The 57671-nt window shown below is 38.6% G+C and carries 57 protein-coding genes and 1 tRNA gene (1 of these 58 only partly in view); 21 read left to right on the plus strand and 37 right to left on the minus strand.

Going from position 1 to position 57671, the window contains the following annotated elements; genetic code table 11:
• Positions 1–396: 396 nt before the first annotated feature.
• Positions 397–840 (minus strand): hypothetical protein, encoded by a 444-nt coding sequence (locus AC1M9J_RS06480; RefSeq protein ID WP_481595975.1) that lies wholly within the window; start codon positions 838–840, stop codon positions 397–399.
• A gap of 239 nt (positions 841–1079) precedes the next feature.
• Between AC1M9J_RS06480 and AC1M9J_RS06485 the strand changes: the two genes are divergently transcribed.
• Positions 1080–1155: transfer RNA gene (locus AC1M9J_RS06485), tRNA-Asn, on the plus strand.
• 87 nt (positions 1156–1242) lie between these two features.
• Here AC1M9J_RS06485 and AC1M9J_RS06490 read toward each other — a convergent pair.
• From AC1M9J_RS06490 to AC1M9J_RS06540, 11 genes are all read right to left on the minus strand, one after another.
• Positions 1243–1896: a MiaE family protein gene (locus AC1M9J_RS06490; RefSeq protein WP_481591422.1), complete on the minus strand. Its 654-nt coding sequence runs from the start codon at positions 1894–1896 to the stop codon at positions 1243–1245.
• Positions 1897–1910: 14 nt separating this feature from the next.
• Positions 1911–2636: a pyridoxine 5'-phosphate synthase gene (gene pdxJ, locus AC1M9J_RS06495; protein WP_481591421.1), complete on the minus strand. Its 726-nt coding sequence runs from the start codon at positions 2634–2636 to the stop codon at positions 1911–1913.
• A gap of 9 nt (positions 2637–2645) precedes the next feature.
• On the minus strand, positions 2646–3359 hold the full coding sequence (recO, locus tag AC1M9J_RS06500) for a DNA repair protein RecO (protein WP_481595974.1): 714 nt from the start codon (positions 3357–3359) through the stop codon (positions 2646–2648).
• A gap of 12 nt (positions 3360–3371) precedes the next feature.
• Entirely contained in the window at positions 3372–3563 is a 192-nt protein-coding gene (locus tag AC1M9J_RS06505) for an NF038104 family lipoprotein (protein WP_481595973.1), read from the minus strand.
• A gap of 26 nt (positions 3564–3589) precedes the next feature.
• Positions 3590–4618, minus strand: a complete 1029-nt coding sequence (gene era / locus AC1M9J_RS06510; RefSeq protein WP_035267178.1) for a GTPase Era — start codon at positions 4616–4618, stop codon at positions 3590–3592.
• A complete protein-coding gene (gene rnc, locus AC1M9J_RS06515; RefSeq protein WP_035267179.1) occupies positions 4615–5316 on the minus strand; it encodes a ribonuclease III in 702 nt (233 codons plus the stop codon). Before rnc ends, era begins: the two co-directional genes overlap by 4 nt.
• Positions 5288–5662, minus strand: a complete 375-nt coding sequence (locus tag AC1M9J_RS06520; protein ID WP_035267180.1) for a DUF4845 domain-containing protein — start codon at positions 5660–5662, stop codon at positions 5288–5290. The genes rnc and AC1M9J_RS06520 overlap by 29 nt, the downstream gene beginning before the upstream one ends.
• Before the next feature lie 25 nt (positions 5663–5687).
• Positions 5688–6542 (minus strand): signal peptidase I, encoded by an 855-nt coding sequence (gene lepB / locus AC1M9J_RS06525; protein WP_481591419.1) that lies wholly within the window; start codon positions 6540–6542, stop codon positions 5688–5690.
• A 16-nt stretch (positions 6543–6558) separates the two neighbouring features.
• Complete coding sequence (lepA, locus tag AC1M9J_RS06530; protein ID WP_035267184.1) at positions 6559–8376, minus strand: translation elongation factor 4; 1818 nt, start codon at positions 8374–8376, stop codon at positions 6559–6561.
• A gap of 163 nt (positions 8377–8539) precedes the next feature.
• A complete protein-coding gene (locus AC1M9J_RS06535; protein ID WP_481595972.1) occupies positions 8540–9001 on the minus strand; it encodes an acyl-CoA thioesterase in 462 nt (153 codons plus the stop codon).
• 112 nt (positions 9002–9113) lie between these two features.
• Positions 9114–10499 carry a Do family serine endopeptidase gene (locus AC1M9J_RS06540; RefSeq protein WP_481952049.1) on the minus strand — a complete coding sequence of 462 codons (1386 nt, stop codon included), beginning with the start codon at positions 10497–10499 and terminating at the stop codon, positions 9114–9116.
• 233 nt (positions 10500–10732) lie between these two features.
• On the opposite strand from AC1M9J_RS06540, the gene nadB reads away from it, so the two are divergent.
• The gene (gene nadB / locus AC1M9J_RS06545) at positions 10733–12364 is read left to right on the plus strand and encodes an L-aspartate oxidase (RefSeq protein ID WP_481595970.1); all 1632 of its coding nucleotides are present in this window, start codon (positions 10733–10735) and stop codon (positions 12362–12364) included.
• 36 nt (positions 12365–12400) lie between these two features.
• Here nadB and AC1M9J_RS06550 read toward each other — a convergent pair whose 3' ends face one another.
• The 4 genes from AC1M9J_RS06550 to pabC form a co-directional block, all read right to left on the minus strand.
• On the minus strand, positions 12401–12820 hold the full coding sequence (locus tag AC1M9J_RS06550) for a PaaI family thioesterase (RefSeq protein WP_481595969.1): 420 nt from the start codon (positions 12818–12820) through the stop codon (positions 12401–12403).
• A 61-nt stretch (positions 12821–12881) separates the two neighbouring features.
• The gene (gene tmk, locus AC1M9J_RS06555; RefSeq protein ID WP_180028439.1) at positions 12882–13505 is read right to left on the minus strand and encodes a dTMP kinase; all 624 of its coding nucleotides are present in this window, start codon (positions 13503–13505) and stop codon (positions 12882–12884) included.
• A gap of 14 nt (positions 13506–13519) precedes the next feature.
• The gene (mltG, locus tag AC1M9J_RS06560) at positions 13520–14569 is read right to left on the minus strand and encodes an endolytic transglycosylase MltG (RefSeq protein ID WP_481595968.1); all 1050 of its coding nucleotides are present in this window, start codon (positions 14567–14569) and stop codon (positions 13520–13522) included.
• A 5-nt stretch (positions 14570–14574) separates the two neighbouring features.
• Entirely contained in the window at positions 14575–15384 is an 810-nt protein-coding gene (gene pabC, locus AC1M9J_RS06565) for an aminodeoxychorismate lyase (protein ID WP_481595996.1), read from the minus strand.
• Positions 15385–15537: 153 nt separating this feature from the next.
• Here pabC and AC1M9J_RS06570 point away from each other — a divergent pair, with 153 nt between their 5' ends.
• The 7 genes from AC1M9J_RS06570 to AC1M9J_RS06600 all read left to right on the plus strand — a co-directional run bounded on the left by AC1M9J_RS06570 (position 15538) and on the right by AC1M9J_RS06600 (position 22222).
• A complete protein-coding gene (locus AC1M9J_RS06570; RefSeq protein WP_481595967.1) occupies positions 15538–16545 on the plus strand; it encodes a sulfate ABC transporter substrate-binding protein in 1008 nt (335 codons plus the stop codon).
• A gap of 175 nt (positions 16546–16720) precedes the next feature.
• Positions 16721–17737, plus strand: a complete 1017-nt coding sequence (locus AC1M9J_RS06575) for a sulfate ABC transporter substrate-binding protein (protein WP_481595966.1) — start codon at positions 16721–16723, stop codon at positions 17735–17737.
• A 15-nt stretch (positions 17738–17752) separates the two neighbouring features.
• Positions 17753–18358 carry an alpha/beta hydrolase gene (locus AC1M9J_RS06580; RefSeq protein ID WP_481952050.1) on the plus strand — a complete coding sequence of 202 codons (606 nt, stop codon included), beginning with the start codon at positions 17753–17755 and terminating at the stop codon, positions 18356–18358.
• Between the two features lie 84 nt (positions 18359–18442).
• On the plus strand, positions 18443–19276 hold the full coding sequence (cysT, locus tag AC1M9J_RS06585) for a sulfate ABC transporter permease subunit CysT (protein ID WP_035267202.1): 834 nt from the start codon (positions 18443–18445) through the stop codon (positions 19274–19276).
• Entirely contained in the window at positions 19273–20163 is an 891-nt protein-coding gene (gene cysW, locus AC1M9J_RS06590) for a sulfate ABC transporter permease subunit CysW (RefSeq protein ID WP_481589027.1), read from the plus strand. Before cysT ends, cysW begins: the two co-directional genes overlap by 4 nt.
• A 12-nt stretch (positions 20164–20175) precedes the next feature.
• Positions 20176–21237 (plus strand): sulfate/molybdate ABC transporter ATP-binding protein, encoded by a 1062-nt coding sequence (locus tag AC1M9J_RS06595; protein ID WP_481595963.1) that lies wholly within the window; start codon positions 20176–20178, stop codon positions 21235–21237.
• 55 nt (positions 21238–21292) lie between these two features.
• Entirely contained in the window at positions 21293–22222 is a 930-nt protein-coding gene (locus AC1M9J_RS06600) for a CysB family HTH-type transcriptional regulator (protein WP_481591412.1), read from the plus strand.
• A gap of 94 nt (positions 22223–22316) precedes the next feature.
• On the opposite strand, the gene carO is transcribed toward AC1M9J_RS06600, so the two are convergent.
• Positions 22317–23060: an ornithine uptake porin CarO gene (gene carO / locus AC1M9J_RS06605; protein WP_179997890.1), complete on the minus strand. Its 744-nt coding sequence runs from the start codon at positions 23058–23060 to the stop codon at positions 22317–22319.
• 298 nt (positions 23061–23358) lie between these two features.
• Here carO and dapD point away from each other — a divergent pair, with 298 nt between their 5' ends.
• Positions 23359–24180, plus strand: a complete 822-nt coding sequence (gene dapD, locus AC1M9J_RS06610) for a 2,3,4,5-tetrahydropyridine-2,6-dicarboxylate N-succinyltransferase (RefSeq protein ID WP_035267212.1) — start codon at positions 23359–23361, stop codon at positions 24178–24180.
• 109 nt (positions 24181–24289) lie between these two features.
• Entirely contained in the window at positions 24290–25000 is a 711-nt protein-coding gene (gene queE, locus AC1M9J_RS06615) for a 7-carboxy-7-deazaguanine synthase QueE (RefSeq protein WP_481595962.1), read from the plus strand.
• 72 nt (positions 25001–25072) lie between these two features.
• On the opposite strand, the gene filA is transcribed toward queE, so the two are convergent.
• Complete coding sequence (gene filA / locus AC1M9J_RS06620; protein WP_481952051.1) at positions 25073–25948, minus strand: putative pilus system protein FilA; 876 nt, start codon at positions 25946–25948, stop codon at positions 25073–25075.
• 277 nt (positions 25949–26225) lie between these two features.
• On the opposite strand from filA, the gene queC reads away from it, so the two are divergent.
• The 3 genes from queC to AC1M9J_RS06635 all read left to right on the plus strand — a co-directional run bounded on the left by queC (position 26226) and on the right by AC1M9J_RS06635 (position 27873).
• A complete protein-coding gene (gene queC, locus AC1M9J_RS06625; RefSeq protein WP_180028449.1) occupies positions 26226–26894 on the plus strand; it encodes a 7-cyano-7-deazaguanine synthase QueC in 669 nt (222 codons plus the stop codon).
• Between the two features lie 16 nt (positions 26895–26910).
• On the plus strand, positions 26911–27324 hold the full coding sequence (locus AC1M9J_RS06630; protein WP_481590297.1) for a hypothetical protein: 414 nt from the start codon (positions 26911–26913) through the stop codon (positions 27322–27324).
• An 87-nt stretch (positions 27325–27411) separates the two neighbouring features.
• Complete coding sequence (locus tag AC1M9J_RS06635; protein ID WP_481590296.1) at positions 27412–27873, plus strand: peroxiredoxin; 462 nt, start codon at positions 27412–27414, stop codon at positions 27871–27873.
• A gap of 56 nt (positions 27874–27929) precedes the next feature.
• On the opposite strand, the gene AC1M9J_RS06640 is transcribed toward AC1M9J_RS06635, so the two are convergent.
• The gene (locus AC1M9J_RS06640; RefSeq protein WP_481952052.1) at positions 27930–30086 is read right to left on the minus strand and encodes a TonB-dependent receptor; all 2157 of its coding nucleotides are present in this window, start codon (positions 30084–30086) and stop codon (positions 27930–27932) included.
• 132 nt (positions 30087–30218) lie between these two features.
• Positions 30219–30821, minus strand: coding sequence for a LysE/ArgO family amino acid transporter (locus AC1M9J_RS06645; protein ID WP_481595960.1), 603 nt, complete (start codon positions 30819–30821; stop codon positions 30219–30221).
• 101 nt (positions 30822–30922) lie between these two features.
• Between AC1M9J_RS06645 and AC1M9J_RS06650 the strand changes: the two genes are divergently transcribed.
• On the plus strand, positions 30923–31804 hold the full coding sequence (locus tag AC1M9J_RS06650; RefSeq protein ID WP_481591446.1) for a LysR family transcriptional regulator ArgP: 882 nt from the start codon (positions 30923–30925) through the stop codon (positions 31802–31804).
• A 27-nt stretch (positions 31805–31831) separates the two neighbouring features.
• Here the strand turns inward: AC1M9J_RS06650 and AC1M9J_RS06655 are convergent, their stop codons facing one another.
• Together AC1M9J_RS06655 and AC1M9J_RS06660 are read right to left on the minus strand one after the other, a co-directional pair.
• A complete protein-coding gene (locus AC1M9J_RS06655; RefSeq protein WP_481591406.1) occupies positions 31832–32389 on the minus strand; it encodes a YceI family protein in 558 nt (185 codons plus the stop codon).
• A 32-nt stretch (positions 32390–32421) separates the two neighbouring features.
• The gene (locus AC1M9J_RS06660) at positions 32422–33003 is read right to left on the minus strand and encodes a nicotinate-nicotinamide nucleotide adenylyltransferase (RefSeq protein ID WP_481591405.1); all 582 of its coding nucleotides are present in this window, start codon (positions 33001–33003) and stop codon (positions 32422–32424) included.
• A 103-nt stretch (positions 33004–33106) separates the two neighbouring features.
• On the opposite strand from AC1M9J_RS06660, the gene AC1M9J_RS06665 reads away from it, so the two are divergent.
• The 4 genes from AC1M9J_RS06665 to AC1M9J_RS06680 all read left to right on the plus strand — a co-directional run bounded on the left by AC1M9J_RS06665 (position 33107) and on the right by AC1M9J_RS06680 (position 37140).
• Positions 33107–33907 carry an enoyl-CoA hydratase-related protein gene (locus AC1M9J_RS06665; protein ID WP_481595959.1) on the plus strand — a complete coding sequence of 267 codons (801 nt, stop codon included), beginning with the start codon at positions 33107–33109 and terminating at the stop codon, positions 33905–33907.
• Between the two features lie 56 nt (positions 33908–33963).
• Positions 33964–34713: a nitroreductase family protein gene (locus AC1M9J_RS06670; protein ID WP_092767080.1), complete on the plus strand. Its 750-nt coding sequence runs from the start codon at positions 33964–33966 to the stop codon at positions 34711–34713.
• 159 nt (positions 34714–34872) lie between these two features.
• Positions 34873–35889 carry a DUF6670 family protein gene (locus AC1M9J_RS06675; RefSeq protein WP_481595958.1) on the plus strand — a complete coding sequence of 339 codons (1017 nt, stop codon included), beginning with the start codon at positions 34873–34875 and terminating at the stop codon, positions 35887–35889.
• A gap of 180 nt (positions 35890–36069) precedes the next feature.
• The gene (locus AC1M9J_RS06680; protein WP_481952053.1) at positions 36070–37140 is read left to right on the plus strand and encodes a helix-turn-helix domain-containing protein; all 1071 of its coding nucleotides are present in this window, start codon (positions 36070–36072) and stop codon (positions 37138–37140) included.
• Here the strand turns inward: AC1M9J_RS06680 and AC1M9J_RS06685 are convergent.
• Positions 37089–37406: an NGG1p interacting factor NIF3 gene (locus AC1M9J_RS06685; protein ID WP_481595956.1), complete on the minus strand. Its 318-nt coding sequence runs from the start codon at positions 37404–37406 to the stop codon at positions 37089–37091. The genes AC1M9J_RS06680 and AC1M9J_RS06685 overlap by 52 nt on opposite strands.
• Positions 37399–38307, minus strand: a complete 909-nt coding sequence (locus AC1M9J_RS06690) for a LysR family transcriptional regulator (protein ID WP_481587770.1) — start codon at positions 38305–38307, stop codon at positions 37399–37401. Before AC1M9J_RS06690 ends, AC1M9J_RS06685 begins: the two co-directional genes overlap by 8 nt.
• Positions 38308–38466: 159 nt before the next feature.
• Between AC1M9J_RS06690 and AC1M9J_RS06695 the strand changes: the two genes are divergently transcribed.
• On the plus strand, positions 38467–40209 hold the full coding sequence (locus AC1M9J_RS06695) for an FAD-dependent oxidoreductase (protein ID WP_481595955.1): 1743 nt from the start codon (positions 38467–38469) through the stop codon (positions 40207–40209).
• A 108-nt stretch (positions 40210–40317) separates the two neighbouring features.
• Here AC1M9J_RS06695 and AC1M9J_RS06700 read toward each other — a convergent pair whose 3' ends face one another.
• The gene (locus AC1M9J_RS06700) at positions 40318–40551 is read right to left on the minus strand and encodes a hypothetical protein (protein ID WP_481952054.1); all 234 of its coding nucleotides are present in this window, start codon (positions 40549–40551) and stop codon (positions 40318–40320) included.
• Between the two features lie 699 nt (positions 40552–41250).
• Here AC1M9J_RS06700 and AC1M9J_RS06705 point away from each other — a divergent pair.
• The gene (locus tag AC1M9J_RS06705; RefSeq protein ID WP_481595954.1) at positions 41251–41727 is read left to right on the plus strand and encodes a hypothetical protein; all 477 of its coding nucleotides are present in this window, start codon (positions 41251–41253) and stop codon (positions 41725–41727) included.
• Between the two features lie 88 nt (positions 41728–41815).
• Here the strand turns inward: AC1M9J_RS06705 and AC1M9J_RS06710 are convergent, their stop codons facing one another.
• The 12 genes from AC1M9J_RS06710 to AC1M9J_RS06765 all read right to left on the minus strand — a co-directional run.
• Positions 41816–41938, minus strand: a complete 123-nt coding sequence (locus AC1M9J_RS06710; protein WP_481952055.1) for a KGW motif small protein — start codon at positions 41936–41938, stop codon at positions 41816–41818.
• Between the two features lie 270 nt (positions 41939–42208).
• Complete coding sequence (locus tag AC1M9J_RS06715; protein ID WP_481952087.1) at positions 42209–42499, minus strand: abortive infection family protein; 291 nt, start codon at positions 42497–42499, stop codon at positions 42209–42211.
• Positions 42500–42781: a hypothetical protein gene (locus AC1M9J_RS06720; RefSeq protein WP_481952056.1), complete on the minus strand. Its 282-nt coding sequence runs from the start codon at positions 42779–42781 to the stop codon at positions 42500–42502.
• A 278-nt stretch (positions 42782–43059) separates the two neighbouring features.
• The gene (gene purL, locus AC1M9J_RS06725) at positions 43060–46893 is read right to left on the minus strand and encodes a phosphoribosylformylglycinamidine synthase (RefSeq protein ID WP_481595952.1); all 3834 of its coding nucleotides are present in this window, start codon (positions 46891–46893) and stop codon (positions 43060–43062) included.
• A 230-nt stretch (positions 46894–47123) separates the two neighbouring features.
• Positions 47124–48170, minus strand: a complete 1047-nt coding sequence (locus AC1M9J_RS06730; RefSeq protein WP_481595951.1) for a M20/M25/M40 family metallo-hydrolase — start codon at positions 48168–48170, stop codon at positions 47124–47126.
• A gap of 116 nt (positions 48171–48286) precedes the next feature.
• Positions 48287–49210 carry a phosphate ABC transporter ATP-binding protein PstB gene (gene pstB / locus AC1M9J_RS06735; protein WP_035267112.1) on the minus strand — a complete coding sequence of 308 codons (924 nt, stop codon included), beginning with the start codon at positions 49208–49210 and terminating at the stop codon, positions 48287–48289.
• A 12-nt stretch (positions 49211–49222) separates the two neighbouring features.
• A complete protein-coding gene (gene pstA / locus AC1M9J_RS06740; RefSeq protein ID WP_481952057.1) occupies positions 49223–50611 on the minus strand; it encodes a phosphate ABC transporter permease PstA in 1389 nt (462 codons plus the stop codon).
• On the minus strand, positions 50611–51990 hold the full coding sequence (pstC, locus tag AC1M9J_RS06745; RefSeq protein ID WP_481595950.1) for a phosphate ABC transporter permease subunit PstC: 1380 nt from the start codon (positions 51988–51990) through the stop codon (positions 50611–50613). The genes pstA and pstC overlap by 1 nt, the downstream gene beginning before the upstream one ends.
• A gap of 99 nt (positions 51991–52089) precedes the next feature.
• Positions 52090–53115: a substrate-binding domain-containing protein gene (locus tag AC1M9J_RS06750; protein ID WP_179997953.1), complete on the minus strand. Its 1026-nt coding sequence runs from the start codon at positions 53113–53115 to the stop codon at positions 52090–52092.
• Positions 53116–53469: 354 nt separating this feature from the next.
• Positions 53470–55002: a pyridoxal phosphate-dependent decarboxylase family protein gene (locus AC1M9J_RS06755; protein ID WP_092767092.1), complete on the minus strand. Its 1533-nt coding sequence runs from the start codon at positions 55000–55002 to the stop codon at positions 53470–53472.
• A 3-nt stretch (positions 55003–55005) separates the two neighbouring features.
• A complete protein-coding gene (locus AC1M9J_RS06760; RefSeq protein WP_481591392.1) occupies positions 55006–56379 on the minus strand; it encodes a diaminobutyrate--2-oxoglutarate transaminase in 1374 nt (457 codons plus the stop codon).
• A 432-nt stretch (positions 56380–56811) separates the two neighbouring features.
• Positions 56812–57671, minus strand: partial view of a DMT family transporter gene (locus AC1M9J_RS06765; RefSeq protein WP_481952058.1) — the 3' portion only. It continues 46 nt past the right edge of the window; only the last 860 of its 906 coding nucleotides appear in the window; the start codon falls outside the window, past its right edge; the stop codon is at positions 56812–56814.

The raw sequence follows: 57671 nt of genomic DNA on the forward strand, positions 1-57671 counted from the left end.
TGGTTAATACGATCGTTCACTGAATCGAACAAAGTGTGCTTTTAGGATTGGATAAACGTCGGAGGTTTTTTTAAAGCTATCCAAACATGATCCATCAGTGATCCAAATAGAATATTGAAAATATTGAAATTTAAACACTATTCATAGTATCGATAGCTCAATCTGAAACATCATATTTATCACTGAAAATCCCATTTATAGATATGCTTTGCACCATCATATAGAAGATAAAACCGATCTAAGCAACCACAATATAGGATTTAATTAATAAAAAAAACTTCTAGAAACACCAATTCACCCTACTAAATTAAAGATAAAATAACACAAGCTAAGTTTGACTATGTTTTAAAGAAACAATTTATTCAACAATTTCAGATTTGACTTGTGAAAATTTGCCTAAACTGCAAGCTGTTTATTAAACAAGTGCTTTGAAGGACGAGAACAACTTAAGCATTCAACATAATATTTGAGTGGTGACTTTAATAAAATCTCGCTCACCGCATTCGACTCATTTACCCAAGCAAACGATTTATTCGTGCCAAGAATGGCATTCCCTTTTATGGAGTAGATATAGAGTTTATTTAAGTTAGGTGTTAAGTCATTTGCTGCCAAATATTGTTCAAGCGTGCATGATTGATCGTAATCAACAGACCATTTTTCAGAAAACCACAGCTGTAATAGCTCACCCAAAACCAGATGATGTTTTTTAAAAGGAAATACATCAATTACCGCGCCCTCTACTTCAATGAAATAAGAACTAGGCGAATTTAAGATAGACAGGTAATTTTGTTTATAAAATTCAAGATTAGAAAAGATCTGAGAAATGGTAAGCGTATTCATTCGCTTTCTCCTATTTTAGCCATTTAGTGCTGGCAAGTTGGTATAAATCCACACTGCTTAAAACTCTGTTTCAAGCGCTCTGTTGTTAAATAAATCTAACAAGCTCATTCTAAATTGGCAAGTAAATTTAAAAAAAACATTTTATTTGAGCAAATAAACAACATGCGGCTCAAAAGTGACAATTGTATGGCAATTTACACTTGACCCAATCTTAAATCCCCTTATAATCGCATTCAGATTCTCCAATAGCTCAGTCGGTAGAGCGACGGACTGTTAATCCGCAGGTCCCTGGTTCGAGCCCAGGTTGGAGAGCCAAATACTAAAAAGCCCAAGCATTTAAGACTTGGGCTTTTTTTTATGCCAAAAAAATCCCCCATTTGGGAGGATTTTCTCAACCATATTTTAAGCTGCTTTTACTGGAACTCCACTGTGAAAACGGAAGGTTTCATCAGGTGTTAAGATGAGTTGCTTTTCAACTTCACGAATGTGCTCTATACGACTTTGAATATCCTCCTCAGGATCTTTCAATTTCGCAGTCTTAGCCACATCTAGAGCTAGAGCCAAATAATCCTCGTAATGGCGTGATTCAGATTTTAGTAAGTAGCGATAATAGCGCCCTAATTCCTCATCGACTCTAGGCGCTAATGCATAAAAACGTTCACATGAGCGTGCTTCCACAAACGCACCAATAATTAAAACATCAATCAACGCTTCTGGTTCATACGTTCGAATTTCTTTGCGTAAGCCACCCGCATAACGCCCAGCACTTAAACCAACCCATTGCTGCCCGCGCTTATTCATAAACTCTAAAACCTGCTCATAATGCAGCATTTCCTCACGCACTAATTGAGCGAGCTTGACTTGTAAATCTACAAAAAAGCTGTATCTAAACATGAGATTCATGGCTGTACTGGCTGCTTTCTTTTCACAGTTTGCATGATCTTGCATCAAAATATCAAGATTATTTACAGCCTCATCTAACCAAGCTTGTGGAGTTTCACAACCAAGGAAGCCTATGACAGGCTTCATTAATTCATCATAATCAATATTTGACATAGTACTCATCAATCTTATCGTGCAGCTTTAATTGCTACTTTCATATCTTGAACTGCTTGCGTAAGTCCTTTAAAAACAGCATCGGCAATCAGAGCATGTCCAATATTCAATTCGTGTATTTGAGGAATTGCTGCAATAGGAGCAACATTGTCAAGATTGAGTCCATGTCCAGCATTTACAACTAAGCCTTTAGCAGCAGCGTATTCTGCTCCACGGATAATACGTTGTAACTCTACCTGCTGTGCTTCTTCTGTTTCAGCATCTGCATAAGCACCTGTATGAATCTCAATAGTTGGCGCACCACAGGCAATTGCAGCATCAATTTGTTCAATATCAGCATCGATAAATAACGATACATCACATCCAATCGCTGCTAATTCCTGTGTAGCAGACTTAACAGCCTCAAAATTACCAACAACATCTAAGCCACCTTCGGTCGTGACTTCTTGACGCTTTTCAGGCACAAAACACACGTGATGCGGCTTTATTTCTTTAGCAAATGCCACCATCTCATCTGTCACTGCCATTTCAAGGTTCATGCGTGTTTTAAGTACAGGGCGCATGCGACGGACATCATCATCATGAATATGACGACGATCCTCACGTAAATGTAATGTAATGCCTTCAGCCCCTGCCTCTTCACAAATTAGTGCTGCCTGTACTGGATCCGGGTAGCGTGTGCCTCGAGCCTGTCTTAGAGTTGCAACATGATCAATGTTCACACCAAGCAATGCAGCCATAACATTTTCCTAATTTGATTTTGATTGAGCGTTTTGAATCCACAATTGACGACTTTTTAGTGGGCGATCACCCAATAATGAAGTAATCATTTGACGATATAATTTATTCAGTAATTGTAACTGTTCAGCATTGAAATCTGTACCATTTTCATAATTTAACATGCTTCGAATTTGCTCACCTGTCAGTGTAGCGGCACTTGAATACTGAACTGGTATGAAGCCTTCGTTTAATTGAAATTGATATTTTTGTGAAGTTAAAATTTCATTTTGGTGTGCGTCTATCGAGTAATCAATCGCATAACCAAGCTCTTCTAGAAGTACGTATTCAAATTGACGAAGAATTTGCTTCAAGAATTCGTTAGGATTTGAATGTTGAGCTAATTTTTGTAAACTTTCTAATGTCTTGTGGTACTGTGCAAAAGTATCTGGCATTGCCTCTTCTAATGGGCATAATCTCAATAAGATTTCATTTAAATAAAATCCTGAAAAGAATGCATCACCATGAAAAAAAATGGGATGATTAACAATTTCTAATTTTGTGAAATTTTTTAATTCAGACTTTCCTGTCGCTTGAAGTGCGATAGGCTGATACTGCGGTGGTGGAGGTTGTCTTAGTATGCCGTCAACTCGTCCATACTCTTCAGTGAATAAATGGACAATATGACTCCGCTCTCGATACTTTCGATGATGGATTAAGTATCCATGCAAAAGTTCATTTCGCATCGACTAATCTTATTATTTATCTTTCTTTAGTTCTTCTTCTTCATCATCATTACCATCGGGAATAACGGCCCCAACTACTGCTGCAGTACCTTTGACGACTCCTTTGGTGGTTTTATACGCAACTTTTACAGGAACTGTGACAACTTTATGAATGCAACCTTGTAAAACCAAAGCACATACAATTATCGCAACCATCTTCATCATCATCAGCTCCTATAACCGTTTAATCCTTAGATATCACTATACCCTAGGCTTTTTAATGCACGCTCATCATCAGACCAACCGCCTTTGACTTTAACCCAAAGGGTGAGCATGATCTTTTCTTCGAACATTTTTTCCATATCAGCACGTGCATCCATACCAATTTTTTTCAACTTTGATCCTTTTTCACCGATGACAATCGCTTTTTGCCCAGGGCGATCAACAAAAATCGTAGCATCAATATAGGTACAAGCAGGCTTCATACGACCAGTTTTCTCATTTAAAGTCGCTTCTTCTGTTTTAAACGATTCAATTTGAACCGTTAAATCATATGGAAGCTCTTCACCCAGTTGACGCATGATTTTTTCACGAATAATTTCAGAAGCTAAGAAGCGTTCAGAACGATCTGTGAGTTGATCTAGTGCATACAATGGTGGTTGAAACGGTAAGTATTTTTCGATCGTATCTCGAAGATGATCAAGGTTAGCGCCACGCAATGCCGATACCGGAACGATCTCAGCAAAATTCATTAATTTAGTACGTTCTTGAATTAGTGGTAATGCCTGATTTTTATTCTCAAATGTGTCCAATTTATTAATGACCAAGATGACAGGCATTTCGGCATTTTTGAGCTTCTCAAGGACTAATTCATCATTTTGAGTCCATTTGTCAGCGTCTACAACAAATAGTACAAGATTTACATCACGCAAGGCTGAATGAGCTGCACGATTCATCATTTTATTGATAGCACGGACTTCTTTCTTATGCATTCCAGGGGTGTCAACAAATACTGCCTGAGATTTCTCACGCGTATCAATACCCACAATCTTGTGTCGAGTTGTTTGAGGCTTACGAGACGTAATCGAAAGCTTCTGACCCAAAATATGGTTCATTAATGTAGATTTACCTACATTCGGACGACCTACAATTGCTACAAAGCCACTTTTGTAGTCTGAGGGAATTGTAGTACCTTGAGAACTAAAAAATTGATTGATTAAATCATTGCCGCTGTCTTGCGACTCGTGATCAGCATCGATGTGATCGGAATGAGTAGTCATGAAGACTTTTGCTCCAAAAATTTTAAAATTTCCGCCGCTACTGCTTGCTCAGCAAAACGACGACTTGAACCCTCACCCATACATTTTGGCAAGCCTTCAACCATACACTCCACTTTAAAATGTTGGTTTGGTGCATCACCCTGAATATCAACAACCTCATACACTGGGAGAGGTTTTTTACGAGCTTGAAGATACTCTTGTAAACGGGACTTAGGATCTTTCAATTGATCTGTTGGTTCAATATGATCTAAATAAGGTTCATACCATTTCAACACAATTGATTCTAACAACTTTAAATCTTGGCTATCAGTATAGATTGCACCAATAATCGCTTCGACTGTGTCAGCGAGTATCGACTCTCTATGATGACCACCAGATTTTAATTCACCAGTACTGAGTATTAAACTCTGACTAAGTTTCAAATCTGTTGCAATTTTGCCTAACGCTTCTTGTCGAACCAAAGTAGCTCGCATACGCGTCAGACGACCTTCGTTTTCATGTGGATAAGCATGATAAAGGTAATTGGCAATAATCATTCCTAACAATGAATCGCCTAGAAACTCTAGGCGTTCATAGTTATGTTTATGGCTAACCGATCGGTGTGTCAATGCAAGTTGAAGTAATTCAATTTTCTTAAACTGATAACCGATGCGACTCAGTAAGCGAGAATCACTTACTTTGAACTGACCTTTGATCAAAACTTTTCTCGAATGTGAGGACTAAATCAATATTAAATAAGAATGGCTTTCTTACTTCATATTTCTTTGTCACTTGTAAACCTTGTTTAGATTTGACAGTCGCAATATCTTTAAACTCAATGTCACGGATATTGTTCATGCTAAATTTCTGCCCCATTGTTGAAGCAAACTGTTGTGGTGTTGTCGCCTTTGAGCTGATTGCAACTTGCTCTTCAATCAATTGATTGATTAGTCGGTCATCCCAATAAGGCTGCCACAATGCTACGAGCACTTTAAGTCCAAATGCCGCAACAATTACCCCTAATAAAATCGCTGTATACGATGCACCACGTTGAGTGTTACGCATTTTTTATTATCCATATATTTGAAGATTACTGAATTTGACCATTACGACTGAATGATGGCAATTTCAAACCAGCTTCTTTATGCATCCATACATAAATTGCTTGTCCTGTTAAATTTGCCTCAGGTACGAATCCCCAGATTCGACTATCAGCACTCTGATCACGGTTGTCACCCATGGCAAAGTAATATCCTTTCGGAACAGTTACTTCCCAGCTTTGACCATTTGTTCTTACAAAGCGATCATTCGCAGTGGCAACATAAGGAAGATCTTGTTTGGTTTGTGCATAATTAAAATGCGCAATAATCGGGTTTTGACCTTCCAAATTACGAACCAAATACTTATGATCACCTAAAGTTTCATAATGATAAATTGAATTTGGCGTGTCTGAAACATCTTTTTCACGATTAAATTCAGTCGATTCCGTTACAACTTTTTCACCATTGATGGTTAATTGATTATTCTCAAAAACGATATGATCACCAGGTAAACCAATAATACGCTTAATATAGCTAATTGATGGGTTTGGTGGATATCTAAATACCGCCACATCACCACGTTCAGGCTCATTGACATTCAACACTTTGGTGTTGCTAATCGGTAAACGAACACCATATTGATATTTGTTCACCAAGATATAATCACCTGTTTCCAATGCCGGAACCATGGATTCAGATGGAATATTATAAGGTTCAAAGAAGAATGAACGCAGCACTAACACAACTGCAAGTACAGGCCAAAAATCATATGCCCATGTAATAATGAAATTTTCATTCCCTTTTCCTTTGGTTGCTCTTTGTTTGAGCACCAATTTATCCAGCAACCACAATCCAAAAAAGATTAGGGTTGCAGGTACGAGAATGAGGTTAAAATCAAAATCCATGGGATATTCCTTGTTGTTATCGCTCTACTTTTAACACAGCTAAGAAAGCTTCTTGTGGGATTTCTACACTACCCACCTGCTTCATACGTTTCTTACCTTCTTTCTGTTTAGCGAGAAGTTTCTTCTTACGTGAAACGTCACCACCATAACATTTTGCCAATACGTTCTTACGCATTGCTTTTACTGTTGAACGCGCGATAATTTGAGCACCAATCGCAGCTTGAATCGCCACATCAAACATTTGACGAGGAATCAAATCTTTCATTTTTTCTACAAGTGCAATACCACGATGACGCGCATCTTGACGGTGACAAATCATTGCCAATGCATCAACTTTTTCACCATTGATCAAGACATCTACTTTTACAAGAGAAGAAGACTCAAAACGGATGAAGTTATAATCTAATGATGCAAAACCACGTGAACATGATTTCAATTTATCAAAGAAATCCATCACGACTTCAGCCATTGGTATCTCAAATGTAATGGCTACTTGGTTTGCCATAAACTTCATATCTTTTTGAACACCACGTCGCTCAACACACAACGTCATTACATTGCCAAGATATTCTTGTGGCACAAGGATATTACATTCTGCGATCGGCTCACGAAGGTCTTCTACAGTAGATCCATCTGGCATTTTTGATGGACTGTCGATATAAACTGTCTCACCACTCTTCATGACAGCTTCGTAAATTACAGTCGGTGCCGATGAAATCAGGTCTAGATCATATTCACGCTCTAAACGCTCTTGAACAATCTCCATGTGCAGCATACCCAAGAAACCGCAACGGAAACCAAATCCTAATGCATCTGAACTTTCAGGTTCAAAGAATAATGCTGAATCGTTAATTTGCAGTTTTTGTAATGCTTCACGGAAAGGTTCAAATTCACTCGAATCAATTGGAAATAAACCAGCATATACCTGTGGTTTAACTTTTTTGAACCCAGGTAAAGTTTCTACTTCCGGCGTTGTAGCAAGTGTAATCGTATCACCAACTGGCGCACCAAAAATATCTTTGATACCAGCAATCACAAAGCCGACTTCACCTGCTTCTAAAATATCAGTTTCTGTATGTTTAGGATTGAAAATACCGACAGAGGTAATGATGTGCGTTTGACCTGTTGATTTCATCAACATTTTATCGCCTTTACGCACACGACCTTGCTTAATACGAACTAAGGATACAACACCTAGATAGTTGTCAAACCATGAGTCAATAATTAAAGCTTGAAGCGGCGCTTCACGGTCACCGGTCGGAGCAGGAATGGTATTCACAAGTGTTTCTAAAACACCTTCGATTCCTAATCCAGTTTTAGCTGAACACGTAGGTGCTTCAGTTGCTTCAATTCCGATAATGTCTTCAATTTCTTGAATAACACGCTCTGGTTCAGCTTGAGGTAAATCAATTTTATTAAGTACTGGAAGAACCTCAAGACCTTGCTCAATAGCTGTATAACAGTTTGCAACTGACTGAGCTTCAACACCCTGAGCTGCGTCAACAACTAAAAGTGCACCTTCACAAGCAGCAAGCGAGCGCGAAACCTCATATGAGAAGTCAACGTGCCCAGGTGTATCAATAAAGTTCAGTTGATATTCTTCGCCATTTGGGTGTGTATAATAAAGCGTCACAGATGCAGCTTTAATGGTAATCCCGCGCTCACGCTCAAGCTCCATTGAGTCTAGAACTTGCGCTTGCATTTCGCGATCTTGCAAACCACCACAGGTCTGAATAAAACGGTCAGCTAAAGTTGACTTCCCGTGATCAATGTGAGCAATGATCGAAAAGTTACGTATATTTTTGATATTTACGGATTTTTTAGCTTGCGCCATGGGTTACCTTGAACAATAAATTGCGCTATGCATGAAATAAAAACTACATAGCAAAAGCTGTTTAACAAATTGCGGACGATTATAGCAGATGGATTTTTCAAAGTATTCATAATAATGAACACCATGTGGTGAAATATTTAATTCGTCCGACTCAAGCAATTCTTTAGTTAGCGGGTAAAGAATAATCTTGAGTGAAATCCAAAGGATTTAATACCTCAGAAATAGGCTGATAAGCTTGAGTAAATGTTGGCGATAATCGTTTAGGTCTGCCTGTCGCAATCTCTACACAGGCCCATTTGGTATTTCCCACAAATAATAATGATTGGTCTGAAGGTCTAAAAAAAGCGTACTGACGGAATGAATACATCGCATTCAAATCATTAAGCCAAGTTCTTAAAATAATTTCATCATTTTCAAAACACGCCTTTCTGTAATTCATGTGATGCTCAACAGCAACCATGGCATGTTTGAGTTCTAGATATTGCTCAACCCCCAAACCCAATTGTTCAATATGTGCTGTTGCAACATCTTGCATCCATTTTACATACACCACATTATTCACATGACCTAAAATATCAATGTCTTGTGCTGTTGCTTTTATTTTAAGGTCAAAGATTGTACTCACTGTATTCCCTTGTATTGCGTATTCATCATCAACATTCGAAAAGATTTTAGTATAATTTTAGGGTTAAATAAAAAAGACCTTGCTATCGCAAGGCCTTTTATTCAATTCATGTTTACTTGATTCTTAATCCGATCATGGCATTTCGCCCTTCACGGATGATACCCACTCGTGCAACTGTATTCGTTTTAAGATTAGCCACCGCTTCCACAAAATCTTGTGTTGTACTTACATTCTTACCATTAATCGAGGTGATCACATCACCAGCCATAATACGAGATTGTGCCGCCAAACCTCCGCGTACAACCTCTTGAATGTAGACACCACCTTTAACACCAAGGCGTGTTTTTTCAACAGGTGCAAGTTCGCGTATCGCAACACCTAATGTAGGTCCACGTTTTTTAGCTTCACTTACATTTTGCGCTTGTGCTGGTGTTTCATCTGGTGCTGATGCAAGTGTTGCTGAAATCGTACGTACACGTTCATCGCGCAAGATTTCTAGCTGAATTTTTTGATTTGGCTGTGTTCTATTTAAGTAATTTAATAGCTCACTCGTTCTTGAAATTGCAGTTCCGTTGTATTTCAAAATAATATCATTTTGCTTTAAGCCAGCGCGCTCTGCTGGGGAATTTGGCGCAATTTCTGTGATTAAAGCACCTTCAGGTTTCGGTAACTTATAAGCTTCTGCAAGGTTACGATCAATTTCTTGTAAATGAACACCAAGATATGAGCGACTGACTTTACCATTTTTCTTTAATTGATCCGCCACATCCATCGCCACATCGATTGGAATGGAGAAAGACAATCCCATATATCCGCCAGTACCACTGAAAATACGAGAGTTCACACCAATCACTTGACCTTGTTGATTAAACAATGGCCCGCCAGAGTTACCAGGGTTTAGCGCGACATCAGTTTGAATAAACGGAACTGATGTTTCACCCAACATATTTCTTGATTTGGCACTGACAATCCCCGCAGATGCCGAGTATTCAAAACCAAACGGTGAGCCAATGGCAAGAACAGGTTCTCCAACTCTTAATTGGTCGATATTCCCAGTCGAAAGTGCTGGGTAGTTCGTACCTTCAACTTTCAGTAATGCCACATCAGTACGTTCATCACTACCAATAACTTTGGCATCAATCTCGCGACGATCATTTAACATGATGGTGATTTGTGAAGCATTTTCTACAACATGATGATTGGTAATCAGGTAACCATCACGGCTAATAAAAAATGCACTTCCAAAACCCGTTTTCTCTTGAGGAGCTTGGCGCTGTGGAATAATAATTTGATTGCCGAAGAATCGTTTCAGTAGTTCAGGTACTTGTTGTTGAAGAATTTCTTCTTGTGTCATTTTCTTAACAACATTCACGCTGACGACACCCGGACTTACTCGCTCTACAAGATTTGAAAAGTCAACAGTAGCCGCCGCTTGAGTTTGCACTGCCGCAGTAAAGACTGCAGCAAAAAGCCCTGATGCTATAACGCGATTTTTCATGTTAAGTGAACTCTCATTTATGATTCTTGGATAAAATAATTTTTAGCACAATCAAAATTCTCTGTGCGTAAATAAATGTTTCTATATTAATAGAAAACAATACTTTACTTAAAATATGATTAAAAACTAATAGTTCAAGTGCATAAAAAAAAATTTGATCAATCAAACTCTTGAATTTTGCTTTAAAAAAGAGCCATATTAACGCACTTTTAAAATTCAGTTTGCGAATGGAAATGCCGAAAAATACAAGTGCGTATCAATTTGATGTGATTATTGTGGGCAGTGGCGGTGCGGGTTTAAGTCTAGCACTCTCATTACCTGATCATTTTAATATCGCAGTGTTAGCAAAATCTCATTTGAAAGATGCCAGCACGTATTATGCACAAGGAGGCGTTGCAGCTGTTCTTGATGAGGCTGATTCTATTCAACAACATATTGATGACACGCTCATTGCAGGTGCTTATCTCTGTGAAAAACAAGCTGTTCAACACACGGTTGAAGGAGGAAAACCCTCTGTTGATTTTTTACTGAAACAAGGTGTTAAATTCACACTAGATGATGAAGATAACTTGCATCTCACACGTGAAGGTGGGCATTCTCAGCGCCGCATTATTCATTCCGCAGATGCAACAGGGAAAGCAATTTCAACCACTTTAGTTGAACGGGCACAAGAAAAAAACAATATTCACATCTTTGAAAATTACATTGCGATTGACCTCATTACAGCGCATAAGTTAGGTCATTTGAATCAGGAAAATCGTGCTTTGGGCTTATATGCTTTAGATGAGCAAACCGAGCAAGTGCATACTTTCTTAGCACCTTTTACTGCACTGGCATGTGGCGGTGCCATGAAAGCATATTTATATACCTCTAACCCTGATATCGCTACAGGCGATGGTATTGCAATGGCATATCGTGCTGGATGCCGCGTAGCCAATATGGAATTTAATCAATTCCACCCAACCTGCTTATATCATCCTCAAGCACGTTCCTTCTTAATTACTGAGGCAATGCGTGGTGAAGGCGCTTATCTTCGTTTACCTGATGGCGAACGCTTCATGCTCCGTTTCGATGAACGTGCTGAGTTAGCACCACGCGATATTGTAGCTCGAGCTATCGACTACGAAATTAAAAGATTGGGTATACGACATGTATGGCTAGATATTACCCACAAATCTCCTGAGTTCATTAAAGAGCACTTCCCTACGTTGTATGCTCGCCTACTCGAGCTGGGTATTGATATTACCAAAGATATGATCCCAGTTGTGCCAGCAGCGCACTACACCTGTGGTGGTGTAGTAGTAGATGAACATAGTCAAACGGACATTCAAGGTCTATATGCGATTGGTGAGACGTCTTATACGGGTTTACATGGCGCTAACCGTATGGCAAGTAACTCACTTTTAGAATGTTTTGTATATGGTATGAGTGCAGCAAAGCATATTCAAGATCAACATCAAAATATTATAGATCACTATGAAGTCCCTGAATGGGATGCTTCTCAAGTCATGAATCCTGATGAAGACGTTGTCATTTTGCAAAACTGGGATGAGTTACGTCAGACCATGTGGAACTATGTAGGTATTGTACGAACGACCAAACGTTTAGAACGTGCATTACATCGCGTTGAAATGCTGAAACATGAAATCACCGAATATTATCAAGATTATCATGTCAGTAAAAATCTAATTGAGCTACGTAACCTTGTACTCGTTTCTGAGATGATTATTCGTTGTGCGATGCAAAGAAAAGAATCACGCGGATTACATTATACCTTGGACTATCCTGAGCCTTCGCAAGAATTACGAAAAACCGTACTCACCCCACCAAATTTTGAAGTGGAAACACCTTTAGTTGAGGTTTAAGTTCAAAATAAAAAAAGCGAGTTCATACTCGCTTTTTTATGCCCTTTTGGGAGGAATTGAGTAAGTTCCAGTAACGTGAGCTATCGGCTCATCATTCCCAACAGAGTACAAGTAAACCTCTCCGACAACTAGAGTTTTGCCAACTTTCATTAATTTACAAACACCTTTGATGTCACAACCACCTTTCGGTTTTTTAAGAAAGTTTATATTCATATTGGTCGTCACTGTAAGACCTACAATACCAATTTCTCCCAGTATTGCGATATACAATCCATAATCGGCTGCTGTCATCATGGTCGGACCTGAAACTGTCCCTCCAGGTCTTAAATCATTTTCATCAACATGATAAATGACTGTAGCACCACGTGGCTCTACTGACACTATTTCACATTTTTGGAGACTTTGTGGAAATTCGGTTTGTAGGAATTTGAATATTTCTTCTTTATTACTGATCATATTGAGTCTAATCGTTTTTCCATAAACAATGACTCAATATAAATCATATTTGCTTTTTTAATTAGCACTTATGCTCAGCTTTCCATGAACTAATTCGTTCAATTGCATCATTAAATACTTGCTCAGGACTTTGTGTTGCATCAATACGCTTAACACGATTCGGCTCTAACTGATGCAATTCAGCAAATCCTGCACGTACTTTTTCAAAAAAAGCTGCTTTTTCTTGTTCAAACCGATCCAATGCTCCACGCGCTCGTGCTCGTTGCATCCCGAGTTCTGTCGGAGCATCCAACCAAAATGTCAGGTCTGGCATTTTTAGGACAAAGTTTTGGTTTAAAAGCGCTAATTTTTCACGGCTTAATCCACGACCTGCACACTGATACGCGAAACTGCTATCACAAAATCGGTCACATAACACAATCGAACCATTTTCAAGTGCAGGTATTATGACTTGTTGCAAATGTTGCGCTCGAGCTGCGTACATCAATAATAGTTCAGTATCATTACTCATTCTTTCTTCATGATTCACCGTCAGAAGTACGGAACGAATTTGCTCAGCGAGCGGAGTACCACCTGGTTCACGAGTTAGAACAACTTGCTTTGATTGCTCAAGGAAGTAGTCACGAATTTTATGGATCAATGTCGTTTTACCAACACCTTCTGTGCCTTCAAAGCTAATAAACACGTCTATTTTACCCCTTATTTTTTAGATCGAATCACAGCAAGATATTCTTGAACAGCGCGATTATGGTCATCTAGATTGGTACTGAATTTGTGACCTCCATTTCCAGTCGCCACAAAATAAATATAGTCAGAATGATCTGGATGCATTGCCGCTTCGATCGCTTTATCACTTGGTAATGCGATCGGTGTTGGTGGCAATCCGTAAATCGTATATGTGTTATATGGTGTCGGCGTTCTTAAATCTTTACGGGTAATGTTGCCCGTATATTGATCGCCCATGCCATAAATTACGGTTGGATCAGTTTGTAAACGCATACCTATTTTTAATCGACGAACGAATACGCCTGAGACTTTATCTAACTCATGATCAACATTGGTTTCTTTCTCAATAATTGATGCCATGATGAGCGCTTCATATTTATTTTTATAAGGCAAATCAGAAGCTCGATTTTCCCAGGCTTTATCTAGTGCCTTCATCTGATGTTGATACAAATCAGTTAAAATTTTACGATCTGTTTCACCCTTCGCAAAAAAATAAGTATTAGGCGCAAATAAACCTTCTGGATGTGAAAATGGAATATTCAATTCCTTTAATATTTCTGCATCACTCAAATGAACCAGCTCTTTCGTCACCAATTCATCATTTTTGAGTGCATTTTTTAACTGCTTAAATGTTGTACCCTCAATGACCAAAATTCGATTCAGTTGTGCATTTTCAGAATTCGAAATCATGTCTAGAACTTGACGGACACTCATTCCCTCTTTAACTTCATAAACTCCAGCTTTCATGCTGTCATGAATCATCAATCGTTGATAAATCTTTAAAATAATGGGAAATGAAACTTGTTTATTTTGAGCTAAACGATCAATAAATTGTGAGTAAGTATCACCATGATTAATCGCGAGCATTTGCTTTTTACCCTCTACAGGATAATCCTTCCATAGACTTGTAGATAGAATCATGGTTGCAAGCAACATTAGGCCTGCAATAATGAGTAAAAGCGCTTTAGGTTTAAAGGATGTCTTGCTGTTCTTTTTCTTTGTTGATTTCTGAGGAGAGGACATAAGCTTTAAATCTGATTAAGTTGAAGGTGGTGAAAAAGATCAATACACGCTTGTGTATCTAATCGACGATCATCAAGGCAAGAGGCGATTTTCATTGGGTGGAGCGCATTACAATAAAATACACTTTGAATGTGAGGAAGCTCATTCAAATCAATTACTCTTTTTTGGAACGTTATACCATAATGATTCATGCGCTCCAAAATTTCAGCACGCATCACCCCATGAACGCCATTATAACGAAGTTCAGGGCAAATCCACGTATCATTCAATCGTATAAAGCAGTTGCTGCTGATTCCTTCAACAATATAGCCTTGCACATCTGTAACTAAGGCTTCTTGAAAACCCTTCTCATCAGCTTCCTGCTTTAGTAACACTTGTTCTAACCGATTCAGTGATTTAATTCCCACCAATTGTGGCATGGTTAAACCCATCGCTCTCTCAAGTAAACCACTCACAATGACTTCATAGTGATGATCAGTCACGTTTTGCGGATAATAATACAACCAAAGATCTGCTGAATGATGAGGTAAACTGTATCCTCGTTGCCCCTCGCCTCGACTCAGTACAATTTTAATCGTCCCGTTTAACTGCTCATATTCTTGCTGTAAATACTGGATAGACTCAGCAATATAGTCAAGATTAGCTTGAAGTGACAATCGCTCAATGGCAGTATTCAATCTTTTTAAATGACGTTCAAATAATTCAATTTTATTATTTCGAATTCTTGCCGTGGTAAAACAGCCATCCCCATAATGGAAGCCTCGATCAAAAATAGATATTGCATCCATTGGCTTGGCATTTTTTAAACAGATCATTTCAAGCAACCTCATTCCGTTCTCATAGTGTAAAAAGTCACTCACAAAATGAATAGCTGTTTTGATCATAACTTTTTCATTTCTTCTTATTTTTTTATTTTAAAAAATTTCCCTATGCTCAAATCATCAAAAAACGACAAACACATAGGAATAATGATGCGTTCTTTTAAAATTGGGGTCATTGCAGCTTTACTTTCAGTCACTTCTGTTTCTACACTCGCAAAAGATTTTTTAAATGTTTCATATGATCCAACTCGCGAACTTTATGACAACTTTAATAAAGAGTTTGGAGCATATTGGAAAAAGCAGACTGGTCAAGATTTGAATTTTAAACAATCTCATGGTGGATCTGGTAAACAAGCGCGTGCGGTAATTGATGGCCTAGATGGAGACGTCGTGACTCTCGCACTCGCAGCAGATATTGATGCGATTGCTGAAAAAACCAATTTATTACCAAAAGACTGGCAGAAAAAATTTCCACAGAACTCTACACCCTATACCTCAACCATCGTGTTTTTAGTCAAAAAAGGCAATCCCAAAGGGATCAAAGACTGGGGAGACTTGATTAAAAATGATGTTGGAATTATTACGCCAAACCCTAAGACATCAGGTGGTGCGCGTTGGAATTACTTAGCAGCATGGGCTTGGGCAAAACACCAACCCGGCGGTAACGATGCTAAAGCACAAGAATTTGTACGAAAAATTTATAAAAATACTAAAGTGCTAGACTCTGGTGCACGTGGTGCAACAACAACTTTTGCAGAGCGTGGCATTGGAGATGTACTCCTGGCTTGGGAGAATGAAGCACATTTAGCTCTTCGTGAACAACCTGGAAAATTTGAAATCATTACACCAACACTTTCCATTCTTGCTGAGCCCCCTGTAGCAATTGTTGAGAAAAATGCGCAAAAAGATGGCAACCTCAATGTAGCAAAAGCCTATTTGAATTATCTGTATTCTCCAGCTGGTCAAACCATTGCTGCCAAAAACTTTTATCGACCACGAAATGCAACGGTACTTTCAAAATATCAATCCGTGTTTAAACCTTTAAAATTAGTCACGATTGATAAAGAGTTTGGAGGTTGGACAAAAGTCCAAAAACAACATTTTGATAATGGCGGGATATTCGATCAAATTGTCAAAGCAAACAGTAATAAATAAATTAAGATTTAAGCTTTAACTTATGGCTTGCCGATCATATTCATGATCGGCATTTTTTTAACAACACACCTAAATCTTTTTTTTTCATATAAAATTCATTTTTAATTATTTTTTATGCATAAAGATTAGATTTATTCTAGCACCATGTAACAGAATATTTTCTTTTGAGGTTGCCATGCGCTTTTCAGCTAAATTAAAACTTGGGGTTCTCGCAGCTTTTGTTTCGGCTGCTTCGCTTAGCGCTTCCGCTAAAGATTTATTAAACGTCTCTTACGATCCTACTCGTGAACTCTACGTAGAAGTAAATAAAGAATTTGGTGCGTATTGGAAATCTCGGACTGGGCAAAACGTCAACTTTCGTCAGTCACATGGCGGTTCAGGTAAACAAGCGCGTGCAGTCATTGATGGTTTAAATGCAGATGTCGTGACTCTCGCACTTGCAGCTGACATTGATGCTATTGCTGAAAAAACTAATTTATTACCAAAAGATTGGCAGAAAAAATTCCCACATAACTCAACACCCTACACTTCCACAATTGTTTTCCTCGTCAAAAAAGGAAATCCAAAAAATATTAAAGACTGGGGTGATTTAGTAAAACCGGGTGTGGACATTATTACACCAAACCCTAAGACGTCAGGTGGCGCACGTTGGAATTATTTAGCGGCTTGGGCATGGGCCAAACACCAACCAGGTGGAAATGACGCCAAAGCACAACAATTTGTTCAGCAAATTTATAAACAAACTAAGGTCTTAGATTCAGGTGCTCGTGGCTCAACTACAACTTTTGCTGAACGCGGTATTGGCGATGTTTTGCTTGCTTGGGAAAATGAAGCTCATTTAGCACTGCGTGAACAACCAGGTAAATTTGAAATTGTCACGCCAACACTTTCTATACTTGCTGAACCACCTGTAGCGATCGTTGAAAAAAATGCAGAAAAATCAGGCAATAAATATTTGGCGCAAGGTTATTTGAATTTCCTTTACTCACCTAAGGGACAACATATTGCCGCGAAGAATTTCTATCGTCCGCGTAATCAAGCTGTATCAAAACAATATTCATCAACATTTAAGCCATTGAAATTGGTCACAATTGATCAAGAGTTTGGTGGCTGGGCGAAAGTACAAAAAGCTCATTTTGAGAATAATGGTATTTTTGACCAAATTACCGAAGCCAATAACACAAAAAAATAATCAGTGGAGCATGACATGATACATACACTCATTGTACCCGGCGTCGGCGGAAGTGATGAAAATCATTGGCAATCATGGTTGCAACGTCAAGTCATGCCATGCTCACGTGTTCAACAAGATGATTGGAACTTTCCCTTACTTTCAGATTGGATCAATCGTTTTGTAGAAAAAATTTCGCAGATTGATGAACCCGTACAGATTGTTGCACATAGTTTTGGCTGTTTAACGTCAGTCGCTGCTTTGCATCAACACCCAGAAATAGCACAGAAGGTTAAACAACTGGTTTTAGTTGCTCCAGCCAATCCAAGTCGTTTTGGTGAGAATGGTTTTGCTCGTTTGAGTTTGACTGATTATAGTTTTTACTTTCATCAAATTAAGATTAGCGTTCCCACAAAAATGATCATCAGTGAAAATGATCCGTGGTTAGGTTTTGAGGATGCAAAAAAACTAGCAAAATCATGGGGTGTAAAGCCGATTAACTTAGGTCAAGTCGGTCATATTAATGTTGATTCAGGATTTGGACCATTTCCAGAGATCTTCGATTTTTTGATTCATGAAAAGTTGTCGAACTATATCAATAGTATTGATAATGGCAAGTTGTATTACAAATTTGCAATTTAAAGTTCGCCACTTATTCTTGATAAATTTTTCAATTCAATTGCTTATTGATTACGGTAAGCTTTTTCTCTCATTTGAGGAGTAGTCATGTCGCAGCGATCCCGAGTGCTGCCAGGATTTGGTCTATCTCTAGGCTTTACCCTAGCGTATTTATCTTTAATTGTGCTCATACCCTTGTCGGCTGTTTTTATTAAGTCTTTAGGTATTGGCTGGGAAGGTTTATGGGAGATTTTAAGTTCTGAGCGTATCTTAAAATCATTACAACTAAGTTTCAGTGCTGCACTCATTGCTGCCTTCATTAATGTTGTATTTGGCTTATTACTCGCTTGGTGTCTCGTGCGCTATAGTTTCCCTGGTAAAAGAATTGTTGATGCATTAGTTGATTTACCCTTTGCGTTACCAACAGCTGTTGCTGGGATTGCATTAACATCTTTATATGCTCCGACAGGCTGGATTGGTCAATATCTTGAACCCTTAGGAATTAAAGTCGCTTATAGCCCTATTGGGATTACATTAGCCCTGATATTTATTGGCTTACCTTTTGTGGTTCGTACAGTACAACCTGTACTAAGTGACTTAGAGACTGAACTTGAAGAAGCAGCGTCAGCATTGGGTGCAAATCGACTACAAATTGTAACCAAAGTGATTTTACCGATTCTTTTCCCTGCATTAATCACAGGATTTGCTCTCGCATTTGCCCGTGGCGTGGGTGAATATGGTTCGGTCATCTTTATCGCAGGTAACCAACCCTTCGAAACTGAAATTGCGCCATTAATGATTATTTCTCGATTGGAAGAATATGACTATGCAGGTGCAACAACGATCGCCGTTGTCATGCTCCTTATTTCATTCGCTATCTTGTTCTTGATTAACTTGTTACAAGCATGGGCGAGTCGTCGTACAGGGAGAACTGCACAATGAGTTTGAATACAAATAGCAATGCTTTAGCGGAAAAATTGCAATCTCGTGATGCGACGCGTGAACCGACTTGGGTTCGTTATACACTCATTGTCATTGCCATGATTTTCTTCCTCAGTTGCTTAATCCTGCCTTTGATTTTAGTTTTTGTTGAAGCATTCAAACAGGGTATCGGCGTTTATGCGCAAGCTTTAGTTCATCCAGACACGTTGTCGGCTGTAAAACTCACCTTACTAACAGCTGCAATTGCTGTACCGCTCAACGTAGTATTTGGTGTGGCTGCAGCTTGGTCTGTTGCGAAATTTAATTTCCGTGGTAAATCCATATTGACCACGATTATTGATATGCCTTTCTCAGTATCTCCCGTAATCGCAGGTCTGATGTTGGTATTGATGTTTGGTACGCAAGGTTGGTTCGGTGGATGGCTGATGGATAACGACATTAAGATTCTATATGCCGTTCCAGCAATTGTACTAGCAACCATCTTTATTACAGTTCCTTTTGTGGCGCGTGAGCTCATCCCACTGATGGAAGCTCAAGGTACAGAAGAAGAGGAAGCGGCAATCGTTTTAGGTGCTTCAGGCTGGCAAACTTTTTGGAAAATCACGATTCCAAATATTAAATGGGGCTTGATATACGGGGTTATTCTTTGTAACGCACGTGCAATGGGTGAATTCGGGGCAGTCTCTGTAGTATCGGGTCATATTCGTGGAGAGACCAATACATTGCCACTGCATGTAGAGATTCTCTACAACGAATATACCTTTAGTGCAGCATTTGCTGTTTCATCCCTCTTGGCTTTATTGGCGATTGTGACATTGATTCTTAAAACATGGGTCGAAATTCGCCAAGAGAAATTAAGCAAACGTAATGAAGATTCTACAGTTTAAAGGAAGTATCCGATGAGTATTCAAGTTAAAAATATTGAAAAACACTTTGGTGCTTTCCATGCACTAAATAATATCTCCCTAGATTTTCCTGATGGTCAACTCGTTGCATTGTTAGGACCTTCAGGCTGCGGTAAAACGACTTTACTTCGCATTATTGCTGGTCTTGAATCTGCTGACAGCGGTCAAGTGATCCTTGAAGGTCAAGACTCAACGAATGTTCATGTTCGTGAACGTCAAGTTGGCTTCGTATTCCAACATTATGCTTTATTCCGTCATATGACAGTATTTGACAATATTGCTTTTGGTTTACGTGTTCGTCCACGTTCTACACGCCCCTCAGAATCTGAAATAAAAAAACGGGTTACACGACTACTCGATTTAGTTCAATTAGGATTCTTAGCAGATCGTTATCCAGCACAATTGTCTGGTGGACAGCGTCAACGTATTGCACTTGCACGTGCGCTTGCAGTTGAACCTCGTGTACTACTTCTGGATGAGCCATTTGGCGCACTTGATGCTAAAGTTCGTAAAGAGTTACGTCGCTGGCTGAGAACTTTACACGATGAACTTCACATCACCTCGATTTTTGTAACTCACGATCAAGAAGAAGCGCTTGAAGTTGCAGATCAAATCATTGTAATGAATAAAGGCAATGTTGAACAAATTGGCTCACCTCGTGAAGTTTATGAAAAACCAGCAACGCCTTTTGTATTTGACTTCTTAGGTCAAGCGAATAAGTTCGAAGGTCATAATCAAGCGGGAATCGTACAGATCGGAAATGATCGCATTCAACTGCCTTTAGCTAAAGATGCGCCTGAAGGTAAAGTGATTGCCTTCATTCGACCAGATGAGTTCCAAATTCATGCTCAACCTACAGATAATGCAATTCAAGCAACGTTCTTACGTGAAGTTTGGATTGCAGGAAAAGTGATTGCCGAACTTCAAGGTCAATATGGCAATCTCATCGAAATTCTACTCACTCCAGATGAAGCTAAACTGCATCAATTCCGCCCAAATCAATCGGTTTGGTTAACGACTAATACATTGCACTTATTTGCACAAGAAAACGCATAAAAATGTGTAGATGGGGCTTTTATATAGCCCCATCATTTTAAAGGTAACAAAGACTATGAACTTTCAACAATTAAGAATTATTCGAGAAACCGTCAGACAAAATTTTAATTTAACGGAAGCTTCCGCTGCCCTTTACACGTCTCAATCAGGCGTAAGTAAACATATTAAAGATTTAGAAGATGAATTAGGTGTTCAACTATTTATCCGAAAAGGTAAACGCTTATTAGGGTTAACTGAACCTGGTCAAGCTTTGCTCGGTATCGTAGAGCGCATGCTGGTCGATGCAGACAATATTAAAAGATTAGCCGATGATTTTAATCGTGTAGATGAAGGTACATTAACCATCGCAACCACTCATACTCAAGCGCGATATGTATTACCACCTATCGTAAATTCATTCAAAAAATTATTTCCGAAAGTCCATTTGATTTTGCAACAAGCAAGCCCAACTGAAATCACTGAAATGTTACTTTTAGGCGATGCTGATATTGGTATTGCGACTGAGAATCTAACTACTGAAGAAAACTTAGCAAGTGTTCCTTTTTATAACTGGAAACACAGTATTATTACACCTCAAGGTCATCCACTTACTCAAATAGCATCACGAGAGATTAGCTTAGAACATTTGGCAGAGTATCCGATTATTACCTATCACGGTGGTTTTACGGGACGTTCAAAGATTGATAAAGCCTTTGAAGACTCAGGACTTGATGTTGATTTAGTGATGTCTGCGCTTGATGCTGATGTAATCAAAACTTATGTTGAATTAGGTATGGGTGTCGGGATTGTCAACGATGTAGCCTACGATACAGAACGTGATCATCGCTTAAAACAAATTGATACTGATTTATTTGGGGTGAATACCACTTGGATTGCTGTACGTAAAGGTCATTTGTTACGTGGATACGGTTACGAGTTTATTTCGCTATGTGCACCTAGTGCTGATATCAAAGCGTTAAAACGAGTAGCTTATCCTGAAGATTAACAAGCTACAAATAATAAAGGCACCATAGCGCCTTTATTATTTGCATTAACTTGCATAAAAAAACGAGCCGAAGCTCGTTTTTTTTAATTGGATCTTACCAGTGGAAGCTCACACCCACTTTACCGACTGGAAGCCACTCATATTTGTCTTTAGATTCAATTTTCGCTTCTAAAGCTTCAGCTGCATCAGCACCAGTACCAGTACCACCAACTTCAGCTAAACCTACTGACGTAATATTTGCAGAAGGGTTACCAGTGTAATAAGCACCTACTTCACCAAATACACCGAAGTTTTTATTGATTTTAGGAGCAAAACCAAAACCTACGTATGGAGCAAAGTCATTTTTGTATGACATTTTACCATCGATGAAACCTTGACCAGATGGAGCGTTGTAATTTTTGCCATCAATCTTAACAACATCATTCGTATTGTTTAAGCGCTTAGTAACATCGTATTCATTATCGATATATGCTACACCAGCAGCCATATATAGACCTTGAGCCCATGGATTTTGACTCGCGCCCCAAGGACGAATCTCAGCATTTAAGTATGCCAAACTATTATCCATATCTAAATCGTACTTAGTACCGTCAATAGATAAATCATCAGACCAAGAGATATCACCACCGTTGTAACCTAAAGCAAGACCAACGTATGGGTTAGCAGTCCAAAGTAATGCACCACCGTAACCAGTTGTACCAACTTCAGCACGAACACCAGTAGGGATTAATTGATTAGCTTCAAATACATTACCTGTACGTACAACTTGAGTGTCCGCCATAGCGAAGCCTGAAACAGATAATGCTGTTGTAACAGCGAGTAATTTTAACACTTTCATTTTTTTCTCCTCAAAGAAATGAGTTGTTCTTTAATCATTAATGTGTTCGACTCGGAAGCATCTTAATGGAGATTTCAAAGCTGGTTAATATTCAAATTGATGCTTTTTTGTTATTTTTTGATACAATTTTGATTTAGTTGTTGTTTTATAAATAATTTGCACTTAAGTCTTTTATTAACTTTTATTAACATACTTATAAAGAATAGTCATTATTGTCGGACATTTTTTCAGGATTAATTGTAATTTTTATAATCAATTTAGTGTAAAATCTTTGAAATTTTTTTTGGAAGAGAAGATTATGTCTCAGCTTTCGTCAATCATCGAACAAGCGTTTGAAGATCGTGCAAACTTCACAGCTACAGATTGCCCTGCTGAAATTCGCCAAGCAGTCGAGGAAGCAATTGCTGGATTAGATAATGGTTCATTACGTGTTGCTGAAAAGATTAATGGTGAATGGGTTGTTCATCAATGGTTAAAAAAAGCTGTTCTATTGTCATTCAAACTTAATGATAATAAACCAATCGAATCATGCGATCTCCAATTCTATGACAAAGTAGACACTAAATTTACAGGTTGGACTGAAGAGCAATTTAAAGCAGCTGGTGTACGTGTTGTACCGCCTGCAGTTGCACGCAAAGGTTCTTATCAAGCTAAGAATGTTGTACTTATGCCATCTTATGTCAACATTGGTGCTTATGTTGATGAAGGTACAATGGTTGATACATGGGCGACTGTAGGTTCATGTGCGCAAATTGGTAAAAATGTTCACCTTTCTGGTGGTGTTGGGATTGGCGGTGTACTTGAGCCTCTTCAAGCGAACCCTACGATCATTGAAGACAATTGTTTTATCGGTGCACGTTCTGAAATCGTTGAAGGTGTAATCGTTGAAGAAGGTTCAGTGATTTCAATGGGTGTTTACATTGGTCAATCAACTAAGATTTATGACCGTGAAACAGGTGAAATTCACTACGGTCGTGTTCCAGCAGGTTCAGTGGTAGTTTCTGGTAGTCTTCCTTCTAAATGCGGTAAATACAGCTTATATGCTGCAATTATCGTAAAAAAAGTCGATGCTCAGACTCGTGCTAAAACAAGTTTGAACGACTTATTACGCGCTGACTAATTTTTTTATACTTTATAGTATTTGGAGTACACTCCACATCTCTACGGTTAGTAATAATCGTAGAGATTTTTCTTTTATATAATCTCTATTTTAGTTTGGTTTTGTCGATATGAGTAATTTGCGATCTTCCGCTATTCCTGTTTCTGATCCGTCTGCGGGGTTACGTATTACGGAGATCTTCTATTCATTACAAGGTGAAGCCAACACTTCAGGCTTACCTACAGTGTTTATACGCTTAACAGGTTGTCCACTGCGTTGTACTTATTGTGATACCACCTATTCTTTTGAAGGCGGTGAACGTCAGTCTTTAGAGGATATTATCCAGACCACGCTTGATTTTAAGACACCCTATATTTGTGTTACTGGTGGTGAACCATTAGCTCAACCCAATGCATTACCGCTCATGGAGCGTCTAGCAGATTTAGGCTGTGAAGTTTCCCTTGAAACGAGTGGAGCGCTAGATGTTTCAAAAGTGGATCGTAGAGTTTCTAAAGTCCTAGATTTAAAAACACCAACTTCAGGTGAAGACTCACGTAATTTAATGAGTAATTTAGACCATTTAACTCACCATGATCAGATTAAATTTGTCATATGCAATCGTGAAGATTATGAATGGTCTAAACAACAAGTGAATCAATATGAATTGCACAAGCGTGTAAGTACAGTTTGGTTCTCACCTGCGTTTGCTGTAGAAAAAGGTGCTGCAAAGTTACCGCAACTTGCACGTGATTTAGCACAATGGATCTTAGAGGATCACTTACCAGTTCGTTTCCAGCTTCAATTACATAAGTTGCTCTGGAATGACGAAACAGGTCGTTAAAACGTAAAAAAATAGCTCAAATTAAAACAGTACAGCACTTTTCTGTACTGTTGTTTGAGACAAAATGATCTTTTAGTGTGCTGACACTTTAATGGTCGTGCCATTCAAATTAATCCCTTTCATTGAAATATCCCCAATCTTATTATTTATTGTTGATGCATCCCCAACGCCTACCCCCCATAACATGGCATTAAAACCATTTTGATCTCCAAGACGATTTATTTTGAGTTCCAGTCCATCTGTACGTATCGAACCTGCAACATCAAAATCAAGATTATTGATGCCAAAACGCCCTGGTTGAGTATTTTTTAAATTAATAAATTCTACTCCAAATGCGCCACCACCATCATGATCGTGGACTTTAAAGCCTTCTAAACGTAATCCATCTTTAAATATTCCATTGAGTTTTAAAAGACTGCCTTGAGGTGCTGAACCGAGCTGAATATTGGTTGAGAGGTTGGATACATAAAATTTCATATTATCCATAATTTTAACGGGGTCACTATAGCCTCGTCCTGTTGGACTAACTTGACCCGATTTACCCACCCAAATATCACCGGTATTAATAATAATATCTTCAGGAACAAATACACCTAAATTCAGAAAAGGGCCTGTAGTACTACTCCCTCCTTGAGCATCGATTTTTAAGGTAATACTAATATCTGCCGAACCAGAAGAAAGTGATAATGGATTCTTACTACGACCATTCGCTGTACCGAAAATTAAGGCACCTGCTTTTGTGTTTCCTTCGTTGTAATCTGGCCCGAATCCACTGTTATCGTGCCAAATCAAATCAGCTTGAATGGGTCCACCTGGTAAAAGGCTAATCGTAATACCATCTTGTGCTGCATATGTTGACAATTCTTGATCTGAAAGCTCCTCAAATGCAAAAGAATTTGTACTGATCAACGCAGCAGTGGTTAAAATTAAAGTATTAATTTGATTCATTTTCATTCCGTAAAAATTATTTTTGTAAGTTTTAATCAAGTGTTTGTTAAATTATATTTAATATTTAAACAAAAACAACAACTGTTTAAACTTTATTCGACTCAAAAGAGAGTTTTATCTCATCTTCTAAAACGAACATTTCGCGTTCTTTATAATGATCTCATTTAGTTTTGTGACTTATGCAGATCTATATATTCAAAAAATTTATACCCCATTATTCTTTATATAATCAGTTATAATTCATTTTTTATTTACTTTAATTTTTTGGAGTTCTCCTATGCGCCCTCGTGCCATTGTATTGTTATCAGGTGGTTTAGACTCAACGACTTGCTTGGCTTGGGCGCAAGCACGCTATGAATGTATCGCTTTAAGTTTTATGTATGGTCAACGCTCAACAACTGAATTGGATGCTGCACGTAAACTGACACAACAAGCAGGCGTTGAACATCGCGTGATTAATATAGATTTGGGTAATTTAGGTGGTTCTGCATTAACTGATCATTCCATTGATGTTCCTGATCAAGAACAAGAAGGGATCCCTGTCACTTATGTTCCAGCACGTAATACGATTTTCCTGTCTTATGCACTTGCAGCAGCAGAAGTGTTTGACGCAGAAGCCATCGTAATTGGAATTAATGCGGTAGATTATTCGGGTTATCCAGATTGTCGACCAGAATTTATTGAAGCATTTGCCAATATGGCAAGATTAGCGACAAAAGTAGGTGTGGAAGGAAAACCTCTTAAATTTGAAACACCTTTACTACAATTATCCAAAGCAAATATTATTCGCTTAGGCATCGAACATGGCGTAGACTACAGTCAAACGGTGTCATGCTATCAAGCAGATGACCAAGGACGAGCTTGTGGAAAATGCGACAGCTGTCGTTTGCGTAAACAAGGTTTTGCAGATGCTGGCGTTGAAGACCCAACTCGTTATATACCGTAATAACAGGGTGCCATATATGAAAAATTTAAAATCAAACATTATTCTTTCAGCGATTGTTTCTGCTGCAGCACTTTTCGGTTCTGCGGCTCAAGCAAATGAGCCGAATAATAAAATGCAGCAAGCCTACAAAAGTACTAACGTAAAATCTGCACTGATTAATGTTTGTAAGGAAGAAACTGCTAAAGGGAACAAGCTTTCTGCTACTGAAGTCAGCAAATATTGTACATGTGCAATTGAAGCAGACGGCAAGCTAACTAATGCTCAAAAATGGGAAATCCAAAGTGCGATTAACCAAAAGAAAAGCCCTTCTACTTTAGCTATCGTGAAGAAACAGAACGCTGATCTTCAAGCATGCTTCGGCCCACAGTTAACGTCTAAGCTACAGTCGTTAACAGAGGAAGCAATGAAAGCAGCACAAGCTAAAAAATAATCGCAGTTTACATAAGATAGCCACCTCGTGTGGCTATTTTTTTTGAATTCCCCTATAAATGTAGTGACAAATTTTGAGGAAAATATAATGTCTACGGAAACGATTAGTTTACCCAATCAAACATTCCCAACGACTACAGGTTCTGTGAATTTAACTGAGTTGAATACAGATTGGCTCATCATTTATTTTTATCCAAAAGATTCAACACCTGGGTGTACAACGCAAGCTGTTGGTTTTTCATGTTTGAAAGATCAGTTTGATGCGCTTCATACCACTATTTTCGGTGTTTCTAGAGACTCAGTGAAAGCCCATCAAAACTTCACCGAAAAGCAATCTTTAACAATTGATTTGATTAGCGATAAAGAAGAAGTGCTTTGCCAACACTTTGATGTGATTAAAGAGAAAAATATGTATGGAAAAAAAGTGATGGGGATTGAGCGCTCAACTTTTATTTTTCATCAAGGAAAACTCGTTAAAGAATATCGTAAAGTCAAAGCTGCAGGGCATGCTGAACAAGTGCTTGAAGATTTAAAAGCTTTGCAAAGCTAATAAAAAACCCACGATTGACGTGGGTTTCATCTATTTATACTTCTTTTTAACTACGATTAGAAATCAAAACTTACACCAAGTTTATAAGTTCTTGATCCACCAATCAGCGCATAATTCGAGTTAAAAGCACCTTCCCAATATTTTTTATCTGTAATGTTATCAACATTAGCTAAGAACGTCGTATTCACGCCACCAAGCTTGGTCTTATAACGTGCACCTAGATCGATGACGGTATAATCTGGAAGTTGCAAGGTATTGGTATCATTTAAATACTGTTCGCTGACATAACTTGCTCTGGCATTTAAATTTAATCCTTCGAGTTGTGGGACATCATAATCCACCCCAAGCGTTGCAGTAAAATCAGGTACACCAAAAACTTGATTTCCTTGATTCATTTGAGCTTTGGAATATTTTGCATCAATATAAGCCATACTTCCCATTAGGTTTAAATCTTCAGTAATCGCTCCAGAAAATGACCACTCAATGCCGCGTGATCGAGTTTCAGCACCATCTGTTGTAATTTGATTAATTGTTACACCATTTTCTGTATAAGGTTCAATCGACTTGCTCATCGTGCTTGGTTTTTCAATTTGATAAAGTGCCAGCGTATTCAGCCAAGTTCCATGCTGATGTTTTGCACCTAACTCATATTGCTTCGTCACAAACGGCGCAAAAGTGACTTTGTCGTTTGCATCATTGACATTATCAACGGTCGATCCTTCTGATAACCCTTCTACATAGCTTGCATATAGTGACAAGTCTTCACCAAAAGGTTTAACGACGATCCCTAAACTTGGTGAAATACGGTCTTCTTGGTAATTTTTTTTGGTCTGTAAATTATTCGTTTCAATATCTTGATAACGAGCGCCTACAATCAATTGAAGCTGATCATTCAATAATGAAATTTGATCAGTCAATGTATAACTGATGTACTTATTATCTGCTAAAGGTGCAATTTCTGGACGCTGTAAAGGCATATTGCCTTCTTTACTTGGGTCATAAAGATTGGTGTTAAAATCTACAGGAGGAGCTCCACGTCCTTTATGTTGATCCGATTTTTTATTTAAATAATCTGCACGCAATCCAACATTATGCTGTATTCCAGCAGTATCAAATTTTCCTTCAACCCCAATGTGTGCTGTTTTATTTTTTTCATTTGCACCCACTCGGTAATATTGTGAAGAGGCATCGCCGTCTTCATTCTTTACGATCATTCGTGTACCGAATAAATGACCATCATATGATTTTTCAGCATATCCTAGACCAGCAAAGGTTTTCAAATAGGGTGAAAATTGATATTCACCTGATAAGCCAGCAAATTTACTGTCAGAATTCCCTTCTAACCACGGAAAATAGTTTTGGTCACCTTTAGGCGGTGCAATGACTTTATTAACTGTATCTTTTCCACCCAGTGCAACCATTGTTGGTGACCCACCATCGCGATTTTGCTTAATAGCATAACTATCAAAATTAATTTTAAGTTTATCCGTGGTGTAATCCGCAGCGATGGAACCAAGAACTATGCGATCATTCATATCATTAATGATATGTTCACCATCACCATATGCACCATTGACCCGAACACCAAACTCACGGTTTGCACCAAATCGTCTTGAGACATCAATACCTGATTGATAGTAGCCGCCATCTTGGTATTGTGTGTTTAGTCTTGTCATGTCTTGGTCAGCGCGTTTAGAGTTGGCAATGACCACACCACCAACGCCTCCATTCGGTGCCATACCAGCGACAATTGCATTTGGTCCTTTCAAAACTGTCACTGATTCTAAAAATTCAGTCGGCACTTTTCCGTATGGTGCAATACCATAAAATCCGTTGTAGTTCATATCCTCATGATTTAAGTCAAAACCACGAATTTTGAAGTTTTCGTTTAAATGACCTTGATTTGTCGTCAGTCGAATACTGGCATCATTTTTTAAAACATCACCTACGGTGGATGCCTGTCTTTCTCGTATTAATTGCTCCTCATATTGCATTACAGTGAATGGTGTATCGATTAATTTTTTTTCACCTAAAGCACCTAACTTAGATACATTGCTTAATTTTCCATCTGCATAAGCATTTATCGCTTCAGCTTGTGTTGTAATCGTAGGAAGTTGGTTTTGATCATTTGCCCATGTGATAGTCGCTATACCGCCACTCATCATAAGAACACTTACAGATTGAGAGAGTAATTTGGTACTGTAATTTTTCATTTTCGGAACAATTAATAATAATGAGAATCATTATTATATGATTCTCATTATTATATTTATGTGAGTTTTTGTTCATTAAATGTTGTCATCTAATCGACGTACAAGCTTTAGAGGAATTTATCTAATCAATATTCATATAATTAAGTGATAGGCGATGTACCACATGATTAAAGCAATCAAAATATCCAAGACTTGCCATGCGCGGGGATTGTGAAAGTAAGCTGATAGATAATGCGCACCAAAACCCAAACTAAAGAAAAATAACCATGATGCTGTGATCGCACCGATAGCAAACGATAATAAGTGATCTTCAAATTGCGTTGATATCGCACCTACAAGCACGATAGTATCTAGATATACATGGGGATTTAGCCATGTGAATGCCAAGCAAATGAGAATAATTTTAAACCATGAAACAGCCGTATGATGATCAAGACACATCGATTTTTTGGTCGAAAACGCTTGATAAAAATGATGGGCACCATATACAACTAAAAATGTAGCCCCACCCCATTGTGCATACGTCATTATTTGTGGATGGCCTGAGATAAACTTCCCAAATCCAAATACCCCAGCCAAAATTAGAAGTGAGTCTGAAAAGGCACAAATGAGGCAAATGGATAAAACATATTCTTTTTTTAAGCCCTGTTTGAGCACAAAAGCATTCTGAGCACCTATCGCCATAATCAAACTTAAACTCGTTACAAAGCCATTAAACAGTACGGATAAAGACATAAAACACCTAATATTTATCATTAGGCGGATTATGAACAATTCAATCTTAAATTGAGTATTATTAAATTAATATTAAGTTCATTAAGTTTTATTAAATCATGATTTTCAATTATAAAGACTGTGTCGCGTTTATCACCGTGGCGGAAACTGGAAGTTTTGATCTGGCTGCTAAAAAGCTTTGTCTCTCTGCGGCTGCAATTACTCTTCGAATCCAACAATTAGAACGGCAGATTGGGCAAACATTAATCCTGAGAGAACGACCTTGTCGTGTGACACATTCAGGTGAAATATTGCTTGAACATTTATTAAGGCAAAAGCGTCAAGAAGAAAATGTTCTGCAGCTTATTCAGGGAAAAAGTCAAAATTCTGAGTTTTATAAAATTATCATTGGAACGAATGCAGATTCATTAGAAACTTGGCTTTTGCCTGCGATTGCTGAAAAGTTAATAGAGCATAAAATCACAATACAACTTCGAATAGATGATCAGGATCATACGCATCAATTAATGGAATCAGGCTATGTAAATGCATGTATAAGCGCTGAATCCCAACCCATGACAGGTTGCCACTCAGAATTTTTGTTCACGATGCGTTATCAAATGGTGTGTACGCCAGAATTCAAATTAGCATGGTTTAAAAACGGACTAAATCGCGATTCCTTTCGCCGTGCGCCTGCGGTCATCTTTAATGATAAAGATCATTTACATGAAACTGTTCTACTCAATCAATTTGGATTACCGCAATCTAGTTATCCATATCATTATGTCCCCTCTTCTAAGTCATTTGTCGATGCAATCCAACTCGGCTTAGGCTATGGCATGGTGCCTGAACTGCAAATTCAAGACTTACTCGATCAAGGACAATTGATTTGTTTGTTGCCTGAGGCAACACAAGACGTTGATCTATATTGGCATCATTGGAAACAGCAGTCCCCACAACTCAAACATATTACTGACATACTCATGACATTAAAAAAGCAGTGATTGAATCACTGCTTTCTTTTTATCGATTTAGTTGGCTTTCCATTGCCCTTCAAGCTTGATATTCACTTTTTCGCCAATTCCACCAATCGCTTTGCGCATACCAAAATCACTACGGTTGATGACTGTTGAAGATTGTACATTCAACACATTTGGATTCGATGCATTTGGAGTTAAAGTTGTCTCAAATGAAACTGGACGTGTCACACCACGCATAGTGAGTTGTCCATCAAATTTGTATTTATTATTTCCTAAAGCACGAATTTGATTACTTTGAAAGGTCACAGTTTTATATTTGCTTGCATGAAAGAAACTGTCACCAAAGACCATATCCTTTAAAGAGTTTTTGCTCAGTTTAAGGCTATTCACATCCATCACAAATTTAGCTGAACCTTGATTAGGCTGTGCCGGATCAAAATTCATCTGTGATTGATACTTTTGAAATTGCCCATTTACAATCGACATTCCTGCAGATCGGATATCAAAGCTGATCTTACTGCTAGGTGATAGTGTCCATGTTTGCGCTTGAGCAAAAACAGAAGCAGACAATAGCACTGTGGCCAAACTCATTTGTGTAATAGTACGCACGATTTCCCTCGGTTTTCTTGTGTTAAACACAATCATTCAATTGATTCACTCAAACTTGTACTGTCTTGACGTTGGTATTTAGTTTTCAGTTGTTGGTAAATTTCTAAATTTTGAAACGCTTGTAAAAATTGAATGGTTCCGTGGGGAAGTTCTTTTTCCATAATTTCCCCCCGATAGTATGCTTCACGAAGTGGTGTTGCAGAAATTGCACCTTTTAAACTATCGAGTTCCAACATCTCCCATTCTGGGAAAAATTTTAGATAATAAGATGAGTCATCTTTAAAGTGACCGATTAAGCCGACTTGATCACTTGGCTGTACTACATCCGCCACTAAAGATTTGACCAATTTTTGCCATTTTTCATCATTATAAACATCAATGACGTGTACAAATTTGATTCTTGCCTGTTGATCAGGAGAAAAGTTAGACAAAATCATCTGTTCACGTTCAATGGCTAAAAATGGATTTTTTATATTCCGCTCTAATTGAGCAGAACCAAGCGCTAAAATAACGTTCTGGCTATGCGTCAGCGCAATTTTAATGGTTTCCATATGTGCCAAATGAAAAGGCTGAAAACGTCCGATATAAACCAAATAATCAAATTTATAATTCATCGCCAAGTCACGTTTATGAACTGATCAGTTATGTCACTCTTCGCCAGAATACGACATAATAGATTTCATAAAATCTATATTAATTGAAAGCAAGGATAGTACGATGTCATTAAGTTGTATTCAACAACCTCATGAGCATTTAAATGCAAAATTAGAAGATGGTGTGCTGACCTTGGCGATTAATCGTCCTAAAGCCAAAAATGCATTATACGGCGAATTATACCTATGGATCGCCAAAGCCCTTAATGAAGCAGACAAAGATCAAGCTGTTCGTGTGGTCATTTTACGTGGCGAAGATGCGGATTTCAGTGCTGGTAATGATATGCAAGACTTCATGAAATCTGCGGCGATGAAAGATCAAATTCGTCCAGAAGATGGTCCTCCTTTTGTGCTTTTAAAATCTGCTGCTAAATTTTCTAAACCACTGATTGCTGCGGTACGTGGTGTTGCAATTGGTATTGGCGTAACGATCTTATTGCATTGTGACTTAGTTTATGCAGATAACACTGCTTTGTTCCAAATTCCATTTGTAAGCTTAGGTCTTTCACCTGAAGGCGCATCTAGTAAATTACTAGCACGTCAAGCAGGTCATGTGAAAGCAGCAGAACTTTTATTAACTGCTGATAAATTCGACAGTGAAAAAGCATTGGCTGCAAACTTGATCAACAGTATTGAATCTGACGTTTATGCAACTGCCGCTCAAAAAGCCACTCAACTGGCTTCACTACCACTTGCTTCTCTCGTGCAATCTAAAGCCTTAATGAAACATGATGTTGATGAGATCGTGTCCTGGATTGATCATGAAGCAGTAATCTTTATGGGGCGCGTCGGTTCTCCAGAAATGATGGAAGCTGTACAAGCTTTTATGCAAAAACGTAAACCTGATTTCACACAATTTAATTAAGCTAAAAGATCCGAGTCTCACGACTCGGTGAATACTCTCTATCTAAGGAATGGATCATGACGACTGAAAAAAAACGCTACTACGAACCTGCACCACAAGGCATTGATGTTGAAAATTTCAAAAAGGTCGTGACCAGTCGTCGATCTGTTCGGAAGTTTACAGGAAAACCTATACCGTCTGATATCCTCGATCAATGTTTAGATTTAGCACTCTTGGCCCCTAATTCATCTAACTTACAACCTTGGACTTTTTATGTTGTCCAAAATCCTGAAAAGAAACAAAAGATTGTAAAAGCGTGTCTAAATCAATGGGCTGCGCGCACAGCGGCTGAATTGATTGTCTGTGTCGCACGTACAGATCGAATTAATGAAATGGCAAAGCTGAATATTCAAGAATTTCCATTTCCTGAGATTCCTCCACTCGTCAAAAAATATTACACCTATATTCCACTGAATTATAAAACGGGTTACTTAAATGCAATTGGTAACTTTAAGAAAGTAACTTTCAAAGTAGCACGTACTTTTGACAAACAAATGCCTGTTACCGCTTTTACACCTGCGGATGCCAAACTTTGGGCAGCGAAGACAACAGCTTTAGCCTGCGAAAATCTTGTACTCGCGCTCAGAGCTTATGGATTCGACAGTTGTATGATGGAAGGTTTTGACGAACCTTTAGTATGTAAAACATTGGGGCTCAATGCTAAAGAGTTTCCAATAATGGTCATTGGTGCGGGAGAGCGTGCTGAAGATGGTGTGTTCTTCCCACAATATCGTTTCGATCGAGACTTATTTATTCAAAAAGTTTAAATGTAATATCACACATTTTTGATGACTTATTTTTCGTGTTGACACTTCAAACAATTGCTTACTGTTTGTAGTGTCAATTTTTTTCTTTTATCTCGATTTATATTTTTGATTGTATTTTTCCAAAAATGATTTTAAGCCAAAATATTAATTGAGAATAAGATGAAAATTAAACTTCCCTCAAGCATTGTTAAACATATAGATTATTCATCTCTTGTAAATGGTCAAGCTTTTGATCCAAACACTGCGACACACACACCTGTCGGGAAATATACCTGTGTACACTACGGGATCATGATTCCTAATCTACCTGCCCCATTCAACTTCTTAAATATGATTGTGGTTGCAGGACAACCTCTCGTTAAAATATTCAGAAATTCTCATTTAATAAAAACTTCAGATTTAGATACCGCAAATCTATTAATTGGTACTGCTGCAACGCAGCCTAATTTATTTTCTGGATATAGTATACAGCATGAATGTTTACTGGCGACTAATGGTCAATATCTCAAATTCGGTAATGACTTAGTTATAGAGGTTAACTACCCAGACATTAAAGCAACTCGCCAAGGTCATGCTTTCAATTATGAACTTAAATTAAAAGCGACTGATAAAATCGCACATTTCGTTAAACTCGCCGGAAGCATGTATGAACATTGGTCACTGCTTTGTGAGTACCAAGGATATTTAGAACTCGATGGGCAGAAAACTCAGGTTCAAGGTCTATGCACCTTCGAATATGCACGTGGTGTCAATATCAACATTCCCATTCGATTTTTTACTTATCAAATCTTAAATATTAATAACCACACTCAAGTCTTATTTGTGGACACTCATGGTCCAATGGGTTTAGTTTTGCAAAGTCGTGTTTACGTTCGTTCTGTAGATCATCATGGAGGAATATACGAACGAGGGCTTGAATCTGTGGTGCATGAATATGAGCCTGAACCTGTAACTACACCAAATGGCATTAAAATGCGTTTACCTCGAGTCTTTGAATGGCAAGTCAATGATGATCAAGGCAATCTTCTGATTTCTATTTATGGCAAGGCTAATGGCGACTTTAAATATGGTATGGCTGGCGGTTATGCAGGTAGTTACCAATATTCAGGTCAATTCAAAGGTCAGCATATTCAGGGTCGAGGTTATATTGAGTATATTGATCCTATAAGCAATTAAGCGCTTCAAAATAAACTTTCAATAATTAAGCCTCATGAGATGGGGCTTTGACATTTAAAGACATGTTCATTCATTCAAATTATTTCTAAACTCATTTCAACATTATAATTTCAGCATTTTAAACTGAGGATAGAGCATCCTTAGTTTTTCCAATGCATGACTTGAGTCTTGAATATCGGTATGAGCGCAAGAAAAAGTAAAATCAGAACCGATGCTGGTATTTTTCCAAGCATGGTATACGAGACACTGCAAAATATGGGCGTTGATGTGGATTTAATATTTTCGCAATTAAATGCGTTACAACATCCAATCGACTATCCTCAACGCGATTTAAGATATGACAATCGTGTTCAAAAAAAATTCTGGGAACTCACAGAAGTTATTACACAAAATTCCAATATTGGTTTAACTGTCGGTCACCATCTCCCCACTTTTCGTGGTCAACTTTTTGAATACATTTTTTTAAGTAGTGCAAATTTTGGCGATGCATTAAAAATAGCAATGAAATACTATCAATATTTCACTACAGGATTGGATATTGAACTTCACATAGAAGATGACACCGTTACCCTAAAAGGTTTTCATCACCCTGTCCGTCATTATTTAGAATGTACGATTACCATTGTTTTATCTTTTTTTGATTATATCAGTCAGGGAAAATTTCAAGCACAAGAAATTTGGCTCAGCTACGACAATACAGAATTTCAGGACTTATATCATGAGCTATGGCATTGCCCAGTTTATTTTAATCAGCCTTATGGTTGTATAAAATTCAAAGCAGAAATTCTAGAATATGCCTCTCCGTCTGCTCAGCCTGATTTATTTCTGTTACATCAAGCTATCATTGAGAAGCACATTGAACTTGTAGATAAACATGAACTAGTCATTAAAATTGAAGAGGCTTTAGGCGAACAACTAAAATTAAGACAATTCGCTCTAGAAGATATCGCAAGAATTCTTAAACTCTCCCCGCGTAAAATCCAAATTTCACTCAAAGATATTGGAACGAATTACGAGAATGTTCTAACGTCATTCAGACAAAAACTTGCTCGTCAGTTACTAGCGAAAACCGCACTCAAACATGATGAAATTGTCTATTTAACAGGGTTTTCAGAGCCATCAGCCTTTTCTCGAGCCTTCAAATATTGGACAGGAGAATCTCCATCCTCGTATCGTCAGCGCATACAAAATTCAACCGATCATGGGTCAATAGAGATAATGTGTAAGAATTCAAAAGCTGGTTCTTCATAAGGATGACTGGCTTTTAATGCACGTGCCACATCTATGGCTTTATCTTCAGGCACAATAGTTTCTACACGCCACTCTTCAACTTGTTCAAGCTCTCCGACTTGACCTATAAATGGTTGAGCCCCATTGACAGGTTTAAATTGACCTAAGCCCTTGACCTGCCAAGCGCATTGCTCATAATCACCGATCCCGCCTGCACCTGCTTCAAATACTGCCTGTTTCGTCAACTCTAGATGTGATTCTGGTACAAAATAGATCAGTTTAAGCATGAATAACCTCTTCCACTCTTTTCCGCTCTGTTGTCATTTGCATAAGGGCTTCAGTAATCATTTTCAATGCAATATTGTTTGAATGACGATGATAATTCGCATATAGACCAAGCTGTGGTAATTGCTCATCTGTTTTCACAATTTTGATATTATGATTTAAAAACTTCAGGAGGTATTCGGGAGCAAAACTAAAGCCCATTCCCAAATTAATCAGATTGATATGCTGTAATACATTAGTCACCCACAGCATTTGATCATCCATCTTTTCGAAGGGAACTAGAACATTTAATTTGTCATAGAATATTGGTGAAGCATTTTGTTCACACATAATCACTGATGAATTTTTTAACTCTTGTAGTTTCAATGTCCGTTCTGAAGGATGAAGATTGTCCGCAGCCACCAAATAAATTTGTTCTGTCAGAATATGGATATCTTCATAATCTGAATGATCCATTTTGTATCGAGTAAAACATATATCAAGTTCAGCATTTCTAAGTTTTTGTATTTGCTCAGTACAAGTCAAACTGTGTAAATGAATTTTAAGATTAGGAATATTCTTTCTTAACTGCGCCAGAATGCTAGGCATCAGTTTCAGTTCAGCCACATTCAAAAATCCAATGTGAATCTGATTATTCTTTTGCTGAGCGACCTGTCTAGCTGCAGCTACAGCTTGCTTGGCATTGTCCAGCGTCAAAGCTGCGTATTTTAAAAATGCTTCCCCTTCATCAGTCAGTTTGACTTTACGAGTGGTCCGATCAAATAAAGTAACACCGACTTCCTGTTCAAGATCTTTAATTTGCTGACTGAGTGATGGTTGTGCGGTATAGAGCTTTTCGGCAGCTTTAGTAAAGCTTTGCTCTTGAGCAACAGTCATAAAATACCGTAAATGTCGTAATTCCATATCTCAATCAGCCCATCGTGCATAAGTGCACGTTCATTACTTTGAATTTTATATAGATCGATAGTTTATATGAATACGACTATAGATCACTGCACTTTTTTTCTAGACTGACTCAATTCAAAAACTCTCCCCATGTATTCAATTCATTTAGGAAAAAGCATGTCTCAACATTTTGACACTGATGTTCTTGTCATTGGTACTGGTCCTGCTGGTTCAACTCTGGGGCTTGCCCTTGCCAATTATGGCGTCAAAGTTCAATTGTTTACCCAGTTTAATTGGTTAGCCAACAGTCCTCGTGCACATATTACTAATCAACGTGCCATGGAAGTCCTCCGTGATTTAGGTATCGAAGAACAGGTGAAGGAAATCGCAACACCTTGGGAACACATGGGTGAAAGCCTCATCACAACCAGTTTAGTCGGTGAAGAAATTGCTCGTATCAGTGCTTGGGGCACAGGCGATGAACGTCATGGCGATTATATCAAAGGAAGTCCATGCCCTTTAGTAGATCTTATCCAACCTAAAATGGAAGCGCTACTCGTTAAAAATGCGGCTAAGCGAGGCGCTATTTTTAACTTCAATACTGAATATTTATCTCACGTACAAGATGAACACGGTGTGACTGCGACTTTCCTCAATCGGATAACCAGTACCGAATTCAATTTACGCGCCAAATACTTGGTGGGAATGGATGGTGCACGTTCAAAAGTCGTTGAACAGCTTGGATTACCCCTTGAAGGCGTGATGGCACGGGCTGGTACAGTCTATGTAACCTTCAAGGCAGATTTGTCTAAATACGTTCAGCACCGTCCTGCGATTTTGCAATGGATTGTCAATCCTGAAGCCAGTTTTGGTGATTTAGGTATGGGGCTATTGCGTGCTATCACCCCATGGAATGAGTGGATTATGGGTTGGGGCTTCGATATTTCTAAAGGTGAGCCTCAAGTGACTGAAGAACAAGTTCGCGCACGCCTTGATGCCTTCGTTGGTGAGCATGTAGAAGATGTCGAAATTCAAAAATTGTCTTATTGGTACGTGAACCAAACATGGGCAACTGAATATTCGAAAGGTCGCGTGTTCTGTGGTGGCGATGCCGTACATCGTCATCCACCATCAAGTGGTTTAGGCTCAAATACCTGCATGCAGGATGCCTTTAACCTCGGTTGGAAACTTGCATATGCAGTTAAAGGTTGGTCTCAACCTACGCTTCTCGATTCTTATACCGTTGAACGTGCGCCTGTAGGTAAGCAAATTGTTGCACGTGCCAACCAATCACGATTTGATTATAAACACCTCAAAGAAGTTTTTGGTTTTGATCAAGGTGTAACAACCCAAAAGCAAATGCTGGAGCGTATTTTTGCTGAAAATGAACAAGGCGCTGAAATACGTACAAAACTCTACAATGCATTAGCAATTAAAAATTTTGAATTTAATGCTCAAGGTGTTGAACTGAATCAGCGTTATAGCTCAAATGCGGTCATCTCTGAATCAGAACCTGAAGTATTTAAACAAGATGATCAACTTTACCTACAAGCCACTACACGCCCTGGAGCAAAAGTACCGCATACTTGGCTCATCAATGCTAAAGGTCAAAAAGTTTCAACTCTGGATATTACGGGCAAAGGTCGTTTTACCTTACTCACAGGCCTCTCAGGCAAAGGCTGGAAACAAGCTGCTGAACAGCTTAATCTTGAGTACTTAGATGTCATTCAAATCGGTTCAAGAGATTATCGTGATGTCTATGGTACATGGAATGCGAAGTCTGAAATTCATGAATCTGGTGCTGTTTTAGTACGTCCAGATGGCTATGTTGCTTGGCGTTATCAAGACAGTACCAATGAATCTTTTGATTTTGAAAATACTTTGAGAGCAGTTCTGAAACAGATCCAACTTACTGTTTAAACGAATAAAGCCACCGTTAGGTGGCTTTATTCTGCTGAATTTTTTGGCTAACGTCAGGATTAATAAACAAAGTGTCTTATGATCATGGTCGAAATTTGTTAGATATGTTTATTTGACTTCCTTCATCCTATATACACAGCTTAACTTGGTATTTCCCTGAGGTGTTTCATCCAAGCTCAGCTCACTAATCCACTTCTCGCCAAAGTATTTTTTCAGTTGATAAAGTACAGTCGATGGGTGACCTTGAAAAATAAAATAATAAGCGCCTGATTCACTCTCTGAAGTTTTAATTGCTTGAAATGCAATTTTGATGACTCGCACACCATACTTTTTAAAGTTCACAGCAAAATCATCTTGAACCATATGTTTGGTTTTATAATTTTGATAAGCATAGATTCCCTGATAAACATCATGGGCTAATTTAACTTCCTGTTTCGTCTAATTTACCTTAATTCCACGCTTTTTTGTTCATTAAGATCATTTGAAATTTGAAAGATTTGCGCTGACGCTTGACAGTTTAAAGAATTTAAATTCATCAGTTTATCAACTGTAATATTTGTTGGATAAGCATGACTGCACATAAGTGCCAAGCCTGTTAAGATCAATATTTTTTTCATAGTGACTATTCTAAAATCTAAAATTTATAAAATATTAAAACCACGAACAATCTGATGACTCGATTGAGTTTTAAAGTTAAACAATAGTTACTCAGTTTAATTAGGTATTTTTTAGCTCCAAATATATTATTCATATAAATTCTACAATTTAAAAAAAATTTTACTCTAAAAAATGCTTTATTTAATTGTTTATTGAAATAGTAGAATTAACTTATAGAGGGCTTTTGATAAAAATCTGCCTCACTACTTGTGAGTGACTGTTTGGATATATTCCGTTATTGAACAAAATAGTCATTATTAAGTTTTATTTATACAAATTATCATTAAAGCAAAAAAATTAGCTGAGTATTCAAAGGATTGTCACATTTCTTTCATATCATGACATGGTTCAATTATGAACATATTATAATGAAAGGAGTTTAAAATGAATAAGTTAATTTTATCATCCCTACTTTTAGGTTTGTCTGTTCCAGCGCTCGCTGACTTTAATTGTAACGGTGTAATTAAGAATAAAACCATTGATGACAATATAAAAGTGAAACAACCATGTACGCTTGATCAAGTTACGGTCAAAGGCAATGTAATGCTCTATTCAAATGCGCAAGCAACTATTTTAAATAGCACGATTGATGGTAACCTCGAATCTAAAGGAAATTTTGGTCAAGTGACGGCTAAAAACAATAGCATTTACGGCAATATTCAACTTGAAAAAGGTAAAACGATCCAACTGCACAATAACCGTGTAGATGGCAATATTGAACTTAAAGAAAATCGTTCAAGCATTCAGGTTACTGCAAATCAGGTCGATGGTAATTTAAAATGTGAGTCAAATAGCCAAACTCCAAAAGGCGGACAAAACCGCGTTAAGGGGGACAAAGAAGGACAATGTCGTAGCTTGTAATCATTTATTCGATCAGCATCAACTTAAAGATTCATTAACTGAGCTTTAAATTCGAATTTAAAAAAAGCCACCTTAAGGTGGCTTTTTTTTACGCAGTTAAGAAATAACCTGCAATTAAAAATAGGATTTGAAGACTGGCCACAAAAGCGAATAGCTTCCAGCCTTTTTGCCTCAACTCGTTTTTGTTCAGTATCATCATTGTTTTGGTCATATCGTCACCTCATACCTGAGTTAAAAACGAACCGCATTAAATTCTTACTTATTATGGTTAGCTATATGTCCAATAAACACACTTGTCCTAACCTCTATATAAAAGCAAAAACCAAACCAAGTCCAGTGGGAGAAAGATTTTGAAACCAAATCTATAAAAACAAAAAACCACCAAAATGGTGGCTGAATAAGCTCATGTTAGCGAATCTAAATTTATTTTTCCATAAGGTAAATTTAAGATACTATTTAACAATGCTTTTTATTAATAAATTTATTCACTATTTTCTTTTAAGCTCCACGTTGAAAATAAAAAAACTGACATTGTTCCAGCTAAATTGACTGCCAATTCAGCATGACGCGATGCAGGCTTAAAATTCTTTTTGCCCTGACCATGTGCATCCCCTACTTTGTTTCTCAATGATCCTAAGCCTCCAATCACTGAACTACATCCTCCAAGAATCTGTTTAAAAGTTTGTTCTGTGTGTTGAGAAGGTGCTAAATTTAATTCTTTACTGACTAATCTATATAGTTGATTAATATCAGGCGCATTTCCGTAGTCAATTTAATGTTCATCAAGAATATATTTACAAGTCGACTCTAAAAGTGTCCTTGCTAATGTAATAGCACCATCAGGATCAGTTACTCTCCGCTCTAATGCTTTCTGCCATATTTGATGAATATAATCAGAACTTAATTCGTTAATTCTCAACTCCACTACTTGATCTAAGGGAGAAGTATTTCTACTTTCTAAAACATTCAATAACTCTTTAAATTCTGAATAAATATAATTCTCACGTTCCACATAAGATTTAAAATCCCATTTTAATTCTCGCTTCAAACTCATCTAAGGTATTTGTATCTTTAACAATAAATGGAATATATCCATAAAATGTTTTTTTATCAGCAATTCTTTTCTAAGCTCTTGAAATGCCTCTGATGTACCTTTTTCATAACTATCTGTAGCCCTAGCTATTAGCAATTCACGCAAGTGTAATACTTTTTAAATTAGACCAGACATTTGAGAACTCTTTATTTTTTTTCAACTCAATTCTACATCTTCAAAACAATAATTTACCTATGAAAAAGCCACCTTATGGTGGCTTTTTCAATCTATTGATTTAATCAACCAATAAACTTACGAGCATTACGGAACATACGTAACCATGCACCATCTTGATCCCAATCTTCAGGTTTCCAAGAGTGCTGAATCGCACGGAAGTTACGCTCTGGATGAGGCATCATAATCGTTGCACGGCCATCAGTTGAAGTCACACCTGTAATTGCTTCAGGTGAGCCGTTCGGGTTCAATGGGTAATGTTGAGTTGGATTACCTTGGCTATCAACATAACGTAAAGTCACTTGATTACCCGCATTCAATGCAGCAATAGAGCTGTCCGCTGCAACAACGCGACCTTCACCATGCGCCACAGCAATTGGTAAAATCGAACCTTCCATACCTTCTAACAGTACAGATTTAGATTTTTCAACACGAACGTTTACAGCTCGCGCTTCAAACATTTCTGATACGTTACGATGGAAACGTGGCCAGTTTTCAGCACCTGGAATGAGTGGAGCCAATTGAGACAACATTTGGCAACCGTTACAGATACCGAGTGAGAATGTTTCTTGACGGTTAAAGAATTTCTCAAATTGATCACGAAGTTTAGGATTGAACAATACTGACTTCGCCCAACCACCACCAGCGCCTAAAACGTCACCGTAAGAGAAACCACCACATGCCACTAAACCTTCAAATTCATCAAGGCTTACACGACCAGCGAGTAGGTCACTCATATGGACATCAATCGTATTGAAACCAACTTTGTCGAATGCAGCTGCCATCTCCACATGACCATTTACACCCTGCTCACGCAAGATTGCCATATTCGGACGACGTGTATTGATATACGGTGCTTCAATTTCTTCATTCAAATCGAATGTCGCTTTTGCAATAAGACCTTTATGATCTTTATTCGCAATTAGACTATATTCTTGATCTGCAGTTTCCACGTTGTCACGTAAACGTTGAATCTGATGTGACACTTCAGTCCACGCTTGTTGCAGTTCAACACGATCAAGCGTTAAACCATTGATCGTTAGCGTATCAGTAGTATTCACTGTACCAACGACACTGATCGCATCTTTTAAGCTTGATGCTGAAACTTCAGCCTGTAGTGTATCCCAATCAGCTTTAGCAATTTGTAAAACTGCACCAATTTCTTCAGCAAATAAGCTTGCTACAGATTGATCTTCTAAAGCCACACCTAAGCGTGAAGCGAACATCATCTCTGCAACAGTTGCGATTAAACCACCATCACCGATGTCATGGTAAGCCTTGATTAAGCCACGGTTGTTCCAATCTTGCACCAATGCAAAGAATGCTTTGAAGTCATCGAAGCTATCTACGTCAGGCGTTACAGAACCAATTGCTTTATACACTTGCGCAAGGATCGAACCACCTAGACGGAATTGACCTTTAGACAAATCAATACGTACAAGTACTGAATCTAAGTTTTTCAATTCTGGTGTCAATGTCTTACGCACATCAGTCACTGGTGCAAATGCTGTGATCACACCTGACATTGGAGAAGTTACAGACTTATCTTCACCTTCGTCATTCCAAGTCGTACGCATCGATAAAGAATCTTTACCTACAGGAATTGCGATACCAAGCGCAGGACACATTTCCATACCGATGGCTTTTACACCTTCGAATAATGCTTGATCTTCGCCTACTTGACCTGCTGCAGCCATCCAATTCGCAGACAATTTAATGTCACTGATTTTCTCGATTTTTGCAGACATGATGTTGGTGATTGACTCAGCCACTGCTAAACGTGCAGATGCCGCAGGATTTAACAATGCTACAGGTGGACGTTCACCCATTGCCATTGCTTCGCCTGTGTAGCCCACTAAACTTGTTGTTGTTACCGCAGCATCTGCTACAGGCACTTGCCATGGACCAACCATTTGGTCACGTGCAACCATACCTGTAATTGAACGGTCACCAATGGTAATTAAGAATGATTTAGACGCAACTGTTGGGTTCTTAATCACACGGTAAATCGCATCTTTAAGATCAGTCACTTGTGCAGCATCAAAGTCATCACCGTGACGTTCGATACAGTCATACGCGCGGCTCATACGTGGCGTACCACCTAAGATCACTTGCATTGGTACATCAACTGGGTTGTTACCAAACAATGGATCTTCAACCGTTAAATGACGCGCTTCAGTCGCTTCACCTAATACGGCAAACGGACAACGTTCACGCGCACAGATTGATTCAAATAATTCTAATGAAGATGGACGGATCGCCAATACATAACGCTCTTGCGCTTCATTTGACCAAATTTCCATTGGCGCCATACCTGGCTCCAATGATGGTACTTTACGAAGATCAAGTTTTGCACCTAATTCGTGGTCATTTACCAGTTCAGGCATCGCATTTGAAATACCACCAGCACCTACGTCATGTACAGACACGATTGGGTTGTGGTCTTCCATACGCCAGCAAGTATCAATGACTTCTTGGCAACGGCGTTCCATTTCTGGGTTTTCACGTTGTACAGAAGCAAAGTCTAAGCTTTCGCCCATTGTACCGCTATCTACAGAAGAAGCAGCGCCACCACCAAGACCGATGAGCATTGCAGGACCACCAAGCACGATCAATAAATCGCCCGGTTGGATCGCATCTTTTTCAACGTGGTCAGGACGGATGTTACCGTAACCACCAGCAATCATAATTGGCTTATGGAAACCTTTTACATCACCATTTACATTTTGCTCAAATGTACGGAAGTAACCATTTAACGCAGGACGACCAAATTCGTTGTTAAATGCAGCACCACCCAATGGACCTTCAATCATAATTTGAAGTGGAGATGCCATACGAGATGGTTTACCGTAGTTTTCTTCCCATGGCTGTTCGAAGCCTGGAATATTCAAGTTAGATGTAGTGAAACCTGTTAAGCCTGCTTTTGGCTTACCACCACGACCTGTTGCACCTTCATCACGGATTTCACCGCCCGAACCTGTTGCCGCACCTGCAAATGGTGCAATCGCTGTAGGATGGTTGTGGGTTTCCACTTTCATTAAGATGTGGGCAGCTTGGCTCTTATATTTATAAACATAATGGCCGTTTTCATCTTTTTTCGGGTAAAAACGTTGCGTATCAAAACCAACAATCACTGAAGCATTGTCTTTATATGCTGACAATACATCTGTAGGCGATTCTTTATAGGTATTTTTAATCATTTGGAACAATGACAATGGTTGAACTTCACCATCGATTGTCCATTCTGAACCAAAGATTTTATGACGACAATGCTCAGAGTTCGCTTGTGCAAACATCATGAGTTCAATGTCATGCGGATTGCGACCTAACTTGATAAATGCATCAGTTAAGTAATCAATTTCTTCATCCGATAAAGCAAAACCAAATTCAGAGTTTGCTTTTACGAGCGCTTCTTTACCGTGACCTAGAATATCAATCGAGTTCAGCGGTTTTGGCTCAGTTTCAGTGAATAAAGCAGCAGCATCGTCAATTTGATTGAAAACACTTTCTGTCATTCGGTCATGCAGAATTTGCTTAATTTCATTTGAAACGTCTTTTACACCCTTCAAAGTAAACAAAACACCGCGTTCAAGACGATGAACCGGTGTGTTGCAGTTCGCGAAAATATCGGTCGCTTTTGAAGACCACGGCGAAATTGTGCCTACGCGTGGAGTGACTAAGATTTGAATCTCATCTGTGGCTGCTTGGCGTAATTCAAATGACGCACCATCATTTAGAAGCTGTAAAGCGGATTGCTGTTGTTGCTCGTTGAGCGCTTGGTCGAATAAATAAACCCATTGACTTTCTATTGATTGAACCGAACTAATTGACTGTAAACGAGTTAATAGTTGCGTTTGCTTAAAAGAAGAGTGTGCTGGTGCACCGGCCACGATAAACATGCTGATTTTGGCTCCACGGGATGGTCTTTTGAACCATGCCACAATGTGACTTGAAGAGAGCGCATATTCTACTGTGTATTGCAAAATTCAGCTAGATAGCAAAACTGCTTTAAGACATATTTTCGATCGAGTTTACGAATAAATCTTTTTTATTCAGTAAAAAAAATTGAATTGCACCCTATGATGCAATTCAAATGAGATACGCCTAAATAATTCTTCAGTCATCTCAACTATTGAGTGTTGGTGACTTTTAACAGATGTTGAATCGCCTCTAGAGCCATAATCATAGATTTTGGATCAACTAAATCCTTGGTATCACAAGCTTGGTGATAACATGGCGCAAAATCTAAAATTATCTCCCCCTCGTTTGCACCTGGACGTTCTTGTTCATTAAATAAAATGATCGATGTGACCGGCACTTTTCCTAGAAATGGTGCTGTGTCGCTTGCTGTTAAAGTGGTGATGTCTTCTTTGATCGTTAAGTTCTTTGCTTTAAAGAATGATTTTAAATGTTCTTCAAGCGCAGTATCTTCTGGATGACTAGGTAAAGACTTTAAGCCATCAATCATTGGTTTATAGTCAGATTCAGATAATCCAGCAGACTTAAATTGGGCTTCTAAATCTTTTAATGAAGATTTATCTACATCAGCAACCAAAATATTCGGATTTTTTGTACCGACCATATCAACATTGATATAAGCCTTTATTCCCTTCAGCTGTTCAGGTGTCATTTTAGCAACAAAATCTTGCGAACCTCCGATACCATCTTCTTCAGAATCCCAAAATGCAAGGTAAATTGTATTTTGAGGATGATTTTCAGATTTTGAATAATGTTGTAATAGCTCTAATAGAACGGCTACACCTGTACCATTATCATTGATCCCAGGCCCTGTGGTCACAGAATCATAATGCGCACCGATTATCGTAGCTAAATCAGGATTTTTACCTTTGATTTCGATAATAATATTCTGACCTACAATCTTATTGCGATTTTCAAACGGTAACATCTGAGCGTGCAAACCAGCTTTTTTTGCCTCTTCAATAATATAGGTTGCAGTTGTCTTACCACCATCCGTTCCAACTGCGCGATTACCGCCATGAGCTGATGCAATATCTTCTAAGGCACTAAGATGACTCATGAGACGTTGTTCGATCAAATTCGAACTATTGATTTGCGTGGTTACTTGTTGATTTTGATTTGGTGTATGTGAGCAAGCACTCAACATAAAAATACTGGTCATTAATGCTGTTAAACAAGGTATTTTTTTCATTGTCATCTGGATATCAGTTTATTAAGAATTCCATTTTAGGGAATAACCTTATTTCATCCACAGATTTTTGTAATAAAAAAAGAGCCCGAAGACTCTTTTTATTTATGTTTCTAAATTTTTAATTAACCAAATCGACCCGTAATATATGCCTCAGTCAATTGATGATCAGGTTGAGTAAATACTTTTTCTGTCGAATTCACTTCAATCAAATCACCTAAATGGAAATAGGCAGTACGGTCTGATACACGTGCAGCTTGTTGCATTGAGTGCGTAACAATTGCAATAGTATATTGTGTTGAAAGCTCAGCGATTAACTCTTCAACTTTAGCCGTAGCAATTGGGTCAAGTGCTGAACAAGGTTCGTCCATTAAAATCACTTCTGGCGAAACTGCAATAGTTCGAGCAATACATAGACGTTGCTGTTGACCGCCTGATAAACCAGTTCCAGGCTGATTCAAACGATCCTTAACTTCATCCCACAAGCCCGCTTTACGTAAACTATTTTCAACGATCTCTTCTAAATCATATTTGTCACGTGCTAAACCATGGAGTTTAGGTCCGTATGCAACGTTTTCAAAAATTGATTTTGGGAATGGGTTTGGCTTTTGGAACACCATACCCACTTGCGCACGAAGTAGTACTACGTCGAGATTAGGATCATAAATGTCTTGATTATCCAACATGACTTTACCCGTTACCCGACAACTATCTATCGTGTCGTTCATACGATTTAAAGTACGTAGGAATGTTGACTTACCACATCCAGATGGACCAATAAAAGCAATCACTTCATTTTGATAAATATTAAGATCAATGCCTTTAATCGCTTCAGATTCACCATAATAAACATGAACATCAGTTGTACTCAGTTTTACAACATCCGATTTTGCTTCTTTTTTATTTTCGCTTTGCGTGTCAAATTGTGAAACAAACGAAGTTGACGTTTTTTGATTTGCATCTTGAGATGTAAATTGTGTTTGATCTGAATTCACTGATTGATCCTTTTTTAAGGAATTTTGAGTTACTTGCGAAGTTACTGTATTCATATTTTGCTCCGACTACCAACGGACTTCAAATTTCTTACGTAACCAGATCGCTAAACTATTTAAGCTAATCATCATCGCAAGGAGAACAATAATGGCTGCAGCAGTACGACCTTCAAAGAAGTTACGAAGTTCATTACCCTGCCACAAGAAAATCTGTACAGGCAGCGCTGTAGATTGATCAAATGGACTTGCTGGAACACTGGCTACAAAAGCACTCATACCAATCAACAACAACGGCGCAGTCTCACCCAATGCTTGAGCCACACCAATAATTGCACCTGTTAAAATACCTGGTAATGCCAAAGGTAGAACGTGATGAAAAACAGTTTGCAGTCTTGATGCACCCAATCCTAATGCAGCTTGGCGAATCGAAGGTGGAACGGCTTTTAAAGAAGCCCGTGTCGTAATAATCACCGTTGGCAATGTCATTAAACTTAACACAAGACCACCCACCAAAGGAGCAGATAATGGTAAATGCATCCAACCAATAAAAATTGCAGCACCAAGCAAACCAAATACAATCGATGGAACAGCAGCTAAATTATTGATGTTGACTTCTACAATATCTGTAATCCAGTTCTTTGGTGCGAACTCTTCAAGATAGATCGCAGATGCAACGCCGATTGGAATCGAAATAAAGATTACAATCAACATCATGAACAATGAGCCCATGAATGCACCAGCTAAACCAGATGTCGCTGGTGAACTACGAGAGTCAGGACTCGTGAAAATATTCGTGTTAAATGAATTTTCGATGACACCTTTAGCCTTGAGTTCATCAGCAATTTGACGAATCTCAGGACTAAGTTGTTGCTGTTCATCTGGCAAAGAACGATCAATATTACCTGCAAGCCACACATCAATATTTGCATCAGCAAGGACTTTTACATCGACTGTTTTACCAACCAAGCTTGGATCATTCATCACCATATCACGGATACGATATGCTTCAGAGCTCGTATAGATATAGCTTAAATCATCACGTTGTGCTTCAAGTTGAGGATCTTGTTTGATCATTGCATTGATGATCAATGCATCCCAATCCACCATGCCAACTTCAGTCTGCCACTCAATAAAGCGTTCTTCATACTGAGCTGGACTCTCACCTTCAGCCAGTACAGGTTTTGGACCAACTTCAATAATTTTTGGATCGAAATAGATTGGCAAATTCATGCTACTTTGCCAAAAAGCAGGCAAGCCTTTCGCTAAAATACTACCGAATAGCAATACTACGAAGAATAAGCCAGCAATCACTGCTGAAAAACCGAAGAAACGGAACGTCTTTTCTTTACGATGACGTTTAGCTAAAGAATTCTGAATAGTCTTCTTACGCTTTTCTCTAAGCTGCTCAGCTGTTGCTGAATCAACTGTCTCGAGAGTATTAGGATTAGAAGTACTCATTAGTCGTATTGCTCACGGTATTTACGCACGATGTAAAGTGCAACAATGTTCAAACCTAAAGTAATCACAAACAATGTAAGTCCTAGTGCGAAAGCTACTAATGCTTGCGGACTTGCAAAGTCAGTATCACCTGTTAATTGATTAACAATCGTAATCGTTACGGTCGAAACAGCTTCTAATGGATTTGCGTGTAAAAGAGGACTGTTACCAGCTGCTAGAACTACGATCATAGTTTCGCCAATTGCACGGGAAGCAGCCAATAAAAATGCACCAATAATGCCAGGCAACGCTGCTGGAATGACCACTTTACGAATCGTTTCAGATTTGGTCGCCCCTAATCCTAAAGATCCATCACGTAATGCTCGAGGCACTTGAGTAATAATGTCATCAGATAAAGAAGACACAAAAGGAATGATCATGATTCCCATGACAAAACCTGCAGTGAGCGCACTCGTTGCGTTGATATCAATTCCAACCATTGCCCCTACAGTTTTAATAAATGGGCCAATAATCATGAGTGCAAATACACCATAAACGATCGTTGGAATACCAGCTAAAACTTCAATGGTCGGTTTTGCCCAAGAACGGAAGCGAGGAGAAGCATATTCAGCCAAATAAATCGCGATCATTAAACCTACTGGTACAGCAACCAATAGTGCGATCCCACTGACCATGAGCGTACCCCACAACAATGGAAGTAAACCATAGCTTCCTTCTGCACTTCCCGAAGTACTGAAACCCGGGTTCCACTCTGTTCCAAAGAAGAAATCAAAAGGATTAACAAAGCTGAAGAAGCGCATCGCTTCTCCAAACATCGACATTACAATTCCAAGTGTTGTAAGAATTGCTACACCAGAACATAAAGCTAAGCCAACATTGATGACTTTCTCGACCTGATTACGCGCTCTAAAATCTTGGCTAATTCTTTTTTTTGCCCATACTAAACCTGCCAATGCAGCGCAAATGACAACTGCTAATTTTGCAAAAGAGGCAATAGTTGAAAATTTACTCAGTTGCTCTGCAGCTGCAACTTCATAGGACGTTGCTGTATCACTGACACCAAATCCGGATGCAATCGCTTGAACACGGTCAACAACTACGTTTAGGCTTGCTGGATCTAGACTTGCTTTAATATCCTGTGGCAAATGATTAAGCACCACCTGCTCCAAGATCGTTGGCTCAACCAAGTTCCAAACAATCAAAATTAAAAATGCAGGGATACCACACCACAACGCAACTAATGCCCCATAGTAACCAGGACGTGAATGCAAAGCGGCAGAGTTATTTCCCTGACCTGCTAAGTTACGGCTTTTGCGTAATCCGATTTGATAGGCAATGGCGATGATCGCCAGTAACACACCTATAAGTAGCAGATTCATGTATTCTCCACTGTCTTTTCAATTTTCATGGTTTGAAAAAACTTTTTTCAATGAAAAAACCAATGGCAGGATAATTCCTGCCATTAGTTTGTCGTTTGATTACTTAACAGCTTTACCTGCTTTAAAGTTTGCCAAAATTGATGCGCGTTCTTTGTCAGAGAGTGAAATTAAGCCCGCTTTTTCTAACTTAGAACCTTTACCTGAAACACGCTTGTTTAAGAAATATTCAGTAAACTGTGGTAAACCTTTGATTGATTTCAAGTGTTCACCTTTTACATAGAAGAATAATGGGCGTGATACAGGGTAAGAACCATTTAAAATCGTGTTTTCAGACGGTGCCACATTGTTCACAGTTGCAACGCGTAAACGGTCACGGTTTTGATCATAGAAACCTAAACCAAACACACCAACAGCACTTGGAGAAGTCTTTAAGCGTGCAAGTGTTTCTGTATAGTCACCCGCAATTTCCACAACACGACCATCTTTACGGAACGTTGTGCAAGCTTTCTTTTTGGCATCTTTATCTAAAGCTTTAATAGCAGCATACGATTCACAACCAGCGTCCACCATTTTCTCCTGGAAGACTTCACGTGTACCATGATTCGAAGCTGGGATTACAAGCGTGATTGGCTCATTTGGTAATGATTTATCAATTTGATTCCAACGTGTATATGGGTTTTTTACCATTTTACCGTTTGAAGGCAATTCAGCTGCCAAAGCTGCAAATACATGTTGTGGACGTAATTTATAAGCTGCTTTGTTAGCATTTGAAGCAAATACGATACCGTCGTAACCGATTTTAATTTCTAATACTTGGTTAACGCCATTTTTCTTACATTCAGCCAATTCGCTCGATTTAATTGCACGAGATGAGTTAGCAATATCGATCGTATTGTCGCCAACACCATTACAAAATTGTTTTAAACCACCCGACGAACCGCCTGAACCAACTACTGGTGTTTTAAATTGAGGGAAGTTATTACCGAATTCTTCAGCCACAATACTTGCATATGGCAATACTGTAGAAGAACCCGCAATTTGAATTGTGTCACGTGCTGCATTTGCGGTTGTTGCTACAGCTGCCCCAGAAAGTGCTAATGCAATTGCAATATTTGTAAAGCGCATCATGTTATCTCTCAATTTATGCAAATTTGGAGTACGCTACTTTTTATTGAAGTATTGTACTTATTTCGATACATGCATTTTGATTTGATAATATGACAATAAGGTTACAGCTTTATTACGATTTTATTATTTTTATTACACCAACCTGCTTATTTATTTTTTAATTATATTTCAACAATTTATAATAATTACGGTTAAATACTTATATTTTTATTACCGACTTATTCTTTAATAATTATCCCCCCTAATTCCGCATAAAGATTTCTTCAATCATGATCTAAAAATATGTCAAAGTTATGAATTTTGAATATCAAAAAAGCGCTCAATTGAGCGCTTTTTTCAAAAAACAATCTATTAATCGATTGGTGGCGTATATGTACCATCAGCAATTGAAGCTTTGATGCGATCAGACTCAGCCAGTACAAGCGCAAGCAAGTTCTTCACATTGTCTAAAGTTGCTACTGGACTTAAAGTTGTCATTTTCAATGATTGAACCTGACCGACTTTAGTCACACCAATATTCGCTTCACCACGTGCAAACAATTCATCCGCAACGTTTTGGTTCAATGTATCGAGTAATTCTGTTGGGTAACCTTCAGGAATTACACGGAACAAGACTGATGCAAATTGTGGCTCAACCAATAACTCTAAACCGTCTGTTGCTTTAATATAATCTGCAACATCACGCGTTAAAGTCACACCGTGGTCAATCATAGAGCCGTAAAGCTCTTCACCGAGTGCTTCAATCGTCATCCACAATTTCAACGCATCAAAACGACGTGTAGTTTGTAGAGATTTAGAAACAAGGTTTGGTACGCCATGCTCTTCATCATAAGCAGAGTTTAAGTATTCCGCTTCATAATGCATAAAGCGATAGTTCGCTTCATCTTTAAGTAAGAATGCACCACAAGAAATCGTTTGGAAGTAATGCTTATGGAAATCAAGTGTGATTGAATCAGAAAGCTCGATACCATCTAACAAATCACGGTGATTATTAGATAGGATTAAAGCACCGCCCCATGCTGCATCGATATGCATCCACGCGCCGTACTTATTGGTGATTTCACGGACTTTCTTTAAAGGATCAATTGCACCCGCATCGGTAGTACCTGCAGTTGCAACCACACATGCTACAATTTTGCCTTCATTTTGAAGGTGTGCCATGGTTTTCTCTAGTGCATCCATGTCCATACGCGCATTTTCGTCGACAGGCACAGTCACTACAGATTGGAAGCCCATTCCCATCATCGCCATGTTCTTTTGCACAGAGAAGTGAGCATTTTCAGAACAAATGACTTTAACGTTTCGCATTGCTTCCGCAGGTACGCCATCACGCTGAACAGACCACGGATTGCCGTTTTCGTCTTTCCAGTTTTTCGCGATACATGCATCACGTGCAAGCAATACACCCATCAAGTTTGACTGCGTACCGCCAGAGGTGAACACACCTGCTTGACCTGCACCATAACCAACTTTTTGACGAAGCCAATCGATCAACTGAACTTCCATCAATGAACCTGCAGGGCTTTGATCCCATGAGTCCATCGATTGGTTAGTTGCGTTAATGAGTACTTCTGCGATTTGGCTAGTCACCATAGTAGGACAATGCAAATGCGCTAAAGAATGAGGATGATGTACTTTTAAGCTCTTATTAAGGAATAGCTCAACCATACGCTCTAATGACTTTTCCACACCCAATCCTTCTTTAGAAGGATTAAATGCAATTGCACTGCGTAGCTCTTTAATGCTACCGCCTGTGTACATTTTGTCATTTTGTAACCAAGCTGCTACTGCTTGAGTTGCCTGATCCATTGCTGACGTATAGTCAGCAATGGATGCAGCATCATTACAGAGCAAAGCTTTACGGTGTTCTGCAAAATCTACCATGAATTAAGCGCCTCGTACCGCAACTAATGCTTCAGAAATTGCTTTCTTAAAGCGCACAATTACTTCTTCACATTCAGCTTGGTTAATAATTAATGGGCAAAGTAGACGAATCACTGTACCGTTACGCCCACCCTTTTCTAACAACAATTTGTTGTTGAAACAAGCTGCTTGGATTGCAGCAGCCAATTGACCATCTGCAGGAAGTGAACCCATATGGTCAGCAGGTTTACGCTCATCAACGATTTCGATACCGATCATTAAACCGCGGCCACGTACATTACCGATACATGGGAATTCTACAGCTAATTTCTTCAATTCAGCTTGAAGGAAATCACCGCGCTCTTGTGCGTTTTGCGCAAGATTTTGCTCTTTAATCGTTTTGATCGTAGCAAGACCAGTACCCATAGCCAATTGGTTACCACGGAAAGTACCCGTGTGACCTGCAGGCTGCCAAGCATCAAACTTACGCTTAATACCAAGTACTGCAAGTGGTAAGCTTCCACCTACTGCTTTCGACATCACCACAACATCAGGTTCGATACCCGCATGTTCAAAGGCAAACATTTTTCCTGAACGCGCGAAACCAGCTTGTACTTCATCAAGAATTAAAACGATGTTGTGCTTTTCAGTCACTTCACGAATTTTTTTCAACCATTTCACAGGTGCTGTAACCACACCGCCCTCGCCTTGAATCGCTTCAAGGATAACTGCAGCAGGCTTAGTCACACCGCTTTCAACATCTTCGATGAAGTTTTCAAAGAAATAAGTAAGCGCGTCAACACCCGCTTCACCGCCTAAACCTAGTGGGCAACGGTATTCATGTGGATACGGCATGAATTGAACGCCTGGCATTAAACCATTAACAGCGTTTTTAGCAGACAAATTACCTGTCATTGCTAATGAGCCGTGAGTCATACCATGGTAGCCACCAGAGAAGCTGATCACAGTGCCACGGCCAGTATATGTTTTTGCAAGTTTAATTGCTGCTTCTGTACCATCTGCACCAGATGGACCACAGAACTGTAGGCAGTACTCTTCTTTACCACCCGGTAATTCAGCAAGTAAAGCTTCAGTAAAAGCATCTTTTAAAGGTGTCGTTAAATCCAAAGTATGTAATGGAAGACCACTCGCTAAAGTGTCTTGAATACTTTGAATGACCGCAGGATGATTATGGCCCAAAGCCAATGTTCCTGCCCCAGCTAAACAATCGAGGTACTCTGTACCTTCAACATCAGTAACCCAGCAACCTTGTGCTTTTGCTATCGCTAACGGCAATTTACGTGGATAGCTACGAACATTAGATTCCATCTGACTTTGGCGAGTCAAATAGTATTCGTTAGTAGAATTAGGTGCAGGATTTACAGAAGAAACGCTCATATCGAATTACCATCTCTGATATGGGTTAATAGAAATAAGTCGGGTGACTTGCGGTCCTTTGACTCGGTGCTTTATAGAGTTCTAGTTAGCCTATTGTGTAGAGTTATAACTAGAGGGCGCGATGATAACGAATTTTGAAATAAAATAAATAGATTTCTATCGTTTTCACCAGCAGATTCTAAAATATTAATGTGACAAATTGATAACTTGTATAGATTTCAAACTGTACCACTTCTATTTTAGATAAGTTTGAACTTGAGCTAAAGTAAAACAGTCCAAATTATGCAAAAAATGTTCAATTTTTTTTGCTGATTTGAACTGACTTTTTCAGTATTCCTAAATTCGAGCTTGGGCTAAAGCATAGTTTTGTAACATTATGAATCTTATATATTCATGTAGTTGTACGTGTGTGATTAAAACCACTTTTTTCACTCATTTTTTTAAGAATAGTTTCAAGAGCTCTCGATTAAAATACATCAGCAACCCTATCATCACAACGACAATCCCCCACAAGGCGTCATTATGAATAATTTCATTATTTAAGGATGCCCCCAAAACTAGGGCGATGACTGGCGTCATGACATTACTCAAAGACACTGTCGACGCTGCTAAGCGGCGAATTAACCAAAAATAGCACAGCATCGCAACAATTGATGACATGATCATTGTGAATAAAAAACCCACCATCGCTTGTGTACTTGGTAGCACGGTTGGGATTTGTTTCCAAATAAATGGAATGATTAAGAGTGATCCTAGAGCTGAAACGATTAATGAACCAGTCGCCTGACTCATGGGGCTTAAAAGTGCATTAATTTGTTTGACCCAAAAAATCGAACTGATATACGACACCATACTGATCAGCATCAGAACCACACCCCAAGGATTGACTCGCTCATCTGCAGATTCTGCAAAAACAAATGTGAGACCCAATACGGCAATGACCATTCCACTCCATTGTAAAATAGACAACTTATGTGTTTTTAGGATGAGATGTCCAATGAGACCTGCAATTAATGGCGAAAATCCGAAGATCAGTGCCATTAAGCCTGACGTTAAATAATTTGCTGCTAAGTAGATAAATAACTGCGCACCTATTAAATTTAGGCTACCAGCCACATAACTTTTCAGCGATACATGATCAAACGGGAGTGGATCACGCATCATTTTGAGCAACGCCAAAGCAATTATAGATGCACCAAAGTATCGAATGATGAGCACCCACATTGGATGAATTTCTGCAACACTCCATACAATGGCAAGTGGTGTTGCAGCCCATATCAATACCAATAAGG

This window comes from Acinetobacter sp. ANC_7588, assembly GCF_056783995.1.

What these genes read in the sequence shown, in the direction of transcription:
- AC1M9J_RS06480 (WP_481595975.1), bottom strand. Translation starts at nt 840, where the DNA reads ATGAATACGCTTACCATTTCTCAGATCTTTTCTAATCTTGAATTTTAT.
- AC1M9J_RS06490 (WP_481591422.1), bottom strand. Translation starts at nt 1,896, where the DNA reads ATGTCAAATATTGATTATGATGAATTAATGAAGCCTGTCATAGGCTTC.
- pdxJ (WP_481591421.1), bottom strand. Translation starts at nt 2,636, where the DNA reads ATGGCTGCATTGCTTGGTGTGAACATTGATCATGTTGCAACTCTAAGA.
- recO (WP_481595974.1), bottom strand. Translation starts at nt 3,359, where the DNA reads ATGCGAAATGAACTTTTGCATGGATACTTAATCCATCATCGAAAGTAT.
- AC1M9J_RS06505 (WP_481595973.1), bottom strand. Translation starts at nt 3,563, where the DNA reads ATGATGAAGATGGTTGCGATAATTGTATGTGCTTTGGTTTTACAAGGT.
- era (WP_035267178.1), bottom strand. Translation starts at nt 4,618, where the DNA reads ATGACTACTCATTCCGATCACATCGATGCTGATCACGAGTCGCAAGAC.
- AC1M9J_RS06520 (WP_035267180.1), bottom strand. Translation starts at nt 5,662, where the DNA reads ATGCGTAACACTCAACGTGGTGCATCGTATACAGCGATTTTATTAGGG.
- lepB (WP_481591419.1), bottom strand. Translation starts at nt 6,542, where the DNA reads ATGGATTTTGATTTTAACCTCATTCTCGTACCTGCAACCCTAATCTTT.
- lepA (WP_035267184.1), bottom strand. Translation starts at nt 8,376, where the DNA reads ATGGCGCAAGCTAAAAAATCCGTAAATATCAAAAATATACGTAACTTT.
- AC1M9J_RS06540 (WP_481952049.1), bottom strand. Translation starts at nt 10,499, where the DNA reads ATGAAAAATCGCGTTATAGCATCAGGGCTTTTTGCTGCAGTCTTTACT.
- nadB (WP_481595970.1), top strand. Translation starts at nt 10,733, where the DNA reads ATGCCGAAAAATACAAGTGCGTATCAATTTGATGTGATTATTGTGGGC.
- AC1M9J_RS06550 (WP_481595969.1), bottom strand. Translation starts at nt 12,820, where the DNA reads ATGATCAGTAATAAAGAAGAAATATTCAAATTCCTACAAACCGAATTT.
- mltG (WP_481595968.1), bottom strand. Translation starts at nt 14,569, where the DNA reads ATGTCCTCTCCTCAGAAATCAACAAAGAAAAAGAACAGCAAGACATCC.
- pabC (WP_481595996.1), bottom strand. Translation starts at nt 15,384, where the DNA reads ATGATCTGTTTAAAAAATGCCAAGCCAATGGATGCAATATCTATTTTT.
- AC1M9J_RS06570 (WP_481595967.1), top strand. Translation starts at nt 15,538, where the DNA reads ATGATGCGTTCTTTTAAAATTGGGGTCATTGCAGCTTTACTTTCAGTC.
- AC1M9J_RS06575 (WP_481595966.1), top strand. Translation starts at nt 16,721, where the DNA reads ATGCGCTTTTCAGCTAAATTAAAACTTGGGGTTCTCGCAGCTTTTGTT.
- AC1M9J_RS06580 (WP_481952050.1), top strand. Translation starts at nt 17,753, where the DNA reads ATGATACATACACTCATTGTACCCGGCGTCGGCGGAAGTGATGAAAAT.
- cysT (WP_035267202.1), top strand. Translation starts at nt 18,443, where the DNA reads ATGTCGCAGCGATCCCGAGTGCTGCCAGGATTTGGTCTATCTCTAGGC.
- cysW (WP_481589027.1), top strand. Translation starts at nt 19,273, where the DNA reads ATGAGTTTGAATACAAATAGCAATGCTTTAGCGGAAAAATTGCAATCT.
- AC1M9J_RS06595 (WP_481595963.1), top strand. Translation starts at nt 20,176, where the DNA reads ATGAGTATTCAAGTTAAAAATATTGAAAAACACTTTGGTGCTTTCCAT.
- AC1M9J_RS06600 (WP_481591412.1), top strand. Translation starts at nt 21,293, where the DNA reads ATGAACTTTCAACAATTAAGAATTATTCGAGAAACCGTCAGACAAAAT.
- carO (WP_179997890.1), bottom strand. Translation starts at nt 23,060, where the DNA reads ATGAAAGTGTTAAAATTACTCGCTGTTACAACAGCATTATCTGTTTCA.
- dapD (WP_035267212.1), top strand. Translation starts at nt 23,359, where the DNA reads ATGTCTCAGCTTTCGTCAATCATCGAACAAGCGTTTGAAGATCGTGCA.
- queE (WP_481595962.1), top strand. Translation starts at nt 24,290, where the DNA reads ATGAGTAATTTGCGATCTTCCGCTATTCCTGTTTCTGATCCGTCTGCG.
- filA (WP_481952051.1), bottom strand. Translation starts at nt 25,948, where the DNA reads ATGAATCAAATTAATACTTTAATTTTAACCACTGCTGCGTTGATCAGT.
- queC (WP_180028449.1), top strand. Translation starts at nt 26,226, where the DNA reads ATGCGCCCTCGTGCCATTGTATTGTTATCAGGTGGTTTAGACTCAACG.
- AC1M9J_RS06630 (WP_481590297.1), top strand. Translation starts at nt 26,911, where the DNA reads ATGAAAAATTTAAAATCAAACATTATTCTTTCAGCGATTGTTTCTGCT.
- AC1M9J_RS06635 (WP_481590296.1), top strand. Translation starts at nt 27,412, where the DNA reads ATGTCTACGGAAACGATTAGTTTACCCAATCAAACATTCCCAACGACT.
- AC1M9J_RS06640 (WP_481952052.1), bottom strand. Translation starts at nt 30,086, where the DNA reads ATGAAAAATTACAGTACCAAATTACTCTCTCAATCTGTAAGTGTTCTT.
- AC1M9J_RS06645 (WP_481595960.1), bottom strand. Translation starts at nt 30,821, where the DNA reads ATGTCTTTATCCGTACTGTTTAATGGCTTTGTAACGAGTTTAAGTTTG.
- AC1M9J_RS06660 (WP_481591405.1), bottom strand. Translation starts at nt 33,003, where the DNA reads ATGAATTATAAATTTGATTATTTGGTTTATATCGGACGTTTTCAGCCT.
- AC1M9J_RS06665 (WP_481595959.1), top strand. Translation starts at nt 33,107, where the DNA reads ATGTCATTAAGTTGTATTCAACAACCTCATGAGCATTTAAATGCAAAA.
- AC1M9J_RS06670 (WP_092767080.1), top strand. Translation starts at nt 33,964, where the DNA reads ATGACGACTGAAAAAAAACGCTACTACGAACCTGCACCACAAGGCATT.
- AC1M9J_RS06675 (WP_481595958.1), top strand. Translation starts at nt 34,873, where the DNA reads ATGAAAATTAAACTTCCCTCAAGCATTGTTAAACATATAGATTATTCA.
- AC1M9J_RS06680 (WP_481952053.1), top strand. Translation starts at nt 36,070, where the DNA reads ATGAGCGCAAGAAAAAGTAAAATCAGAACCGATGCTGGTATTTTTCCA.
- AC1M9J_RS06685 (WP_481595956.1), bottom strand. Translation starts at nt 37,406, where the DNA reads ATGCTTAAACTGATCTATTTTGTACCAGAATCACATCTAGAGTTGACG.
- AC1M9J_RS06690 (WP_481587770.1), bottom strand. Translation starts at nt 38,307, where the DNA reads ATGGAATTACGACATTTACGGTATTTTATGACTGTTGCTCAAGAGCAA.
- AC1M9J_RS06695 (WP_481595955.1), top strand. Translation starts at nt 38,467, where the DNA reads ATGTCTCAACATTTTGACACTGATGTTCTTGTCATTGGTACTGGTCCT.
- AC1M9J_RS06705 (WP_481595954.1), top strand. Translation starts at nt 41,251, where the DNA reads ATGAATAAGTTAATTTTATCATCCCTACTTTTAGGTTTGTCTGTTCCA.
- AC1M9J_RS06710 (WP_481952055.1), bottom strand. Translation starts at nt 41,938, where the DNA reads ATGACCAAAACAATGATGATACTGAACAAAAACGAGTTGAGGCAAAAA.
- AC1M9J_RS06720 (WP_481952056.1), bottom strand. Translation starts at nt 42,781, where the DNA reads ATGAGTTTGAAGCGAGAATTAAAATGGGATTTTAAATCTTATGTGGAA.
- purL (WP_481595952.1), bottom strand. Translation starts at nt 46,893, where the DNA reads ATGTTTATCGTGGCCGGTGCACCAGCACACTCTTCTTTTAAGCAAACG.
- AC1M9J_RS06730 (WP_481595951.1), bottom strand. Translation starts at nt 48,170, where the DNA reads ATGACAATGAAAAAAATACCTTGTTTAACAGCATTAATGACCAGTATT.
- pstB (WP_035267112.1), bottom strand. Translation starts at nt 49,210, where the DNA reads ATGAATACAGTAACTTCGCAAGTAACTCAAAATTCCTTAAAAAAGGAT.
- pstA (WP_481952057.1), bottom strand. Translation starts at nt 50,611, where the DNA reads ATGAGTACTTCTAATCCTAATACTCTCGAGACAGTTGATTCAGCAACA.
- pstC (WP_481595950.1), bottom strand. Translation starts at nt 51,990, where the DNA reads ATGAATCTGCTACTTATAGGTGTGTTACTGGCGATCATCGCCATTGCC.
- AC1M9J_RS06750 (WP_179997953.1), bottom strand. Translation starts at nt 53,115, where the DNA reads ATGCGCTTTACAAATATTGCAATTGCATTAGCACTTTCTGGGGCAGCT.
- AC1M9J_RS06755 (WP_092767092.1), bottom strand. Translation starts at nt 55,002, where the DNA reads ATGGTAGATTTTGCAGAACACCGTAAAGCTTTGCTCTGTAATGATGCT.
- AC1M9J_RS06760 (WP_481591392.1), bottom strand. Translation starts at nt 56,379, where the DNA reads ATGAGCGTTTCTTCTGTAAATCCTGCACCTAATTCTACTAACGAATAC.